This is a genomic window from Aurantimicrobium sp. (assembly GCF_036667855.1).
Taxonomy (GTDB): domain Bacteria; phylum Actinomycetota; class Actinomycetes; order Actinomycetales; family Microbacteriaceae; genus Aurantimicrobium.
The window spans coordinates 1-56196 of record NZ_JAVWTF010000006.1 but is presented as its reverse complement, the minus strand read 5'-3'; the positions used below and the strand labels follow the sequence as shown (position 1 = coordinate 56196).

General features: G+C 54.9%; 54 protein-coding genes, 4 tRNA genes and 1 pseudogene. 24 read left to right on the top strand and 35 right to left on the bottom strand.

Going from position 1 to position 56196, the window contains the following annotated elements; translation table 11 throughout:
• A partial coding sequence (locus tag RR877_RS03040; RefSeq protein WP_332627692.1) for an integrase core domain-containing protein occupies positions 1-860 on the top strand: 860 nt, incomplete at its 5' end.
• 54 nt (positions 861-914) lie between these two features.
• On the opposite strand, the gene RR877_RS03035 is transcribed toward RR877_RS03040, so the two are convergent.
• Positions 915-1004 (bottom strand) — tRNA-Ser (locus RR877_RS03035).
• 73 nt (positions 1005-1077) lie between these two features.
• On the opposite strand from RR877_RS03035, the gene radA reads away from it, so the two are divergent.
• Complete coding sequence (radA, locus tag RR877_RS03030; RefSeq protein WP_332618743.1) at positions 1078-2442, top strand: DNA repair protein RadA; 1365 nt, start codon at positions 1078-1080, stop codon at positions 2440-2442.
• Here radA and RR877_RS03025 read toward each other — a convergent pair.
• The 6 genes from RR877_RS03025 to RR877_RS03000 all read right to left on the bottom strand — a co-directional run bounded on the left by RR877_RS03025 (position 2439) and on the right by RR877_RS03000 (position 9520).
• The gene (locus RR877_RS03025) at positions 2439-2831 is read right to left on the bottom strand and encodes a DUF779 domain-containing protein (protein ID WP_332627690.1); all 393 of its coding nucleotides are present in this window, start codon (positions 2829-2831) and stop codon (positions 2439-2441) included. The two genes, radA and RR877_RS03025, sit on opposite strands and share 4 nt — an antisense overlap.
• Positions 2832-2874: 43 nt before the next feature.
• Entirely contained in the window at positions 2875-4398 is a 1524-nt protein-coding gene (locus RR877_RS03020; protein WP_280805188.1) for an aldehyde dehydrogenase family protein, read from the bottom strand.
• A 95-nt stretch (positions 4399-4493) separates the two neighbouring features.
• Positions 4494-5783 (bottom strand): GAF domain-containing protein, encoded by a 1290-nt coding sequence (locus RR877_RS03015; RefSeq protein WP_332627688.1) that lies wholly within the window; start codon positions 5781-5783, stop codon positions 4494-4496.
• A 27-nt stretch (positions 5784-5810) separates the two neighbouring features.
• Positions 5811-6452: a hypothetical protein gene (locus tag RR877_RS03010; RefSeq protein ID WP_280801177.1), complete on the bottom strand. Its 642-nt coding sequence runs from the start codon at positions 6450-6452 to the stop codon at positions 5811-5813.
• A gap of 13 nt (positions 6453-6465) precedes the next feature.
• A complete protein-coding gene (locus RR877_RS03005) occupies positions 6466-6975 on the bottom strand; it encodes an amino-acid N-acetyltransferase (protein WP_110232685.1) in 510 nt (169 codons plus the stop codon).
• A gap of 25 nt (positions 6976-7000) precedes the next feature.
• Entirely contained in the window at positions 7001-9520 is a 2520-nt protein-coding gene (locus RR877_RS03000) for an ATP-dependent Clp protease ATP-binding subunit (RefSeq protein ID WP_332550791.1), read from the bottom strand.
• A gap of 175 nt (positions 9521-9695) precedes the next feature.
• Between RR877_RS03000 and RR877_RS02995 the strand changes: the two genes are divergently transcribed.
• From RR877_RS02995 to RR877_RS02980, 4 genes are read left to right on the top strand one after another with little or no spacing between them, the layout of a single operon-like run.
• Complete coding sequence (locus RR877_RS02995) at positions 9696-10628, top strand: pirin family protein (RefSeq protein WP_332550790.1); 933 nt, start codon at positions 9696-9698, stop codon at positions 10626-10628.
• Entirely contained in the window at positions 10625-10972 is a 348-nt protein-coding gene (locus RR877_RS02990; protein ID WP_332550789.1) for a carboxymuconolactone decarboxylase family protein, read from the top strand. The genes RR877_RS02995 and RR877_RS02990 overlap by 4 nt, the downstream gene beginning before the upstream one ends.
• Before the next feature lies 1 nt (position 10973).
• Positions 10974-11297: a TfoX/Sxy family protein gene (locus RR877_RS02985; RefSeq protein WP_280801180.1), complete on the top strand. Its 324-nt coding sequence runs from the start codon at positions 10974-10976 to the stop codon at positions 11295-11297.
• 15 nt (positions 11298-11312) lie between these two features.
• Positions 11313-11795, top strand: a complete 483-nt coding sequence (locus tag RR877_RS02980; RefSeq protein WP_110232680.1) for a YbaK/EbsC family protein — start codon at positions 11313-11315, stop codon at positions 11793-11795.
• Here the strand turns inward: RR877_RS02980 and RR877_RS02975 are convergent, their stop codons facing one another.
• The 14 genes from RR877_RS02975 to tilS all read right to left on the bottom strand — a co-directional run bounded on the left by RR877_RS02975 (position 11796) and on the right by tilS (position 24015).
• A complete protein-coding gene (locus RR877_RS02975; protein ID WP_332550788.1) occupies positions 11796-12818 on the bottom strand; it encodes an aldo/keto reductase in 1023 nt (340 codons plus the stop codon).
• Positions 12819-12831: 13 nt separating this feature from the next.
• Positions 12832-14295 (bottom strand): cardiolipin synthase, encoded by a 1464-nt coding sequence (cls, locus tag RR877_RS02970; RefSeq protein WP_332550787.1) that lies wholly within the window; start codon positions 14293-14295, stop codon positions 12832-12834.
• Positions 14292-14471: a hypothetical protein gene (locus tag RR877_RS02965; protein ID WP_110232677.1), complete on the bottom strand. Its 180-nt coding sequence runs from the start codon at positions 14469-14471 to the stop codon at positions 14292-14294. The genes cls and RR877_RS02965 overlap by 4 nt, the downstream gene beginning before the upstream one ends.
• A gap of 27 nt (positions 14472-14498) precedes the next feature.
• Entirely contained in the window at positions 14499-16001 is a 1503-nt protein-coding gene (gene lysS / locus RR877_RS02960) for a lysine--tRNA ligase (RefSeq protein WP_332618741.1), read from the bottom strand.
• The gene (gene panC, locus RR877_RS02955) at positions 15998-16867 is read right to left on the bottom strand and encodes a pantoate--beta-alanine ligase (protein WP_332550785.1); all 870 of its coding nucleotides are present in this window, start codon (positions 16865-16867) and stop codon (positions 15998-16000) included. The genes lysS and panC overlap by 4 nt, the downstream gene beginning before the upstream one ends.
• 2 nt (positions 16868-16869) lie before the next feature.
• Positions 16870-17592, bottom strand: coding sequence for a DUF2520 domain-containing protein (locus RR877_RS02950; RefSeq protein ID WP_239406843.1), 723 nt, complete (start codon positions 17590-17592; stop codon positions 16870-16872).
• Positions 17576-18058, bottom strand: coding sequence for a DUF3180 domain-containing protein (locus RR877_RS02945; RefSeq protein ID WP_332618740.1), 483 nt, complete (start codon positions 18056-18058; stop codon positions 17576-17578). Before RR877_RS02945 ends, RR877_RS02950 begins: the two co-directional genes overlap by 17 nt.
• A complete protein-coding gene (gene folK / locus RR877_RS02940) occupies positions 18055-18564 on the bottom strand; it encodes a 2-amino-4-hydroxy-6-hydroxymethyldihydropteridine diphosphokinase (protein WP_332550784.1) in 510 nt (169 codons plus the stop codon). The genes RR877_RS02945 and folK overlap by 4 nt, the downstream gene beginning before the upstream one ends.
• Complete coding sequence (gene folB, locus RR877_RS02935; protein WP_332550783.1) at positions 18564-18932, bottom strand: dihydroneopterin aldolase; 369 nt, start codon at positions 18930-18932, stop codon at positions 18564-18566. Before folB ends, folK begins: the two co-directional genes overlap by 1 nt.
• A complete protein-coding gene (gene folP, locus RR877_RS02930) occupies positions 18919-19734 on the bottom strand; it encodes a dihydropteroate synthase (protein ID WP_332550782.1) in 816 nt (271 codons plus the stop codon). The genes folB and folP overlap by 14 nt, the downstream gene beginning before the upstream one ends.
• On the bottom strand, positions 19727-20308 hold the full coding sequence (gene folE, locus RR877_RS02925; RefSeq protein WP_277494881.1) for a GTP cyclohydrolase I FolE: 582 nt from the start codon (positions 20306-20308) through the stop codon (positions 19727-19729). The genes folP and folE overlap by 8 nt, the downstream gene beginning before the upstream one ends.
• A gap of 2 nt (positions 20309-20310) precedes the next feature.
• Positions 20311-22314, bottom strand: a complete 2004-nt coding sequence (gene ftsH / locus RR877_RS02920) for an ATP-dependent zinc metalloprotease FtsH (RefSeq protein ID WP_332550781.1) — start codon at positions 22312-22314, stop codon at positions 20311-20313.
• A gap of 78 nt (positions 22315-22392) precedes the next feature.
• On the bottom strand, positions 22393-22962 hold the full coding sequence (gene hpt / locus RR877_RS02915; RefSeq protein WP_332550780.1) for a hypoxanthine phosphoribosyltransferase: 570 nt from the start codon (positions 22960-22962) through the stop codon (positions 22393-22395).
• A 27-nt stretch (positions 22963-22989) separates the two neighbouring features.
• Positions 22990-24015, bottom strand: a complete 1026-nt coding sequence (gene tilS / locus RR877_RS02910; RefSeq protein ID WP_332550779.1) for a tRNA lysidine(34) synthetase TilS — start codon at positions 24013-24015, stop codon at positions 22990-22992.
• 46 nt (positions 24016-24061) lie between these two features.
• Between tilS and RR877_RS02905 the strand changes: the two genes are divergently transcribed.
• Complete coding sequence (locus RR877_RS02905; protein WP_110232666.1) at positions 24062-24553, top strand: inorganic diphosphatase; 492 nt, start codon at positions 24062-24064, stop codon at positions 24551-24553.
• A 64-nt stretch (positions 24554-24617) separates the two neighbouring features.
• On the opposite strand, the gene RR877_RS02900 is transcribed toward RR877_RS02905, so the two are convergent.
• Positions 24618-25901, bottom strand: coding sequence for a M23 family metallopeptidase (locus RR877_RS02900; protein ID WP_332550778.1), 1284 nt, complete (start codon positions 25899-25901; stop codon positions 24618-24620).
• A gap of 159 nt (positions 25902-26060) precedes the next feature.
• On the opposite strand from RR877_RS02900, the gene RR877_RS02895 reads away from it, so the two are divergent.
• The 3 genes from RR877_RS02895 (at position 26061) to RR877_RS02885 (ending at position 26366) form a co-directional block, all read left to right on the top strand.
• Positions 26061-26136: transfer RNA gene (locus RR877_RS02895), tRNA-Glu, on the top strand.
• Between the two features lie 29 nt (positions 26137-26165).
• Positions 26166-26239 (top strand) — tRNA-Asp (locus RR877_RS02890).
• A 51-nt stretch (positions 26240-26290) separates the two neighbouring features.
• Positions 26291-26366: transfer RNA gene (locus RR877_RS02885), tRNA-Phe, on the top strand.
• 627 nt (positions 26367-26993) lie between these two features.
• Here the strand turns inward: RR877_RS02885 and RR877_RS02880 are convergent.
• Genes RR877_RS02880 through RR877_RS02865 form a run of 4 tightly spaced genes read right to left on the bottom strand, consistent with a single transcriptional unit; the run spans position 26994 to position 31468 of the window.
• The gene (locus tag RR877_RS02880; RefSeq protein ID WP_332550777.1) at positions 26994-27431 is read right to left on the bottom strand and encodes a DUF2871 domain-containing protein; all 438 of its coding nucleotides are present in this window, start codon (positions 27429-27431) and stop codon (positions 26994-26996) included.
• A 49-nt stretch (positions 27432-27480) separates the two neighbouring features.
• Positions 27481-28098 carry a response regulator transcription factor gene (locus RR877_RS02875; protein ID WP_332550776.1) on the bottom strand — a complete coding sequence of 206 codons (618 nt, stop codon included), beginning with the start codon at positions 28096-28098 and terminating at the stop codon, positions 27481-27483.
• Positions 28095-29351 carry a sensor histidine kinase gene (locus RR877_RS02870; RefSeq protein WP_332550775.1) on the bottom strand — a complete coding sequence of 419 codons (1257 nt, stop codon included), beginning with the start codon at positions 29349-29351 and terminating at the stop codon, positions 28095-28097. Before RR877_RS02870 ends, RR877_RS02875 begins: the two co-directional genes overlap by 4 nt.
• A gap of 11 nt (positions 29352-29362) precedes the next feature.
• A complete protein-coding gene (locus tag RR877_RS02865) occupies positions 29363-31468 on the bottom strand; it encodes an MMPL family transporter (RefSeq protein ID WP_332627686.1) in 2106 nt (701 codons plus the stop codon).
• 134 nt (positions 31469-31602) lie between these two features.
• Between RR877_RS02865 and RR877_RS02860 the strand changes: the two genes are divergently transcribed.
• Both RR877_RS02860 and RR877_RS02855 read left to right on the top strand, forming a co-directional pair.
• Positions 31603-33588, top strand: coding sequence for an AarF/UbiB family protein (locus tag RR877_RS02860; protein ID WP_332618738.1), 1986 nt, complete (start codon positions 31603-31605; stop codon positions 33586-33588).
• Positions 33589-33677: 89 nt separating this feature from the next.
• Positions 33678-33836, top strand: coding sequence for an NADP-dependent isocitrate dehydrogenase (locus RR877_RS02855; RefSeq protein WP_332550772.1), 159 nt, complete (start codon positions 33678-33680; stop codon positions 33834-33836).
• A gap of 155 nt (positions 33837-33991) precedes the next feature.
• Here the strand turns inward: RR877_RS02855 and RR877_RS02850 are convergent, their stop codons facing one another.
• On the bottom strand, positions 33992-34147 hold the full coding sequence (locus RR877_RS02850; protein ID WP_332550771.1) for a hypothetical protein: 156 nt from the start codon (positions 34145-34147) through the stop codon (positions 33992-33994).
• 87 nt (positions 34148-34234) lie between these two features.
• Between RR877_RS02850 and RR877_RS02845 the strand changes: the two genes are divergently transcribed.
• The 4 genes from RR877_RS02845 (at position 34235) to RR877_RS02830 (ending at position 38508) form a co-directional block, all read left to right on the top strand.
• A complete protein-coding gene (locus tag RR877_RS02845) occupies positions 34235-34888 on the top strand; it encodes a response regulator transcription factor (protein WP_332550796.1) in 654 nt (217 codons plus the stop codon).
• Positions 34889-34937: 49 nt separating this feature from the next.
• A complete protein-coding gene (locus tag RR877_RS02840; protein WP_332627684.1) occupies positions 34938-36650 on the top strand; it encodes a hypothetical protein in 1713 nt (570 codons plus the stop codon).
• A 118-nt stretch (positions 36651-36768) separates the two neighbouring features.
• Entirely contained in the window at positions 36769-37845 is a 1077-nt protein-coding gene (locus tag RR877_RS02835; protein WP_332550769.1) for a hypothetical protein, read from the top strand.
• Positions 37846-37896: 51 nt separating this feature from the next.
• Positions 37897-38508 carry a hypothetical protein gene (locus RR877_RS02830; RefSeq protein ID WP_332627682.1) on the top strand — a complete coding sequence of 204 codons (612 nt, stop codon included), beginning with the start codon at positions 37897-37899 and terminating at the stop codon, positions 38506-38508.
• On the opposite strand, the gene RR877_RS02825 is transcribed toward RR877_RS02830, so the two are convergent.
• Positions 38505-38879 (bottom strand): hypothetical protein, encoded by a 375-nt coding sequence (locus tag RR877_RS02825; RefSeq protein WP_332551452.1) that lies wholly within the window; start codon positions 38877-38879, stop codon positions 38505-38507. The genes RR877_RS02830 and RR877_RS02825 overlap by 4 nt on opposite strands.
• 110 nt (positions 38880-38989) lie before the next feature.
• Between RR877_RS02825 and RR877_RS02820 the strand changes: the two genes are divergently transcribed.
• From RR877_RS02820 to RR877_RS02810, 3 genes are read left to right on the top strand one after another with little or no spacing between them, the layout of a single operon-like run.
• Positions 38990-39502, top strand: coding sequence for a hypothetical protein (locus tag RR877_RS02820; protein ID WP_332551451.1), 513 nt, complete (start codon positions 38990-38992; stop codon positions 39500-39502).
• Positions 39499-41292 carry an ATP-binding cassette domain-containing protein gene (locus RR877_RS02815; protein ID WP_332618736.1) on the top strand — a complete coding sequence of 598 codons (1794 nt, stop codon included), beginning with the start codon at positions 39499-39501 and terminating at the stop codon, positions 41290-41292. Before RR877_RS02820 ends, RR877_RS02815 begins: the two co-directional genes overlap by 4 nt.
• Entirely contained in the window at positions 41289-42056 is a 768-nt protein-coding gene (locus RR877_RS02810; protein WP_332551449.1) for an ECF transporter S component, read from the top strand. The genes RR877_RS02815 and RR877_RS02810 overlap by 4 nt, the downstream gene beginning before the upstream one ends.
• Here the strand turns inward: RR877_RS02810 and RR877_RS02805 are convergent.
• The 5 genes from RR877_RS02805 to RR877_RS02785 all read right to left on the bottom strand — a co-directional run bounded on the left by RR877_RS02805 (position 42053) and on the right by RR877_RS02785 (position 48639).
• The gene (locus RR877_RS02805) at positions 42053-42538 is read right to left on the bottom strand and encodes a hypothetical protein (RefSeq protein WP_332618735.1); all 486 of its coding nucleotides are present in this window, start codon (positions 42536-42538) and stop codon (positions 42053-42055) included. The two genes, RR877_RS02810 and RR877_RS02805, sit on opposite strands and share 4 nt — an antisense overlap.
• A 123-nt stretch (positions 42539-42661) precedes the next feature.
• Positions 42662-46246 carry a methionine synthase gene (metH, locus tag RR877_RS02800; protein ID WP_332627693.1) on the bottom strand — a complete coding sequence of 1195 codons (3585 nt, stop codon included), beginning with the start codon at positions 46244-46246 and terminating at the stop codon, positions 42662-42664.
• A 37-nt stretch (positions 46247-46283) separates the two neighbouring features.
• The gene (locus RR877_RS02795; protein WP_332551227.1) at positions 46284-47012 is read right to left on the bottom strand and encodes a dienelactone hydrolase family protein; all 729 of its coding nucleotides are present in this window, start codon (positions 47010-47012) and stop codon (positions 46284-46286) included.
• Positions 47013-47014: 2 nt separating this feature from the next.
• Positions 47015-47947, bottom strand: coding sequence for a polyphosphate kinase 2 (gene ppk2 / locus RR877_RS02790; protein ID WP_332551226.1), 933 nt, complete (start codon positions 47945-47947; stop codon positions 47015-47017).
• A gap of 41 nt (positions 47948-47988) precedes the next feature.
• Positions 47989-48639 carry a Pr6Pr family membrane protein gene (locus RR877_RS02785; protein WP_332551225.1) on the bottom strand — a complete coding sequence of 217 codons (651 nt, stop codon included), beginning with the start codon at positions 48637-48639 and terminating at the stop codon, positions 47989-47991.
• Between the two features lie 60 nt (positions 48640-48699).
• Here RR877_RS02785 and RR877_RS02780 point away from each other — a divergent pair, with 60 nt between their 5' ends.
• Positions 48700-48930 (top strand): DUF5652 family protein, encoded by a 231-nt coding sequence (locus RR877_RS02780; protein WP_277494854.1) that lies wholly within the window; start codon positions 48700-48702, stop codon positions 48928-48930.
• Here RR877_RS02780 and RR877_RS02775 read toward each other — a convergent pair.
• Positions 48927-50228 carry an Nramp family divalent metal transporter gene (locus RR877_RS02775; protein ID WP_332627680.1) on the bottom strand — a complete coding sequence of 434 codons (1302 nt, stop codon included), beginning with the start codon at positions 50226-50228 and terminating at the stop codon, positions 48927-48929. The genes RR877_RS02780 and RR877_RS02775 overlap by 4 nt on opposite strands.
• 57 nt (positions 50229-50285) lie before the next feature.
• Here RR877_RS02775 and RR877_RS02770 point away from each other — a divergent pair, with 57 nt between their 5' ends.
• On the top strand, positions 50286-51899 hold the full coding sequence (locus tag RR877_RS02770) for an MFS transporter (RefSeq protein ID WP_332627679.1): 1614 nt from the start codon (positions 50286-50288) through the stop codon (positions 51897-51899).
• A 72-nt stretch (positions 51900-51971) separates the two neighbouring features.
• On the opposite strand, the gene RR877_RS02765 is transcribed toward RR877_RS02770, so the two are convergent.
• Positions 51972-53993 (bottom strand): acyl-CoA dehydrogenase, encoded by a 2022-nt coding sequence (locus RR877_RS02765; RefSeq protein WP_332551223.1) that lies wholly within the window; start codon positions 53991-53993, stop codon positions 51972-51974.
• A 167-nt stretch (positions 53994-54160) separates the two neighbouring features.
• Between RR877_RS02765 and RR877_RS02760 the strand changes: the two genes are divergently transcribed.
• The 3 genes and pseudogenes from RR877_RS02760 to RR877_RS02750 form a co-directional block, all read left to right on the top strand.
• Entirely contained in the window at positions 54161-55075 is a 915-nt protein-coding gene (locus tag RR877_RS02760) for an EamA family transporter (RefSeq protein ID WP_332551222.1), read from the top strand.
• A gap of 16 nt (positions 55076-55091) precedes the next feature.
• Positions 55092-55730, top strand: coding sequence for a DUF1349 domain-containing protein (locus RR877_RS02755; protein WP_332627677.1), 639 nt, complete (start codon positions 55092-55094; stop codon positions 55728-55730).
• A 58-nt stretch (positions 55731-55788) separates the two neighbouring features.
• Positions 55789-56196, top strand: a pseudogene (locus RR877_RS02750) (hypothetical protein); the annotation flags it as partial.

The window sequence follows — 56196 nt, the reverse complement described above, 5'->3', positions numbered from 1 at the left end:
CCACAACTATTTGGCGTCACCTCACACGCGTCGGAGCCATCACACCCCAACCTCAGAAACGACCACGCTCTTCCTACATCCGTTTCCAAGCAGAGCTCCCGAATGAAACATGGCAGTCAGACTTCACCCACTTCCGACTGGCCACAGGGGTCGACACTGAAATCATCACCTGGATTGATGACCACTCACGCTTCGCTCTCCACGTCTCAGCACACCACCGCATCACAGCGAAAATTGTGCTCAACACATTTCAAGAAACCACACAAACACACGGAGAACCCGCCTCAACCCTGACCGATAACGGCATGGTCTTCACCTCAAAACTTGCCGCCGGAAGACGCGGACTCAACAGCCACAACGCCCTTGAAGCACACCTAGCTAAACAAGGAATTCGTCAAAAGAACTCCACCCCAGGACATCCCACAACCTGCGGGAAAGTCGAACGGTTTCAACAAACCATGAAGAAATGGCTGAGACAACAACCGCCAGCTCACACTTTGGAAGAACTCCAACAGCTGATCAACGAATTCGTCAACGACTACAACCATCACCGGCCCCACCGATCCCTCGGCCGCCACACACCCGCGCAGGCCTATGACGCACTCCACAAAGCAACACCCGACCCGGCACTACTGAACGCTGAATCCAGAGTCCGCTACGACAAAGTTGACGGCACCGGATCCATCTCGTTTCGCCACGCAGGCAAAATGCATCACATCGGAATCGGACGACACTACAAAAACACGCGCGTCATCATGCTCGTCGACGGAATAGAAATCAGAGTCGTTGACCAACAAACAGGCGAACTACTGCGAGAACTCACCCTCGACACAAGCAGGGATTATCAACCCCAGAAATGAAAGAATCCTCTGAACCCGTGGGTTCAGAGGATTCCGATGTCTTGCGACATCACATGGCGGTCCCGGTGGGATTTGAACCCACGGTGCGCTTTCACGCACACAACTTTTCGAGAGTTGCACCTTCGGCCGCTCGGACACGGAACCAATAGCTAAGAGTTTACGCACAGCTCACGCCAGTCACCAATCCACTGTCGGCGGTGAAAGCTAGGCTGTCCGCATGGCCAAAGCTTCTCCTGGATACACCTGCACCGAATGCGGTTGGAACAACGTCAAATGGGTCGGGCGCTGTGGTGAATGCCAGGCCTGGGGAACTGTTGTTGAGGAAGCCACCAAGACCGGCATCCAGGTCAAGATGAAGCCGGTCATTGTCAGCGAAGAGAACACGGCCCGCCCCATCACCGAGGTCCCCGCAGACGGCGAGCTCACGCACTGGGCCAGCGGCATCAACGAGTTTGATCGCGTGCTCGGCGGTGGGATTGTTCCTGGTGCTGCGATCCTGCTTTCCGGTGAACCAGGTGTGGGAAAGTCCACGCTGCTTCTCGAGGTTGCTTCACGCGCTGCAAAGACCGGAGCCCGTGTTCTCTATGTCAGTGCGGAAGAATCTGTCAGCCAAGTGCGCTTGCGTGCGTCTCGCACGGGCGCACTGACCGACAACCTTTATCTCGCCGCTGAGACGGATCTCTCCACCATCATTGGCCAGATCGATGCCGTGAAGCCTGCGCTTCTGATTGTCGACTCCGTCCAGACGGTTGCCAGTTCTGCCATTGAAGGCCTAGCTGGTGGGCCTAGCCAGGTGCGCGAAGTTGCCAGCGTTCTCATTCGCGTAGCGAAAGAACGCAACCTCCCCATTCTTCTGGTTGGTCACGTCACCAAGGACGGCAGCATTGCCGGGCCGAGACTTCTCGAGCACCTCGTCGACGTGGTCTGCCAGTTCGAGGGAGACCGCCAAACCGCGCTGCGGTTTGTCCGCGCTTTGAAGAACCGCTTCGGCCCCACCGATGAAGTGGGCTGCTTCGAGATGACCGGTGACGGAATTGCTGAAGTTCCTGACCCCAGTGGCTTATTCCTGAGCCGCTCCGCCGTTGCCGTCTCGGGAACCTGTGCCACGGTCGCTTTGGAAGGTCGCCGTCCACTTCCCGTGGAGATCCAAGCACTCGTCGTTCCCACCAGTGCACCCAACCCTCGTCGTGTGACCAACGGCGTTGATAGTTCGCGCGTGGCAATGCTCTTGGCTGTGCTCGAGCGCCGTGCTGGTCTCAAACTCAGTGACAAAGACGTCTATGTCTCCACTGTTGGTGGAGTCCGTTTGAACGAACCTGGCGCTGACCTTGCCATCGCGATTGCCGTGGCAAGCGCGTTCCATGACAAACCCATTGCTCACACCGTTGCTGCCTTTGGTGAAATCTCACTCGCGGGAGAAATCCGACCCGTCAATGGCGGCAAACAGCGCGACGCTGAAGCCACACGTTTAGGTTTCACCACCCGCATCGATGACAAGGTGGGAACTTTGCGCTCGGCGCTGAAGGCAGCTTTCGACACTGCCAAAGATGCGCGTGAACGCGAGATCGACGCTGCGTTCTAAACAGCTTCTGTCTTGAGTAGACCGTAGTGCTCAATCTCGGCATCATCGAGCATGCGTGAACGAATCATGAAGCGCACGCCCTCGGGAGCTTCAACCGAAAAACCGCTGCCTCGACCCTTCACCACATCAACAGTGAGGTGAGTGAACTTCCAGTATTCATACTGGGACGCAGACATATAAAACTCGATCGGGGCTAAGCCCTCCACCTCGAGCGTCTGCAGGAGGACGTCAGAACCCCCGATTCTGAACATCCCTACGGGGTAACACATCGGGGAGCTGCCATCACAGCAGCCCCCCGACTGGTGAAACATGAGTGGACCGTGCTTGAGAGTCATCTTGCGCAGAAGCGCTGCGGCTTCTGGCGTGTAATCAACTCTCGTGTAGTCCATCTACTGATTCTCCTGTGTACGTAACCGTTTAGATAGTGCCGATTTAGAAGAAGCCCATGGGGCCTTCTGCGTAGGAGACCAAGAGGTTCTTGGTCTGCTGGTAGTGATCGAGCATCATCTTGTGATTCTCGCGACCGATACCAGACTGCTTGTAACCACCGAAGGCGGCGTGAGCGGGGTACTGGTGGTAGGTGTTGGTCCACACACGACCAGCTTGGATGGCGCGACCTGCACGGTATGCGGTGTCACCACTGCGGCTCCACACACCTGCACCGAGACCATAGAGGGTGTCGTTCGCGATAGAGATGGCCTCGTCGTAGTCCTTGAAGGAAGTAACCGACAGCACAGGGCCGAAGATTTCTTCCTGGAAGATACGCATCGAGTTCTTGCCCTCGAAGACGGTGGGCTGGACGTAGTAACCACCGGAGAGGTCACCACCGAGGTCAGCACGTTCACCACCGCAGAGGAGCTTGGCGCCTTCTTGCTTTCCAATGTCGATGTAGCTGAGGATCTTCTCCAGCTGGTCATTGGAAGCTTGAGCACCCATCATGGTGTTGGTGTCGAGTGGGTTGCCCTGGATGATCTTGCCCACGCGAGCAATACCGTCAGACATGAAGCCGTCATAGATGGGCTTCGCTACCAGTGCACGTGAAGGACAGGTGCAGACTTCACCCTGGTTCAGGGCGAACATGGTGAAACCTTCCTGAGCCTTCTCGTAGTAAGCGTCCTTAGAAGATGCAACGTCTTCGAAGAAGATGTTGGGGCTCTTGCCGCCGAGTTCAAGGGTGACAGGGATCAGGTTCTCACTTGCGTACTGCATGATGAGGCGACCGGTGGTGGTTTCACCCGTGAACGCAATCTTGCGAATGTTGTTGTGGGAGGCAAGTGGCGCACCGGCTTCAATACCGAAACCGTTGACGATGTTGAGAACACCGGCAGGAAGCAGGTCCTCGATCAGCTCGAGCAGGACGTGAATCGATGCAGGGGTCTGCTCAGCTGGCTTCAGCACGATGCAGTTACCGGCAGCGAGTGCGGGAGCGAGCTTCCAGACAGCCATCAAGATAGGGAAGTTCCAGGGGATGATCTGACCGACCACACCGAGTGGCTCGTGGAAGTGGTAGGCAACAGTGTTGTCATCGAGTTCACCGATGGAGCCTTCTTGTGCGCGGATTGCACCAGCGAAGTAACGGAAGTGGTCAATGGCCAGAGGAATATCTGCAGCCATGGTCTCGCGAACAGCCTTACCGTTGTCCCAGGTCTCAGCAACAGCGAGAAGCTCGAGGTTTGCTTCCATACGGTCAGCGATTTTGTTCAAGATGATGGCGCGTTCGGTCACGCTGGTCTTGCCCCAGCTCTCGAAGGCTTTCCAACCGGCTGCAACAGCCATGTCGACATCCTTCGCGTTACCGCGAGCTACCTCACAGAAGACCTGTCCGGTGACGGGGGTGATGTTTTCGAAATACTCACCTGAGGAAGGAGCGACATACTTGCCGCCGATGTAGTTGTCGTACCTACCCTTGTAGGACATGACGGCACCGGGTGTGCCGGGGTTTGCATAGACAGTCATTTCTTTTGTACCTTTCGACGTCTTTGTCGTGTGTGCCGGATATGGCAGTTCACACGTTACGAGAGCGAAGGTTGCAGAAAGTTGCGAAGAAGAGGTTAGGAACCCTGAACGAAGACGAGGTTCTCCACGTGGGCAACCACGTGTGACCTCTTAGGAGATTTAGCAGGCAACATCTTGAGCACCTGGTGCCACACATCAAGATCGTCCAAGCCCTGCTCGGTATTGGCGTAGTCCATGAGCACTTCGACCGAGGCATCATTCAAGAGTGACTCCCGCAGGTGCAGTCGCACTTCTTCACGAATCTCTTCGATGCCGGGAGAAACAGAATCCGGTAGCAGCGCCCCGCGGAACGCGGACAGCGCTGCCCGGTGAGCACCTCGATCAAGCAGCGCCACAACCTGTTGCGCATCAATCTCCACCTGCTCGGGCAGGCGGTAAGGCTTTGACTCCGGGGCAATTCCAGGGTGGAACTTATCCAGGAGCTTCCGCAAGCGCACCATCTCCGCCCGCAGGCGTGAGGTGAAAGAGGAATCTCCCCAGAGCAGTTCTGACAAGCGTTCTGCAGAAAGCCCTGAGCGGTTCCAGGCCAGCAAGGTCATAATCTCGGCGTGACGCTGGGTGAGCTCAATGGAGCGGTCCTCGATGGTGACCAGTGCGGTGTCTCTGCCCAAGATGTGCATGGTTGCCCGGGCTGCCTTGTTCTTGGTCGATGAGGGCAAGTTGTTGAACAAAACAAACTTGGACGCGGCAGGCTTCGAATCCCGATTACGCAGCCTGGACACCATGAGTTCGGTTTCAACAGCGTGCGCAGTTGCCTCCACCAAAGGCATGGTGTGACGGTCCACAGCCTGGTCGCCACCAGTGATGTCGATGACACCGATGATGGCTTTAGTTTCTGGGTCATGCACGGGAACCGCGGTGCAGCTCCAGGCATGAACCAGGCGGTTGAAGTGTTCGTCGCGACGAATCTGAATGGCGTGATCCAGTGTCAGTGCTGTTCCCGGTGCCGATGTGCCGGCAACGGATTCACTCCAGTCCGAGCCTTCGACAAACATCATGGACTCAGCCTTGGACTTGAGTCCCTGATCGCCTTCCACCCAAAGCAGTCTGCCCATGGCGTCTCCGACAGCCACGAGCATGCCCGAGTCATTGTCCGCATCGCGGACAAGAAGCTTGCGAATAACGGGCATCATCTGGGCCAGAGGATGTGCCTGGCGATACTCGTTGAGTTCCGAGCTCTCGAACAACAGAGGCGAGAGCATCCGGTCTGGATCAAGTTGGCTTTGTTCCGCGCGCGACCACGAGTCGCGCACGACTGCGCGAACAGTGCCGCGAACCACAACATCGGGGTCGGCAAGCCAAGGACTTGTCACGAGCTCGAGCATACGCCCGTCCGTTGTGAAAAATAAACCCTAGTAGAGCAGGAATTGTGCGGAGCTCTTGGAGCTCACTCCGCCGACCTTAGTGGTGAGGTAGTAGGAAGCACCGCCCGCAGGAACGACTTCACGCTCTCCACCACAGGTGTCAGGTGAGCTGCGCTGGCGTTCCCACACGATGGGTGCCGAGGGGTAAACCACACCGGGCTCGAGGATGGCCACGGTGTCAGACTTTTCGCTCTGGCAATCGGTGGAGACCCAGTAGGTTTCAGCACCAGAAGTAATGGTGAGCTCCTGAGCAGAGGTTCCGACGTTATAGAAACAGGCTGTCTTGCCCGTGTTCTGAATGGTCAATGACAGGTTGGGAAGAACACCAGCCTGGTAGTCGACCGAGTCAAGAACGGGAAGAACTTCGAGGTTCTTTGTTGAACATTCTTTGTAATCAGAAACATCCACGGTAGGAGTGGGTGTGGGGGTGGCAGACTCAGTGGCCACCGGTGCCACGGTTGGTTTGGCCACAGCAGTCTCGGTTGGCGTAGGAGTGGCCTGTCCGGGACGCACAATAATCAGCACAACAGCGGTCACCACAGCAATCAATGCCAGCAGTGCAACAAGTCTGCGGCGGCGATAAACAGCAGGAGATACTCGACGTGGTTGTCCAGGCGCTGGAGTGCTCATGTGCCTAAGTTACCTAGAGCTGGCGCAACATCCTTGTATTTCCCAGAGTGTTGGGCTTTACACGGGCAAGATCCAGGAATTCGGCAACACCCTCATCATGAGAAAGCACGAGCTGGGCATAGGTTTCTGGGTCAATGATGGAGTCAGATACTTCGACAAAACCGTGACGGGTGAAGAAGTCCACTTCGAAGGTCAAACAGAACAGGCGACCCAGACCGAGCTCAGTTGCATCGGCAACCAGACGCTCCATCAACGCCGCACCCACGCCCTTGCCTAGCCAGGCTTCATCAACTGCGAGGGTTCGAATCTCACCCAGGTCCTGCCACATCACGTGCAGAGCACCACAGCCAATGGGGTTGCCATCAGCATCCTCTGCAATGCGGAATTCCTGAACAGCTTCATAGATCGAGACAGCATCTTTACCCAGCAGTACCCGCGACTGAACCAGAGGCTTGGTTACCTCAAGAATCCACGGAACATCTGCCGTGCGAGCACGACGAACGTTATAGGTGGTTTCAGTCATTCCTCAAGAATAGCCTCGAGAAAAATTACTCGCCTTCGGCGACGATGTCTGGCGTAGCAGCAATACCGTTGGCCTGTGACGAGACAGAGACACCGACCGCTTCACGAGAAGTGGTGATGAAGACGAACTCGCCGCCAATGAAGTCCACGTGAACGTGATCTCCAGCTGCGAGCTGGCCTTCCAAGATCTTCTCGGAGAGCTTGTCTTCTACTTCTGCTTGCATCGCACGACGCAGCGGACGAGCGCCGAGTGCGGGGTCGAAGCCGACCTCGATCAGACGGTCCTTGGCAGGCTGAGTCAGCTCGATGGTCATGTCGCGGTCCATCATGCGGTCGCTCAGACGCTTGGTGAACAGGTCCACAATCTGAACCAGCTCTTCCTTGCTCAGCTGAGGGAACACGATGATGTCATCAACACGGTTGAGGAACTCTGGCTTGAAGTGCTTCTTGAGCTCTTCGTTGACCTTGCCGCGCATGCGGTCGTAGTCGTTGCCGGCATCGCCCTCGAGCTGGAAGCCCACGGGACCACCCGAGATTTCCTTGGTGCCGAGGTTGGTGGTCATGATGATGACGGTGTTCTTGAAGTCAACAACGCGACCCTGACCATCGGTCAAACGACCCTCTTCCAGAATCTGGAGGAGCGAGTTGAAGATGTCGGGGTGAGCCTTCTCGATCTCATCGAAGAGAACCACGCTAAAGGGCTTGCGGCGCACCTTCTCGGTGAGCTGGCCACCCTCTTCGAATCCAACGAATCCGGGAGGAGCACCGAACAGACGTGACACGGTGTGCTTCTCGCCGTATTCACTCATGTCGAGAGAGATCATGGCGTTCTCATCGTCGAAGAGGAACTCAGCAAGAGCCTTGGCCAGCTCCGTCTTTCCCACACCGGTGGGACCGGCGAAGATGAACGAACCAGAAGGACGCTTGGGGTCCTTCAGACCTGCGCGAGTACGTCGAATGGTCTTAGACAGGGCGGCAATAGCCTTCTCCTGACCAATCACACGCTGGTGAAGTGCCTTCTCCATGAAGACCAGACGAGCTGACTCTTCTTCGGTGAGCTTGAAGACAGGAATACCGGTTGCTTGTGCGAGGACCTCGGCGATGACGCCTTCGTCCACGATGCCCTGGCCGCCGGCTTCGCCCTTGCGCCATTCCTTCTCGCGACGCACGCGCTCACCCTGGAGTTGCTTCTCTTCATCGCGAAGAGCTGCAGCACGCTCGAAGTCTTGATCTTCGATCGCGGTTTCCTTCTTGGTGCGCGTCAGAGCAATCTGGTCGTCCAGGTCACGCAACTCGGGTGGGTTGGAAAGAATCGAGAGGCGCAGACGAGCACCAGCTTCATCGATGAGGTCGATGGCCTTATCTGGCAGGAAGCGGTCGGAGATGTAACGGTCTGCAAGGTTTGCTGCAGCCACGATCGCACCATCGGTGATCTGAACCTTGTGGTGGGCTTCGTAACGGTCACGAAGGCCCTTCAAGATGTTGATTGCGTGAGGCAAGGAAGGCTCAGCAACCTGAATGGGCTGGAAGCGACGCTCGAGTGCAGCATCCTTCTCGAAGTGCTTGCGGTATTCATCCAGAGTGGTCGCACCAATGGTCTGGAGTTCACCACGAGCAAGCAGTGGCTTGAGGATGGAGGCAGCATCAATGGCGCCCTCAGCAGCACCTGCACCAACCAACGAGTGAATCTCGTCGATGAAAGTGATGATGTCGCCGCGGGTGCGAATTTCCTTGGTGACCTTCTTCAGGCGCTCTTCGAAGTCACCGCGGTAACGAGAACCAGCAATGAGCGAACCAAGGTCGAGGGTGTAAAGCTGCTTGTCCTTGAGGGTCTCTGGAACGTTGCCGGAGACAATCGCCTGAGCGAGGCCTTCCACAACAGCGGTCTTACCCACACCGGGTTCACCGATGAGGACAGGGTTGTTCTTAGAACGGCGCGAGAGAATCTGCATCACGCGCTCGATTTCCTTTTCGCGACCTATAACAGGGTCAAGCTTGCCTTCGCGGGCAGCCTGAGTCAGGTTGCGACCGAACTGGTCGAGCACTTGAGAACCACCCTGAGCTGAAGCCGCTTCGTCCTTGTTGCCGGCGGCAACAGGCTCCTTGCCCTGGAAACCGGAGAGAAGTTGAATGACCTGCTGACGAACACGGTTGAGGTCAGCACCGAGCTTGACCAGAACCTGAGCAGCAACACCTTCACCCTCACGGATGAGGCCGAGCAGGATGTGCTCGGTGCCAATGTAGTTGTGACCCAGCTGGAGTGCTTCACGAAGCGAAAGTTCCAGAACCTTCTTCGCACGAGGCGTGAAGGGGATGTGGCCGGTGGGCTGCTGCTGTCCCTGACCAATGATGTCCTGGACCTGCTCGCGCACAGCGTCGAGGGAGATGTTCAGCGACTCGAGAGCCTTAGCGGCAACGCCTTCACCTTCGTGGATCAGGCCGAGCAGGATGTGCTCAGTGCCGATGTAGTTGTGGTTGAGCATCTTGGCTTCTTCTTGCGCCAAGACAACGACGCGGCGAGCGCGGTCGGTAAATCTCTCAAACATTTCTAACTCCCATCAGCACACATGGTCTGTGCAGGTCTTGAATTGAGAGTAACGACAAGAACGCCCAAAAACTGCCCCTGTTCGCCCACGGCGTGAGTAGAAAGAGCCGTGTTCGCTGGAGGGGGAACAGCGTCTTCTCGGAATAAATCCCCCTCGAGATACGTAGTCTGTAAACATGAGCATCCTCACTCCCCGCGACGTCCCCTTAGGTGGTCTTCGCGCGATGACGGTGAGGCGCACCTTGCCCAATCGTCAGCGCAGCACGATTGGAGCATGGTGCTTCGTAGATCACTACGGCCCCGATGAGGTTGAGCTCAGCGGTGGCATGAACTTAGGCCCCCACCCCCACACCGGACTGCAGACAGTGACCTGGCTCTTCCAGGGTGAAGTCGAGCACCGCGACAGCGTGGGAAGTGTCCAGCTCATTGAGCCTGGCCAGGTGAACCTGATGACAGCTGGCACGGGTATTGCCCATGCCGAGCATTCCACGGGAAGAGTTCCTGTTGTTCACGGGGTTCAGCTCTGGGTTGCTCTGGCGGACAAAGACCGTCACATTCCGCCATTCTTTGAGCACCACATTGCACCGCGCACCACCATTGGTGATGCACAGCTCATTGTGTTTGTGGGTTCTCTCAACGGAGACACCGGAACGGTTACGGCTCCATCGACAACGTTCACGCCCCTGCTCGGTGCTGAGGTAACAGCACCTGCCGGCAGCACCTTCACCATTCCCGTGAACACCACCTTCGAACACGGCATCTTGGTGGACACGGGATCTGTCGAGGTCAACGGCGAAGTCGCTCTGAAAGACCAGCTTGCCTATGTTGAGTCCGGCATCGACTCACTCACCCTCACAATCGGTGATGAGCCTACTCGTCTGCTTCTGCTCGGAGGCACTCCTTTCGAAGAAGAGCTCGTGATGTGGTGGAACTTCATTGGCCGCTCGCACGACGAAATCGTGGAGTTCCGGAACCAATGGCAAAGCGATGTTGTACTCGAAGGCAATCCTGAGGGTATTTTTGGGTCTGTGGAGCATGGTGGAACTGTCATCCCTGCTCCCGAAATGCCCCACGTTCAACTCCGACCACGAAAGTTGCCCAGGCCATGAGTGATCTCTATGACGGAACCGAGAACCGTAAGTTCGGCCGCATCTATAAGAAGGAAACTCCAGACATTCTGGAAGCCTTCGTGGCATTCGATGATGCTGTCTTCGCCGAAGAAGGCCGCGCTATCCCCCTCAAATTTCGTGAACTGATGGCACTGAGCGTGGCATTCACCACGCAGTGCTCTTTCTGTATCGATGCTCACACCAAGGGTGCGGTCAAGGCCGGCGCAACCGATGCTGAAATTGCAGAAGCTGCCTGGATAGCAGCCGCCCTTCGTGCCGGTGGTGCCTTCACCCACGGCCGTATGGCACTGCAGGTGAGCAGCACTCTCGATCACGAGCACTAACGTGGCGACATCCAAAGAGTTCACCGAGGACGTTCTCGACGCATTTGGTGCGCGCAATGTGCGCGTGCGTCCCATGTTCGGTGAATACGGAATTTACTGCGAGGACAAGTTTGTCGGCGTGATCTGCGACAACACCCTCTTTCTCAAGGTGACGGAGCCGGGTGAGAGCTTTGCTCCCTCGCTCGATACAGCATCTCCCTATCCCGGAGCTAAAGAACACTTGGTAATTCCGGTGGATAAGTTTTCGGACGCTGAGTGGATGCATGAATTACTCGATCTCACCTGGGCTGCTTTGCCCGTTCCCAAACCTAAGAAGAAGCCCTAACTGGAGAAACAACGCATGACCGAGATTGCACACCCCGACTCCGTTGAACGTTTCCGCGCAGCTCTGAAAGAGCACGGCGCGGAAGGAGATGTTGTTCGCCTCGATGACAATGCTCACACCGCCCAAGCAGCTGCCGAAGGTCTTGGCATTACCCGCGGTCAAATTGCCAACTCTCTGGTGTTCCTGGCCGATGGTGAACCCGTGCTCGTGATGAGCTCCGGCGGTCACCGCGTGGACACCGAGAAGGTCTCAGCGGCTTTCGGCGGCAAGAAGATCACCAAGGCCAACGCAGATGATGTTCGTGCTGCCACCGGGTATGTCATTGGCGGGGTCTCACCCGTGGGGCTCGCCACCGAGCTTCCCACCCTGGTGGATAACGACCTGGCTCAATACGACACCATCTGGTCCGCGGGTGGTCACCCTGCGTATGTCTACCAAACCACGTTCAGCGAACTGGTTCGGATGACCGGTGGAACTCCCGCCGATATCGGCGAGTAACTAACTCTTTCTGTGGGAACCGCTGTCTGTTCCGTGCACGGCAAAGACGTCGATGGCCTCAAGCTCTTCAGGTTCAAAGTCGGGGCCGTGAATAGCAGCGATATTGTCTTCAAGCTGCTTCACCGAGGAGGCGCCAATGAGTGCTGAGGTGACTCCGGGGTTGCGCAGGGTCCACAGCAGTGCCATCTGAGCGAGCGTCTGGCCGCGCGCCTCGGCGATTGCCGAGAGGCCGCGGACGCGCTCAAGATAAACCTCGTTGATGCGCTCCTCGCCGAGGTGAACGCCGAGGGCAGCACGCGAATCCTTAGGGATGCCCTTGAGGTAACGATCGGTGAGCATGCCTTGCGAGAGTGGCGAAAAGACAATGCAGCCCGCACCAATCTCGTCGAGGGTGTAGAGCAAACCGGAGCGTTCGATGGTGCGATCAAACATGGAATAGCGGGGCTGGTGAATGAGTAGGGGAACACCGAGACGATCGAGTTCCTTCTTCGCCGCGAGGGTCTGTTCTGGTGTGTAGGACGAGATTCCGACATAGAGCGCCTTGCCCTGCTGCACGACCGAAGCCAGTGCTCCCATGGTCTCCTCAATAGGAGTGTTGGGGTCGGGTCGGTGCGAGTAGAAGATGTCGACGTAGTCGAGACCCATGCGCTTCAGGCTCTGGTCAAGTGACGAGATGAGGTACTTGCGCGATCCCCACTCGCCATAGGGGCCGTCCCACATGAAATACCCCGCCTTGGAGGAGATGACCATCTCGTCGCGGTAGGGCTTGAAGTCGGACGCGAGCACGTCGCCAAAGTGCGACTCGGCAGAACCGGCAGGAATGCCGTAGTTGTTGGCCAAGTCGAAGTGGGTCACACCCATGTCGAATGCGCGACGAAGAATGGCGCGCTGGTTTTTGAGAGAGCCTTCGTCACCGAAGTTGTGCCACAGGCCCAAAGAAATCTCAGGAAGCTTCAGTCCAGACTTCCCGCTGCGGCGGAAGTTCATGATGTCGTAGCGAGTGGATGCTGCGTCGTATGCCATGGATCGAGCCTAACTACTGGAGTGAGGAAGTGAGACGGGCAAGGCCATCAAGAACGGTTGAGCGCAGGGGCTGCTTCTTCCACTCTTCCAGAGTGAGTGCACGAGACATCTCGCGATAGGCGTCCTCGACGTCACGCATCTGCTTGACGAAGCTGGCGCCTCGAACCATGAGGGAAACCTCCAGGTTCAGCGAGAAGGAACGCATGTCCATGTTGGACGAACCAATGACCGCAACTTCGTCATCGATCGACATGTGCTTGGAGTGCAAGATAGTGGGTGCTTTGTAGAGCCAGATGACCACACCGGCACGCAGCAGTGCTTCATAGTAGGAACGCTGTGCGTGATAAACAAGTGCTTGGTCCCCGATTTCTGAGACGAAGAGTTCGACTCGAACACCGCGCTGGCAGGCCGAGGTGATGGCATACATCAACGACTCGTCGGGCACGAAGTAGGGGGAGGTGATGATGATCTTCTCTTGCGCTGAATACATCAACGTGAGGAATAAACGTAGGTTGTTCTCCGAGGCAAAACCAGGACCAGACGGAACAATCTGGCAGTCCAGAGTTTGATCTTCGTGGAAGGCAACAATGGGTTCTGCTTCACGAGTGAGCAGAACATCTGTTTCGGAATACCAGTCGGTAATGAAGATTGCGTTCAGACCAGCAACGATAGGTCCGCGCAGGCGAACCATTGCGTCTTTCCAGTGCAGTCCACGCTTGAGGTTGGACTTCTTGAGATAGCTGGAATCAATAAGGTTCTGTGAACCCATCCAGCCGATGTTGCCGTCAATGATGACGAGCTTGCGGTGATTGCGCAGGTCAGGGCGCTCATACTTGCCCTGGAAAGGCAGGAAAGGAAGCATGAGGTGCCAGTCGACACCGATTTTGGTCAGGCGCTTTTTGGTCTTGCGATAACCGACGGTGCGCATAGCTGCCACGTGGTCAAAGAGCACGCGCACTTCAACACCTCGCTGCACAGCGCGTTCCATGGCTTGGAAGACAGGCTCAGTGACGGGGTCAGAAGAGAGAATGTAAAACTCAACGTGAACAAAGTTCTGTGCCTTATCGATATCCGCTGCGATATCGATGATGTTCTTCTCGTAGTCGATCTGCATCTGGGCAGAGTTGCCACCAACTAAGGGGATGGCCCCCAAGTTGCGGTTGAGCTCAACCACGCGGTCCAGCCACACGGGCCACGACTTGTCATGAGCAACCTTGTCGAATCCTTCAGTGGAATCCAAGATGAACTGGTTGATTTCACGCTGGCGGCGGCGACGCTTACGGCCCAGCCGTGGACTACCGATGAGCAAGAACAAAATCACACCGATATAGGGAATGAAGAAAATGGCGAGCAGCCAGCCCAGGGCAGAGGATGGTCGACGGTTGCGAGGAACAATGATGATGGCGACGACACGAATAACAAAGTCAACCGCTAATGCAACAACAGTGAGCCAGAAGGAGAATTCTGCTTGATTCATTTCTTTTCTGCCTCAGGAAGTCCGCGCTTTGCTCGTTCTTCGGCTTCAATCTGGGCATAGGTCTCGCGCTCGGTGCGGTCAGAGCGCAGAATCGAACGAATAATGAGCCAAAACAGCAGGCCGAGGAGCACGGTCGGTGTGACCGACCAGAGTGCGTTGAGCCAGAAGTTGTCCATAAGGGTCAGACTACCGAAGGAAGCTGATTACTTAACCAGCGGGAACAGGATGGTCTCGCGGATGCCCAGACCAGTGATGGCCATGAGCAAGCGGTCCATACCCATACCCATGCCGCCCGCAGGAGGCATGGCGTGCTCGAGGGCCTTGAGGAAGTCTTCGTCCAAACGCATTGCTTCGACGTCACCCTTAGCGCTGAGGGCAGCCTGCTGCACAAAGCGTTCGCGCTGAATGACGGGGTCGTTGAGTTCGGAGTAGCCAGTGGCAAGTTCGAAGCCGCGGACGTAGAGGTCCCACTTCTCCACCACACCAGGAATGGAACGGTGTTCCTTCACGAGTGGGCTGGTCTCAACCGGGAAGTCCATCACGAAGGTGGGGCGGGTGAGCCCGTCCTTGACGAAGTGCTCCCACAGTTCTTCCACGAGCTTGCCGTGGTTGGCGAGGTGAACTTCCACGCCTTCCTTGTTGGCCAGAGCCTGCAGGTCTGCAACGGAAGTTGCAGGAGTGATCTCCACACCAGCTGCTTCACTCAGCGAGTGATACATACTGATGCGATCCCATTCGCCACCGAGGTCAAACTCGGTGCCATCGGCCCAGGTCACGACGTGACTGCCGGCAACGGCTAAAGCGGCGTCCTGAATGAGTTTCTGAGTGAGGTCAGCAATGGAGTTGTAGTCACCATATGCTTCATAGGCTTCGAGCATGGCGAACTCGGGAGAGTGCGTGCTGTCAGCACCCTCATTACGGAAGTTGCGGTTGATCTCGAACACACGCTCGATGCCACCGACCAGTGCGCGCTTCAAGTAAAGCTCAGGAGCAATACGGAGGAAGAGCTCCATGTCGAAGGCGTTGGAGTGCGTCACGAAGGGACGTGCAGAAGCACCCCCGTGCATGACCTGCAGCATAGGGGTCTCTACTTCAATGAAGTCGAGCTGAGTGAAGGTGTTGCGCAGGGATGCCATGGTCTTGGCACGGGCGAAGACGTTCTTGCGGGCTTGCTCGCGAACAATGAGGTCGAGGTAACGCGAGCGCACACGGGTTTCTTCGTTGAGCTCGTTGTGCATGTTGGGAAGAGGGAGCACAGCCTTAGCCGCCATCTTCCATTCCTTGACCATGACGGAGAGCTCACCGCGACGGCTAGAAATTACTTCACCGGAAACAAAGACGTGGTCACCCAGGTCAACGAGGTCTTTCCAGAGTTCGAGGTTCTCCTCACCCACCTCGGCGAGAGAAACCATGGCCTGAATTCTGGAACCATCACCTGACTGCAAACTGGCAAAGCACAGCTTGCCAGTGTTGCGCAGGTGAACAATACGACCAGCAAGTCCCACGATTACACCGGTGGTGGCATCTGCTTCCAAGTCGCCAAAGCGTGCACGAACAGCAGGAATGGTGTCGGTGATGGGAAGGGCAACGGGGTATGCCTCAAGACCAAGTTCGTTGAGTCGATCACGCTTAGCCAGGCGAACGGCCTTCTGCTCACTGACTTCAGCTTCGGTTAGTTCGGGCTCTGGTGCGGTGTTCTCACTCATGCGTGGAGTCTCTCAAGGTTTTCGGTATCAATAAGTCGTGTGGTTCCCACTACCGCGGCCACCACAACAGTGGCGGGTCCCTGGTAGTCGTCACTCACGCGCTGAAAGTTTGTGGGATCGACGAGGTCGAGATAATCAAGTCTAACCAGCGGATACTTCTCAAAAACGCTCCTGCCCACCTCACGGACCGACGCAGCATTTCCGTGCTGTGCTTCTCGTGCCACGGCAAGTAGAGCATGAGGCAATGCCAGTGCAGCAGAGCGCTCTTCTTCACTGAGATAGCGGTTTCGACTCGAGAGGGCCAAGCCATCTGGTTCGCGAACGGTTTCCAGAACATTGAGCTCAATGGGCAGGCCCAACTTCTCAATGAGCTGTCGCACCAAGAACACCTGCTGCGCATCCTTCTGCCCAAAGACAGCAACATCGGGCTTCACAATGTCGAACAGTCGTGCCACGACCGTGAGCACACCGTCAAAGTGGCCAGGCCTACTTGCGCCTTCGAAGGTGTCCCCCACCGAACCGGCTTCCTGAGCGGGAACAGCAGGTCCACCCACGCGTTCGGGATAGACCTCTTCGGCAGCAGGAGCAAAGACGTAGTCGGCATGACCAGCCAATGCAGCAACGTCAGCGTCGAGCGTGCGGGGATAGCGGTCGAAGTCTTCCCCGGCCCCGAACTGCAACGGGTTCACAAAGATCGATACCACGACAACATCTGCCAACTCTCGGGCCCGTGCAACCAGAGCTAAGTGCCCGGCGTGCAGCGCACCCATAGTGGGGACGAGTGCCAGCGTCTTGCCTTCGGCGCTTAACTGCTCACGAAGGGCCGTCATCTCGGCGACGGTGTGGCAAACCTGCGGTGCACTCATGATTAGTCGTCGAGTCCTGTGAAGCCCAGACGCGACGCGTCACCTGCTTGGCCAAGAGCGTTGTCGACAGCAGAACGAATCAGCGGAGCAACAATGCGGCCCGGGTTCTCAATCCCGATCTCACCGAGCAGGTTGGTTGCCTGGTCCACGATTGCTGCTGAGAATTGCGACGCCGTGGCAATTGCCTCGGCATATTGCGGACGCTGTGCTTCGGAGATGACAACAGGCTCTCCGCCCATTTCCACCGCGAGCGCTTGTCCAATGGGCAGAACCGGTGCAGGTGCGGTGACCGCGATATAGCAATCGGCAAGACGCGCAATGTCCATGCTGGTTCCCGTGAACGCCATGGCGGGGTGAAGAGCCAGAGGAATCACTCCTGCCAATACGGCAGGGTGCAGCACCTCAACGCCATAGGCGGCAGAGGTGTGCAGCACAATCTGTCCTGGTTGCCACACTCCCGCAACAGCGAGTCCGTTGACCAGATCGGGCAATTCCTCATCGGGAACGGCAATGAGAACGAGTTCACTCAGTTCCACAATGCGGGGAACTTCGAGCACAGGGACATCAGGCAGGATGGCCTGGGCTCGTTCTTTGCTTTCTTCCGAGATGGCCGAGATGCCCACCAGCGCATGGCCTGCACCAGCAAGTGCGGCACCCAAGATGGGGCCCACCTTGCCTGCGCCAATAATGCCGATGCCGAGGCGACCGTCACGCTGCTGGTTCACCGGCCACTTCCTTGTCGTTCTTCTCCAGATCATCTGGAGGAAGAACACACAACCATTCGGCAATCAGTCCGCCAACAATGAGCAGTGCTGCAGCACCGAGCTGTGCAATGACAGTGGTCAAGATTGCTCCACTCGGAGCAATAGGGCGACCGAAAAGATAAACAATCACACCAGCACCCAGACCCAACAAGAGAGACCCTGAGTAACTACTGGCCTTGGCCAATGCCACAACCCTCGAGGCATACAACCCATCAATGGGTTCTTTGCGCTTGCCGGTAACCCAGCGACGAATGGGAATTGCCATGAGAACGACGGCAATGGCCACGACGAACAAGGTGAATGCCAAAGACAGCGGCGGAACATAAATAAATCCGCCGCGTGACTGAACAATGAGTTCCAGCAAATAGGCAGCAACGCCACCAATAAGAAAGAGGCCAATCAGCGGTGCGGGGGTAGTGCGCTTCATGTGCTCACCTCGAAGCGGTGCAGTTCATTGCTGAACTTCTCTGCAAGCGCAGCAATCTCCCCGTGGGGTAGGACAACCGCATTCGGTTGAACATCGTTCCAGGGAACCACCACAAAGGATCGCTCGAACGCGCGGGGGTGGGGAATGGTGAGATGTTCGGTTTCCATCTCAACACCATCCATCCAGATGATGTCGAGGTCAAGGGTGCGATCGCCCCAGCGTTCGTGGCGTTCACGGCCGTGGTCTTGTTCGATGCCGTTGAGCTCAGTAAGCAAAGCCTCTGGGGGAAGGTCTGTACTAATCAGTGCCACCGCATTGAGATATTCGGGAGCATCCAGATCCACACCCTCTGGCTTCACGGCAGCTGATTCATAAAGTGGGGACAGTTTGAGCAGAACAGTGCCACCAAGATCTGCCACTTCGTTGGCAGCCTGCTTGATGGTTGCAGCACGGTCACCCAGGTTTGAACCGAACGCGATGATGGCGTTTCTGCGTGGAGCATCCATTAGCGGCTGCGCTCAATCGTGACAGCAACATCAGCGAACTCCACGCTGATGGGAGCCTGGGGTTTGTGAACGGTTACTTCAACGCGTTCAACAGGTGCGTGTGCCAGGACAACCTGTGCCACACGCTCAGCAACAGTCTCGATGAGATCCACAGGATCATTCGCCACCGCGGCAACGACTTCTTCAGCCAGTTCACCGTAGTGAACGGTGTTGGCCAGGTCATCACTGAGAGCTGCAGGTGAAAGATCCAGCCACGCTGTGACATCAATGACAAAGAGCTGGCCGTTTGCTCGCTCAAAATCAAACACACCGTGGTTGGCCTGCACGCGCAGACCCGTCAGAGTGATGCGGTCGTTACTCACGGGCACCCTTATTCCACGATTCGAGCACACGAAGTGCACCTGCAGTGCGGGGAACGTCGTGCACACGCACAGCCCAGACACCAGCCTGTGCTGCGAGCACACTCACTGCCACGCTGGCAGAGTCACGGTCTTCGATCGTGGCGTCTTCTGGCAGTAAAGAGGCGAGGAATCGTTTACGCGATGCGCCAATAAGCAGTGGGAAACCGAGTGCTTTGAGCTCATCGAGACGGCCCAGCATCTGCCAGTTGTGCTCAGAATTTTTTGCGAAACCCAGCCCTGGATCAAGGATGAGCTTCTCTGGCTTCATTCCTTCAGCGAGCAGAGCATCGACGCGTTCACTGAGTTCACGGGTGATATCTGTGGGTGCGTCTTTATAGAGCGCACGGTTGTCCATGTCGACAGAGTGTCCACGCCAATGGCTGGCAATGAAGGTCGCATCAGACTGAGCCACAACCTTCGGCATGAAGAAATCTGCGAGACCACCAGAAACGTCGTTGACGTAGTGCGCTCCGCGCTCGATGGCGAGGATGGCAGTAGCCGCATTCATAGTGTCGATACTCACGACAGCACCAGCACGAACGAGGGAACCAATCACGGGAAGAACACGAAGTTGTTCCTCTTCAACCGAGACACGTTGTGCACCGGGACGGGTGGATTCACCACCAATGTCGATAATGTCGGCACCCTGCTCCATCATGGCGATGCCGTGCTTCACAGCGGAGTCAGTGTCGAGGTATTTGCCACCATCACTGAACGAGTCAACCGTGACGTTGAGAATGCCCATGATCTTGGTGCGGTGCTCAGTCATCACTGTCTCCACCAGTGAGACCAATCAAAGTCATGATCTCTGAGCGGGCAGCAGGCTCAGTGAGTTCACCGCGTGAGGCGATGGTGATGGTGCGACTGTTTGTCTGCTCCACACCACGAGCGGCCACGCACTGGTGACGAGCTTCGACAACCACCAGGACACCGCGGGGGTCGAGACCCTCCACGAGCGCGTCAGCGATTTGCTCGGTCAAGCTTTCTTGCATCTGGGGGCGAGCAGCCAGGGTGTTAACCACGCGAGGCAACTTACCTAGACCCACCACCCGATCACCGGGGAGGTAGGCAACATGGGCAACACCCAAGAAGGGAAGCAGGTGGTGTTCACACATCGACCGAACGGTGATGTCGGTCACCACAACCGCATCCGAGAGTTGGTCGATGGGAACACTCTCACGCAAATGCTCGAGTGGGTCCTGACCAACACCGGCAAAGAACTCGGCATAGGCTTCAGCAACACGTTCCGGGGTCGAGGAGAAGTTGGCCTTCGTCGGATCTTCACCAATAGCGTGAAGGAGTTCGACGACGGCCGCCTCAATTCGAGCCCGGTCGATAGCCATTGTTATGCCTTAGATGCTGGCTTCTTGGCAGCAGGCTTTGCCGCTGCCTTAGCTGGAGCCTTCATTACGACGGGCTTCTTCACCTCTGCCTTGGCAGCTGCCTTCTTGGCAGGAACCTTGACGGGTGGAAGCTTCGAAACAGGACGCTCGTTACTGGAGAGCCACTGCTTACGCAGAGGAAGCTTCTTCACATCCTTGAAGATTTCAGCAAGCTGGTTGTGGTCGAGAGTTTCCTTCTCGAGCAGTTCCGTGGCCAGGCGGTCGAGCACCTTGCGGTTGGAGTTGAGAACCTTCCACGCTTCGGTGTGAGCATTGTCGATGAGGGCGCGGATTTCCTTATCTACGTGCTCAGCCATCTGCTCGGAGTAGTCACGCTGGTGACCCATGTCGCGACCCAGGAACATTTCTCCAGATGCAGCGCCAAGCTTGACCGAACCCACAGTGGAGCTCATGCCGTATTCGGTGACCATCTTGCGGGCAATGCTGGTTGCCTTCTCGATGTCGTTGGATGCACCGGTGGTGGGGTCGTGGAACACGATCTCTTCAGCAACGCGGCCACCCATTGCATAGGTGAGCTGGTCGAGGAGTTCATTACGTGTGACCGAGTACTTATCTTCCAGTGGAAGCACCATGGTGTATCCGAGAGCACGGCCACGAGGAAGAATGGTGACCTTGGTCACGGGGTCAGAGAAGTTCATTGCCGCTGCAGCGAGTGCGTGACCACCTTCGTGATACGCGGTGATGAGCTTTTCCTGATCCTTCATCACGCGGCTGCGACGCTGAGGTCCCGCGATAACGCGGTCAATGGACTCATCCAGCGCACGGTTGTCGATGAGCTGAGCGTTCGAGCGAGCAGTCAGCAGGGCTGCCTCGTTCAAAACGTTAGCTAGATCAGCACCGGTGAAACCGGGAGTCTTGCGAGCCACAACTTCAAGGTCCACGTTCTTTGCCATGGGCTTGCCCTTGGCGTGAACTTCAAGAATCTTCTTGCGGCCTTCCATGTCTGGAGCGTCCACACCAATCTGGCGGTCGAAACGACCAGGGCGCAGAAGGGCAGGGTCCAGAATGTCGGGACGGTTGGTTGCAGCGATAAGAATCACGTTGGTCTTGACGTCGAAGCCGTCCATCTCCACCAGCATTTGGTTGAGGGTCTGCTCGCGCTCGTCGTGGCCACCACCCATACCGGCTCCACGGTGACGACCAACAGCATCGATTTCATCGATGAAGATGATCGCAGGAGCGTTCTGCTTTGCCTGTTCGAACAGGTCACGAACACGGCTTGCACCGACACCGACAAACATCTCGACGAAGTCAGAACCAGAAATCGAGTAGAAGGGAACGCCTGCTTCACCGGCAACAGCACGGGCGAGCAGAGTCTTACCTGTTCCAGGAGGACCATAGAGCAGCACACCGCGAGGAATACGTGCGCCGACCGCGAGGAAGCGAGCAGGCTCCTTAAGGAAGTCCACGATTTCTGAAAGTTCTTCCACGGCTTCGTTGGCACCAGCAACGTCAGCAAAGGTGACGGTGGGAGTTTCCTTGGTGACGAGCTTGGCCTTGGACTTACCAAACTGCATCACACCACGGCCACCTCCCTGCATGGAGGAAAGCATGAACCAGAAGAATGCACCGATCAGAAGCACGGGCAAGAAGATTCCCAGCATGCTGAGGAACCAGTTCTCCTTGGGCACCTCATCGTTGAAGCCATCGGTCAGCGATGAGGCGTTGACTGCATCCACAACCTGAACACCACGAGGGGCGACATAGAAGAACTGCACGTCCGTGCCGTACTTGTCGTCCGCCTTCTTGAGCTTGAGGTCAACGCGCTGCTCAATGTCCACAATGGTTGCGCTGGCAACCTTGTTCTCTTTGAGGAAGGTCAGACCATCGTCAGTGCTGACGGCTTGGTAGCCGGTCATGGAGATGAGGGATGAGCCCACCCAGACAGCAATCACCGCAACGATGATGTAGAGCAGGGGACCGCGCAGAAGGTTCTTGAATTTCATGGTCTTCTCAGGGTATCGGTCTGGGCGCTATGCCCGCTTGGTGTTTGCCGAGGGCGGAATGGGAGTTAACCCGGAACTTTAGGCGTGTGGGTCTTCTCCGCCATACACATGTGGGGCGAGAACAGCCAGTCCCCGGACGTTGCGGTAGTCCTCGTTGTAGTCAAGGCCATATCCAATAACGAACGCAGGCGGAATGTCATAGCCGACGTATTTCACGTCCACTGGCTCTTTGATTGCCTCGGGCTTGCGGAACATGGCCACCACCTCGATCGATGCGGGGCCGCGCGATTCCAGGTTTCCGATCAGCCAGTTCAGGGTCAAACCAGAGTCAATGATGTCTTCCACAATGAGCACGTGACGGCCTGCAATTTCTGTATCCAGGTCCTTCACGATGCGCACAACACCGGAGGACTTGGTGCTGGAACCGTAAGAAGACACAGCCATGAAGTCGATGTGAGCGTGGAACTTCAGTTCACGCACGAGGTCACTGAGGACCATGACAGCGCCCTTGAGCACGGCAATGATGAGAACGTCTTTGCCCTCGTAGTCACGTTCAATCTCACGAGCGAGCTCAGCCAGGCGACCCTGGATCTGCTCTTCCGAGAAGAGAACTTCAGTGATGTCTGATTCGACGTCGCGCAACTCCATGCGTGCGATCCTTTTGTGCTGGTGAGACTAGGCCTCGGTGGGTGTGGACGATGATGCAGTCAGAACAAGCTGAGCACCTTGTCGCTCAACTCTAATACCGGGAACGTGAACTTCTCCCTGTCCGTGCCATTCGGTAATCAGACGGGCAACAGCATTGGTGTGAACCGAGCTCAAACTCGACCCAAAGACGTCCAAAGCAGCCCGGCGAATAACGCGATTGAGAATGGCTAGAGGCAGGCCCGTCAACGCAGTGACATCCAGAGTTGCCTGCACCGACTGGGCCGTTTCACCCAGCAAGGGCGTGAACACGGTGGGCATAATCTCGGAGGTCAGCGCGTCCAGCACGGCGGAGTCTTGCTTGAACTGCTCTGCGGTTCGAGCCAAGGCTTCAACAACTCCAGGACCGAGCTGGTTTTCCAATACAGGCATGACCTCATGACGAATCCGTACACGGGTGTAGCTGGAATCCTGGTTGTGAGGGTCATTCCAGGGCGTGAGCCCCTGGTCTTCACATGCCGCCACTGTCTGTGCTCGGCGAATGCCCAGCAGAGGCCTGCGATAGATGCCGTTGATGTCACTCATTCCTGCCAGGCTTGTTGCCCCGGATCCTCGGGTGAGACCCAACAGCACAGTCTCAGCCTGATCATCCAGGGTGTGACCCAACAGGATGGCAACAGCACCGAGTTCCTTGGCCACAGAATCCAGTGCGTCATAACGTGCTGTGCGGGCATCTGCCTCGGGCCCCGAAGCTGGGACCACTTTCACTCTGCGGATAATCACGGGGTCTAGTCCTAGCTCGCGAGCCTGGGCTGCGGCGGTCTCAGCGACAACCTCCGAGCCTTCTTGCAGTCCGTGATCGACAATCACGGCCCCGGCAAGAAGCCCCGCACGAGGCGCCTCAAAGGCTAAACCGGCGGCCAGTGCAAGAGAGTCAGGTCCGCCACTGAGTGCCACCAGTACGACAGCATCGGGAGTGAGGTCCGAGAGGTTCTCGCGAATGGCACGACGAACGTCAGCCATAGCTGGCGTGAGTCGGGGACGTTCGGTCATCATCAAGTAACCTTATGAGGTATTCATCTCAACCGTGAAGGAGCCCCTCGTGGCCGCTTACGACGTCGTCGTTGAAATTCCCAAGGGAAGCCGTAACAAGTATGAAGTTGACCACGAAACTGGTCGCGTCTACTTGGACCGCGTGCTGTTCACCACTTTCGTTTACCCCACCGACTATGGCTACTTCGAGAACACTCTCGGCCTCGACGGTGACCCCGTTGACGCTCTCGTTCTTCTTGAGTACCCCGTGTTCCCCGGAGTGGGCGTCAAGGTTCGCCCCGTCGGCGTTCTCAACATGAGCGATGAAGCTGGATCAGATGCCAAGGTCATCTGCGTTCCAGCTAAGGACCCTCGTTGGGCTCACATCCAGGACATCGACGATGTTCCTGAGCAGACCAAGAACGAGATCGACCACTTCTTCAAGCGTTACAAGGACCTCGAGCCTGGCAAGTTTGTCAACGTTGAGGGCTGGGGCAACGCAGCTGAAGCAGAGCAGATCGTCGTTGACGGTTTCGCTCGCCTCAAGGCTGAAGGCCACTAGGCACACAGACCACGAAAGAACCCCCGCTCTGGTGAGCGGGGGTTCTTTGTGTTACGACGAATCTTTAGAGCGGAGCGCCTCTGTCTGCCATGAAGGGCTCGGGGTCAATACCGTTGAAGGCGGGGCTGTCGTGAACCTCAAAGTGAACGTGGCAACCGGTTGCAAGACCCGTTGCACCCACACGAGCAATAAGTGTTCCTGGGCCGACGGTGTCGCCATAGCCAACTTCAATGCCACCCGAGGTGACGTGGCCGTAGCGAGTACGAATACCGCCACCGTGGTCAATCTCCACCATGTAGCCATAGCCACCACCGATTGCGCCGGCATAGGTCACGCGACCACCAGAAGCAGCATAGATCGGCGAACCACAGCCCGCAGCAAGGTCAGTTGCGTTGTGGAAGGAACCAGTCCAACCCACACCGGGGATGTAGAAGTTATCGCGAGGACCCCACGAGCTTGAGATGTATCCGTTGGGAACCGGGTGAGTCCACCCTGCACCCGAAACGGAAATGCCTCGTGCCGCTGCTTCAGCAGCTGCGCGCTCAGCAGCGATACGTGCAGCCTCGGCAACACCCGCCTCATAGCCAGCAACCGTTGCCGCGGTGGCGTCTTGCAGCGCAGCAAGCTGAGCTTGCATGATCATCTGCTGGTTTTCGCTCTCGGTTAGTTTTGCCTGAGCAGCTTCCTGTGCAGCAGTTGCAGCGGTGAAAGCTGCCTCAGCTTGTGCACGAAGTTCATCACGTGCCTTGAGAGCAACCTTGGCCTGCTTCGACAGCGAAGCAGCCTCGTTCTGTGCTGTCTGGGCGGTGGCATAAATGGCGTTCGATCGTTCCGCGAGCTTACTCATACTGCCGAGCTTGCTCAGGAGTTTGTCTGCACCGTCTGACGTCTTCTCCATCAGCAGATTCATGCTGAGATCACTACCACCGGAGCGATACAACTGAGCAGCGAGACGACCAGCCTGGGCAGCTGCAGCATCTGCTTCTGCCTGGCTCTTCGTTGCTTGAGCTTCGAGCTGACCTGCGGTCTGTTCGGCTGCGCCGAACTTCTTCATGGCAACGCCGTATTCTTCACCCTTTTTCGTAGCTTCAGCTATGGCAGCTTCCGTCTCCGCTTGGAGCTGGGCGATGAGGCCTTGAATCTGAGCAATCTGTGCCGTCTTCGCAGCCTCATTACCGCGAGCGTTTTCCACGTCAGCCCAGGAGGGGTAATCAGTTGCCGAAGCAGACTGAGATACCACGACGCCAGAAACCAATCCTGCGATCGCGATGACAGCGATGGCCAGATAGGTCCGCGAATTACGCAGCAACAAGACGGACGCCTTGGGCGTTCCTTCGGTGCTTTTCATTCACTTCTCCTGTTGCATATAGGCACGGTCTCTTCGACAGTAACAAGCGAACTTGGAGAAAGCTGGGAAGGCTCTCCGAGCCTGTGGATACCTCGATTGGCGAACCGCACGCATTTTCCCTATGCTTATCTCTCGGTAGTTGCTTTATCTCTACTTCTTGGCCCCATCGTTTAGCGGCCTAGGACTCCGCCCTTTCACGGCGGCAACACGGGTTCGAATCCCGTTGGGGTCACCAAGATGTAGGATGAACTGATTACCAAGTAAGGCCCTGTAGCGCAGTTGGTTAGCGCGCCGCCCTGTCACGGCGGAGGTCGCGGGTTCAAGTCCCGTCAGGGTCGCGGATGCCCTTCTTCGGAAGGGTTTTTCATCTAAGCGGCTAGTTTGCTTAGGGCTCTGTAGCTCAGTTGGTAGAGCGCACGACTGAAAATCGTGAGGTCACGGGATCGACGCCCGTCGGAGCCACCACTAAAACCCTTGTATTTACAAGGGTTTTCTTGCTTAAACCGGGGAACTGACATCCAGTGAATATTGCGTTTGCCCACATGTGCACACAATCATGACTCTATTGATCTGGCATAAAAATTGACTGGCAAATTTCTTACACGAGTTTTGAGAATGCAGATGTGCCTATTCAATGGGTGTCTTTACGTGCCCGCCGAGATGTCTGAAAGCCTTCGTTTGAATACACCCCCACCCTTAAAGCGTTAGCGCTAGCAGCCTCAGAAGGCCACTCTTTCAGGTGAGTTCAGCAATTCTAGGCAGTAGCCACAATGTTCTATCGGTGTCAGCAACTTAACACCCATAACCCATAGGACTACCTGAGGAATTGGCAGGCAATGATGGGAACAGTATTTCTCCGCATCTGTCGGTAACCGGACAGATTTGCTTTGCTAAGGGAATAAAGATGTATAACTGTAAATCAGCCGGCTCAGCCTTCGGGTGTTCGAAATCCTCACTTGCCACGTTTGTTAAATAAGCCTAAAATCCAGTAAATATCTGGGTTTTAGGCTTATTTTTTTCCTTCAGAGTGGGAACCTACGAAAGGTATTCCACGAATTTGCTTTAGTCGTCTGAGGAAGAGACATGAGAGTACTAAGAAGCAACGGATTCTTTGAAGTTGCTCTTCTTGACTGCGCGACCTAATCCGATAAAGAACACAATCAGACCTGCGGTGATGAGCATGTGGCCGGTGCCAGCAATCCCAGCAATCATCTTGGTGGATTCTTTACCTTCAACGGTGAGCATTCCGTTCCACACCATCGTTGCAGCGGCGAGGACCACCCCTGCGTTGTAAAGCCAGAAGAACCAGCCAAAGAGCTTCTTGCTAGCAGAGATAGTGAATAGCTTCTCTAGTGTCAACACGATGAGGAACACCAGGAAGCCGAGAGCAAGGAGGTGTGTGTGGACTAAACCAAGCTGAGTGAATTCCCCTTCGGGAAAATCATTGAGTTTGGTGAACTCTCGGTAGAACAGTCCCGAGAGAACTCCCAAGACCATATACGTGAACGCGGCATAGAACAGTTTCATCATGAGAGTGGAGCCTTTCAGTTTTGTAGCGGTGGGATGTTAAAAGCTTGAGTTAGATCAAACCTGTTGTTTGAGCCAAGTGAATTGCTCGTGAACGACTATCCACATCGAGCTTGGTAAAAATGTGTGCCAGGTGGGTTTTGACGGTCGCTTCGCTGACAAATAACTGGGCGGCAATTTCTTTGTTTGTGCTCCCCGTTGAGAGCATCCGCAGTACTTGAACTTCGCGGTCCGTGAGTTTCGGTAGGGGGCTTCTCATACCTTGCAAAACTCGTGACGCCAATTCTGGAGCCAAAATGAGTTCCCCAACTGCAGCCCGCTGGATGCTGTCAATTATGACCTCGGGAGCAACATCCTTGAGGAGGTAGCCAGCGGCACCTGCCTCGATCGCACTGAGGATTTCAGCATCGCGATCAAAAGTGGTCAGGATGAGAACTGCCGGGGCAGTGTCAAGATTTCTCAGTTTTGCGGTGGTCTGGATGCCATCCATGCCGGTACCAAGTCGCAAATCACACAGCACTACATCGGGATGCAGTAGTTGAGCAAGGGAGACAGCTTCTTCGCCAGTCGCTGCTTCACCGAGCACGGTGAAATCAGAAGCGGTCTCCAGCACGGCGCGAAGGCCACTTCGAACCACTGGGTGGTCATCGACGATGAGCAATGTTGTCATGATTGACCATCTCCTCTGGCTTTTAGAGGCAGGTATGCGCTCACAGTTGTTCCGTTTCCTGAAGTGCTGGTGACCTCGAGATCTCCAGAAAATTCCAGCAGACGCGATTTCATAAACCTCAGACCAAAACTGGACGTCGAGGCATCAGCGGGGAGTTGCAAATTCGAGGCATCGAAGCCTGCGCCGTTGTCGCGGATCTCGATGCGAAGGGTCTCAGCGTCATGACTCAAACTCAGGCTGATGTGGGTGGCGTGAGCGTGGAGACGAACATTCGCGATAGCCGATTGAGCCACGCGCAGCAACGCCACCTCACTTTCAGTACTGAGAACGGGCAAGCCGTCACTGAAACTGAATTCGGTGAGCAGGCCTGTCTCATCTTCTGTGCGCTTGAGCATCCGTTGTAATGCCGCAGGCAGTGCTGCGTCTTCAAGCTCAGCGGGTATGAGCGAGGCAACAATTCTGCGCACATCACCGATGCTGTCAACGGCGAGTGCTTCTATTTGGGACAAAGTTCGCACTGAATCTGAAAGCGGCGCTGCTGATATTTGTGCATGGGAAATAAGACGGATTGAAGAAAGCGACTGCGCCACGGTGTCGTGTAAGTCTCGAGAAATTCGGGTTCGTTCAGCGATTGCACCCGAGTGACGCTGAGCTAGGGCAAGTTCGTCTTGGAGTTGGGACATTTCTTCTTGAGCTCGGGTGAGCGTGATAACGAGACGTTCACGCTCGGCGGCATCTTTGAGGAGCTGGAGGTAACCCCGAGAAATGCCAAAAGCGAAGATGCCACCGATGAGAGGTCCAAAAACATTCGCATAAGTCGTTGCTCCGTAGTGAAGAATCGGTGCAGCGACGACAACGACAAAGACGAGTGCGGCATAGACCAAACCCCAGCCCAGGGGAAGCAAGTGACCGGCAAGCAGCCAGAGCAAGAAGGCAAGCCAAATAAATTCTGCAGAAACGGCAACAGCTGCAATCCATACCAGGGCAAAACCTACTAACCACCACACCGCCAGTAACCGCGAGGACATCCGGCTGGGAAGGATGGTGCCGGCGACGTGCCAGGCAAGGATGGCGACTCCAGCGATAATAGCTGCCGGAATTGCCGTTCCCTCACTGATTGCGCGGGGGACCGAGATGGCAGTCAACGCGACTGCAATGATGTGTTGGCCAATTTCCATGGCCCGCACAGTCATCCCTGCACCAGGGGCGACGTCTTCGCCGCCACTGGTCATGGGTGAATGTATGAGACGCATGTTTTTATTCTCTACCGTGTGGCCAGTTCTGGGCGTTCTTCAGCGGCTGGTGAAGATGAGGAAGCTGGAATCTGGGAACCACGACCGGGCCACCACATCTTGTCACCGAGTACGCTAAAGAGTGCGGGCACAATCACGGTGCGAACCACAAGAGTGTCCACGATGACGCCCACGCCCACAATCAAACCGAGCTGACCTAAGGTCACAAGTGGTAGGACACCCAACGCGGCAAACACGGCCGCAAGCACAATACCTGCACTCGTGATGACGCTACCAGTGTGGGCAACAGCCTCCACCATGCCTTGGCGGGTGCCGACGTAGACGGCTTCTGCTTTGGCTCGGTGTACCAAGAAGATGGTGTAATCAATGCCCAAGGCAACCAAGAACAGAAACGCGAGGATGGGCACCTGTGAATCAAGAGCTGGTTGACCAAACAGGACGCGGCTGAGCCAAACGCCGGCACCAATAGCGGCAACAGCGCTGGCAAGATTAACTGCCAGTAACACCACTGGGGCAACTAGGGAGCGCAACAACAGTAGGAGCACAATGAAGCTCACAGCTAAGACCATGGGGGCGATGACCAGCAGGTCACGCAGGTTGCCGGCATTAGCGTCCATATCGGTGGCTACAGCGCCTCCGACGAGGGCGTCTGCGCCGTCAATGGCGTGTACGGCGTCGCGCAACTGAACGATCTGTTCTTCACTCCGATCTGACCCTGGCTCGTACTCGCTGATAACTGAGATTTTGGTGAGCTCGTTATCGGGAGTAGTTGCCACGGGGGATATTCGCACGAACCCTGTGACGTCTTCCGCAGCAGCAATCACATCAGCTTGCTGGTCGGTGTTGGTCACAACATAGATAGGTTGCGCGTCACCGGGGGCAAAGTGTGCTGAGACAGTGGTGAGCCCATCGGCAGATTCAGAGGCTACGCGGAACTTCTCGAGTTGAGTTAAGCCCACTGAAGTGCCCAACAAACCGGCAGTCATCACGGTGAGCAATGCGAGGCCTGCGAGCAAGTTCACTACTGGACGGCGTGAAACTCGAGTAGCAATTGCACGCCAGAAACGACCCTGAGCCTGGCTTTGTTCGGGGCGGGGAACAAAGGGCCAGAAGATGCCTCGACCGCATACTGCCAGTAGTGGCGGGAGGGCAAAGAGGACAAATGCCAGTGCGATGAGTAGTCCAATTGCGGCGGGGATTCCTAAGCCGCGAGTCAACGGGATGATTGCGAACAACAGGGTTAGTAGGGAAAGAACCACCGTGAAGTTTGAGGCCAAAATAGCTGGAAGTGATTTACGCCAAGCGATACTTAAAGCGGCTCGGTGGTCTTCGTGTGTGAGGAGCTCTTCCCGGTAGCGAGAGATCAAGAGCAGCGCATAGTTGGTGCCCGCACCAAAGACGAGCACGCTAATAATGCCAGCATCGAATTGCAAGTTCCAGGCTTGCCCGGCAGCGGCCGTAATTCGTCCGGCTAGACCATCAGCTAAAGCCACTACTACGAGTGGAACCAGCCACAAGACCGGCGAGCGGTAGGTAGCAATGAGCAAGATGGCGACGATCAAGATAGTGACCATCAAAAGCGTCATGTTTGCGCCCTTAAAAGCTGAGGCAATGTCTGCGCCAAAGGCGGGGCCACCGGTAACCTCCAGTACTACACCGGTAGGCGTCACTGCGACCAAGTCGGTGCGCAGGTTTTCTACGGTGACGGCTGTTTCTGAAGCGGTTTCTCCCACTGTAATCGGGACTGAAATAATGGCAGCTTGACCATCTTCACTGACCATAGGGCCCATGGGTTTGCCGGTGGCGGTCTCGGTCACAACGGGTATGAGATTAGTTACTGCGGCAATGTCCGCCTCAGTGAGTTTCCCAGCATCCTCACGAGATGCCACCACTAACAACGACTGCACATCAGAGTTGGGGAATTCTTTCAACAGCACATCTACCTGGTGTGATTCCGAGGTGATAGGCGCTGTGCCCGTTCGGGCTGGAGCAGTTGCCTTACCAAAAAGACCAAAGAGTGCAGTCATGGCAACCAGGACAACGGCAATGGAAACCCAGGCGCCGGCGCGTGAGGTCAACCTGTTGGAGAAATATTTGCGCTTGGCAGAATTCGTCATGCTCCCACTCAACCCAAAAATAACTCAGGCAACATCGCTCTAGTGTGTGAGTTTTCTCTCAGCCAAAAGGATGAGGCGCGGAATGCATAAAGAGGTCACACTGGAAAGGGTGGTGAGGAATAGTCTCGGCATCAGTGAAGGAGAGGCAGGCCGTGCTGGATATCGTCTGGAACGTCATCTTGATGTTTGTACTCACTGGAGTATTTGTATTTCTTCTGTCGGTATTCGCCGATCGAGTATTACGAGTACACATCAGTACCTTCCGATTGATTCTGGGTGGAATTGTTGGCCTCGGGGCGCAATTTGGATTTGAGTCACAGTTTGTGTGGGGCAAACAAGAGTATTCTTTTGCGCTCCTCCCGCTCCAAGTTGGAATTATTTTCTTTGTTGGTATTAGTTTTCTTGTTTTAGCCGAACTGTTAGTGCCCGCTGGGTCTGTTACCCGAATTGACCAGTGGATACCTGCTCTAGGTCGCCGTTTTGAGCGCAGCAGACGCTATAGCCAGATCATGCGTATTGCTCTTACGAGTAAGCTACTTCCGTTCAAACCCAATAATGGTTCCACCCCGGCTGACCGTGCTGAGCGCGTCAAGCAAGCACAGTCATTGCGTTTGGCTCTTGAGCAAGCAGGCGGCGCCTTCGTCAAAGTGGGTCAGTTGTTGTCAACCCGAAGTGATCTTTTGCCCACGGAATTCCTTTTGGAACTTTCACGGTTGCAACAGCGTGTTCCATCTGCCCCCTGGCCCGAGATTCGAGAGCAAATAGAACTGGAGCTATCAGCTCCCTTGGAAAATAACTTTGCCAGTTTTGATGAAGAACCACTTGCGGCAGCCTCGATTGGCCAGGTGCATAAAGCGACACTGCTTGATGGTACTGAGGTTGCCGTTAAGGTGCAGCGACCTGGAATTGTTCCCCTGATCGAGCGTGATATTGACATCATTTTGCGGATTGCCCGCCGCATTGAACGCGATACGGACTGGGGCAAAGATCTAGGTACCGCCGTGCTCGCGGAAGGGTTTTCTGAGAGTTTGTTGTCGGAGTTGGACTTTCGGATAGAAGCTTCCAACATGGCGGCTATGGCAGCAGCACAAACCACCCACCCACTTGATGACAGGTTGAGTATTCCGGCACATACGCCACAGCTGTGCACATCAAAAGTCCTCGTGATGGAAATGGTGCACGGAAGCACACTCAGTGATCCCCGGACCCTCGAAACGTTCTCCGCTACCCAGCGTGAACATCAGGCCAAACGACTTCTGAACTCAATACTTACTCAAATCATTGACGATGGAATATTCCATGCGGATCTGCATCCGGGAAACATTATTCTGCGCCTCGACGGTGAAATTGTACTGCTCGACTTTGGTGCTGTGGGTCGATTGGATTCTCAACTTCGAGCTCAAATCGGGGAGCTTTTGGTCGCCTTCTATCGCTCGGACGTCGCAGCTTTCTCTGATGCCCTGATCGAATTCGTTGAACTTCCTGACGATATCGATGAGAGGGCACTTCGCAGAGAAATTGGAGCTTTTCTTGCCACCAAGCTTGGTCCCGGTGCCGCATTGGATGTGAACGTGTTCACGGATATGGTGCGCTTACTCTCTGTGAACCGAATTAGTGTTCCCACCGAACTAGGTGGGGCGTTTCGTGCAGTGGCAACGGTAGAAGGCACGTTACGTGTGCTCTCCCCGGAATTCGAGCTCCTCAAAGCGGCGACTGAGTTCGCTCAGGTGCGCGTGAAGGAAACGTTCTCACCAAAGGGGATTGCGTCGATGCTTCAGGAGGAAGTTCAATCGTTTCTTCCGCTGTTGCGCAGATTTCCGCAGCGTATTGACAACATCACCTCCTCGCTGAGTGAGGGTCGCCTCAGTGTGAATGTGCGGTTATTTGCTGACCGCAGAGATCGGTCTTTGATCCGCGATTTAGTGAACCTGGTTGTGGTCGCGTTCCTGGGAGGGGCTAACGGAATCATGGCAACCATGCTTCTGATTAGTAATGGTGGTCCACCGATTAATGACACGTTGACACTGTTCCAACTCTTCGGTTATCTCCTCGTCATGGTTACCGGTGTTCTCACGCTGCGCGTGCTTTTTGATGTTTTCAGGCTTCGTCGGAGGCAATAGCCGGCAATCTTCGCGGAGCGGCGTCATCGAAATGGATTGATAAAACTTATTTCCTACTTTTCGCTGAGAAACCATGGTCAGGAGTATTCATGGTTTGCTTCACCATGACGCTGGCAGCCGAGGAATGCGGCAGCTGCGACAAGATCTTCAAGATCGCTTCTGCTGGTCGCGTTGAAGTTGTCAATGCTGCAGGTGAGGTACTCCTTACACACAATGTGGGCAGGGGTGGCATCTGGCGCGCAACGTAGATTAAGGTCGTTGCTGCTCGCGACTGGGTCAAGCATGCTGTGACCCGGGCACTGTTAGCTAAGTCGGTAAGGTTGCTGAACAAATATGATTTGCCCACATTTTGCCCACATTTGTTCAGAAATTGCCGCGTAGCCACCTGATTGAATCTCGCCAACTATCCATATAAATAAAGGGATTGTGATTCACCACTATCGATGAGATTCATACCGAGCACGACTGAAAATCGTGAGGTCACGGGATCGACGCCCGTCGGAGCCACCAGCGAAAGCCCCTGCATTTCAGGGGCTTTTGATTTATCTATCTTCTTCACGGATGAAGCGCTTTGAACTTGTAGGTGGCTCTTGGGCGCTCAATAGAGGCACAGAAGTAGCAATTTGCACAACATAGAATCGTGGACATGGGAGATCTGGGCAAAGACTTCAGAAGACGCCTTCTTTTAGTTGAAGACGAACAGCTCACGAGAAATCTCATAGCAAGTTTCCTTGAGCATTCTGGCTTTCATGTTGCTTCCTGCGGATCTGCATCAGAGGCAGCCACACTTGCCCATAGTTTTGATCCTGACGTTTTGGTAGTTGATATTTCCTTAGGTGCCGGCCCCACGGGGATTGATTTGATTCATGCCTTGAGGAATTCATATCCGCATTTGGCATTTGTAGTTCTCTCTAATTACGTTGCATTGCCTGACTCAATACGCGACTTACAAAAAATCGCGTATTTAGGAAAGAGAGATATTTCTCATCCAGAAATGCTTGTTCAAGCTATCGAAGAAGTTCTCAGGGACGTTGATCCAAGTGAGACATTTCCTATAGCTCAACACAATGAGTTAACGTCACTAACTCGTCAACAACGCGAAGTCTTAGCTCTGATTGCCAGTGGATTGAGTAACCAGGAAATTGCCAAACGCCGCGGCACCTCACTTCAATCAACTGAGCAACTCATCGGAAGAATATACAAATCGCTGAAACTCAAGCGAAATGTAGCTACTAGCCTCAGAGTTCAAGCAACAATGCTGTACACATCCATTACCGGCTTACAGGGTATAGATGAATAGATTGCTTGGGCAGCTAAATTCAGCCCAACCTTTCACGTGGCAGTCCTTTATGTGGATGTCTATTGGCCTTCTTATGTTGAGCCCCGAATTGCTTGTAGAAAGCATCGGATACAGCAGGATTACGTGGCAGATAATCCTCGGAGTCACCCTGGCAATTCAAGGTTTACTCATTCTGGTTGCTAATCGTGTATTCATCAGAGGAAGAACATTTGGCCAAGCGGCCTTCACTTCGTGGTTCTTTGTTCTCCTCGTTTCATCTAGTTTCCCAATTGTTTTTAAAGTCGTTTCGACGGCAATGTTTTCAATTGAAATCTTTCCTTCAATACCCGTTCGATTCCTCACGGCAGCAATTGTGTGGATGTTAATTACTTTGGCTTTCTCTATCGCTATTAGCGAGACGCAAAAATTTCACAAAGAACTCACTGCGCTGCGTTCTCAACTCGAGGACGTAAATGAGCTCGAACTCCAAGAAAAGCGAACGTTTGAAGAGCTCAGAAATACAATTTTGTCTTCTGTTCGAGGCTCACTAAATAAAGCATTTCGACAGATTGAATTGGAGTACTCCAGCTCCCAAGCATCGTTGGAGCTGAAACGACTTGTGGATGAAGTGGTTCGTCCGCTTTCATCCACTGTTATTCAGGCCTCAGCGCACACTGAGGAATATTCAATTTCTAAACCGGTATCGAATATTAGCTTCAAAGATTTGCTTTCTCGGCTCGTGGATTCAAACCCCTTCGAATACAAATTGATGCCGATCATTGTTGGGATGTCTAGTTTTTTCATCAATACGTGGTTGATGGGGATTTCTGAGACCCTGCTGTCGTCAGCGGTTGGGATCTTGGTGCTGAGCGGACTTTTGTTCATATCGAACACCGTATTTAAGTTTTTCAAGCCGCACTTAGGCACATTCGCAGCTGTGTTTGTAGTGGTTTTTCTCATGTTGTCTTCGGCAGTAATTAATACAGTCGTGTCACAATCACTCCTTCAACTTGAAAATATATTTGTCGGAATTCTGATTATGTTTGTCGAATTTGGGGTTCTCCTTCTAGGGGCATCGATGAGAACAGTTACCTTGGAGCGCTCCAAAATTTTGACTCAACTCGAAGATGCCATTCACACAGTGGAATGGATGAATTCTCGTTTAAGTCAACTTATTTGGGTGGAGAAAAGTCGGTTGGCAAGACTAGTACATGGTGATATTCAGGCTCGAATCATCGCCGTGGCACTCGAAATCGACTTAGTAGCACCCAATAAAAACGAACTAGCATCCAAGCTCAAATATTTATCCGAAAGTTGTCAGAGTGCTCTAATGAGCCCCCAAGCTGAAACCTCATTAAATGCATTCGTTGAATCACTTCAACAAATCTGGGCTCACAGTCTCAAGATTGACGTAGATATCCCAAGTGATTTTCTTAGAGCGGCCGAGGAAGACGCAACGGCCAAGACTTCGTGCATCGAAATTATTCGTGAAGCGGTATTGAATTCGGTCAAACATGATCAGGCGATGAATGTAGCCATTAGTGGGGTAATCCCTCCAACTGGAGAAAGGGTTGACCTCGCAACGCTAGAACTCACAATTACTAACGACAGGGCACTAGCGGCAAAGACTTCGCTGGAGAACTTGCGTGCCAATGGGGCTGGTCATGGAACAGAGATTTTCAACCAGTTGTGTACCAAATGGTCACTCACACAAGATGCACACCAAACCACATTGAAAGCATCTCTGCCCTGGTCTACTGCCCTGGTTGCAGAAGCTGGGTAAACCAAGGATTTTTAACAAAGCTCATTTTCTCCATGCTTCCATCATCTGTAGCAGCGTGAGTTTCTCAGTACCAAACTTGCCTGCTGCCCGATATTTGCTTTGAGAATAGGGAACCGACGTGAGTAAAAAGTTTTCCGCAGTAGTTTCAGCATTACTTGCTTTCGTGTGGAGCTTTGGTAGCACACCAGCCTTCGCGGATCCATGGCCCAACCTTGGGGAATTTACTTTCGGTGGAGCACTGTGGCAATTTGACAATTTCGGTATCGCCCAAGGAACCGATACTTCACGGCATTTTGACGGGAACCACTCGATTTATTACCCCTTGGAATTTTTCATCAATAACAACAACGACCTATTCCAAAGTGGTCATGATTTTGTCTATTGCCCTAATGAATCAACGTCACAAGTTTCGACACAATCCGATGGCGACATCGTCATTGAATGCCCCCGTTATGAGCTTGGAACAAACACGAGTGTTTTTGCTCAACTCCGATTCAGAATTTACGGGGTAGAGGACAATGGCTGGTTGCTTCGCGAAGAGCTCATCCTCAGCAATGACTCTGGTTCAGACTTTACTTTCAACGATTTGTATACCTATCAATATGCTGAAAACTACGTCTATGACTCGACGGGGAGCAATACGTTCATCACGTCTTCTGGTGGAAACAGTGCGCTTGCAACAAATGACACCTGGTTCATTTCAGCAATGAACAATGGAGACTCGATTGTTCAAACTATCTCTTGGGCCCGCACCGGAAATGCGGCACAGCACAACATTACTGCCGGGGGTAACGCCAATATAGATGGAGATTTAAGGACCCAATACGGCCAACGTATCGTTCCTGCAGGAGAGAGCTTGCACTTTATTCAATTCGTCAACATGAATATTCCTGCATCACCGTTTACAAGTTCGGCTAACGCTGTTGCCGACGCCCAATCGCAGGTTCAGGAGTTTTCTGTATTCACAGGTCGCCTGACCAGAGGATTAGATCCTCTCATTGACTACATCGGCTGGGGAATACCAGTTGCGACTCCTACACCTACGTCAGCACCTACCCCTGTGGCTACAGTGTCATTGGCCAACACCGGAGGCGGCGTTGAAGTGTCGAATCTTCTTACTGTCGCAGTAGTTATTTCAACGGTTGGGGCACTTATAGTGCTCCGGTCACGTAAGAGAAATCGCGTTAATTACTAAACCTTTAAGAATGCCCAGCTCTCTCACAGTTAATTTTTTTATCCTTATCACATGGGATTTCTGGACAGACTCTTTGGAACCAACTCTGACGAGGAGTACCGCCAGACAACCAATCAGGTCCGTCAGGCTTCAGCTACACGCAACCAAGACGAGATTGCGGTTGAGCGTTACCGCTATCTGCTGCGCACGGCCTCGCCCGAAGCTATCGAGCAGGTGCACGAAGAAGCCTTCGCCAAACTCACCCCAGAGCAGCGCAAGATGTTGTTTACCCAGCTCAGCGCGGACGCCCCTGCGGGCGAGGCACCTCTGAGCGACGAGCCTCGTGCGCTTGCGGTCTCAGCTACTCGTTCCGAGATGCGCCAGCCCGGAACCATGGAACGCACACTCGGCCAGGCAGGACAAAACGGTCCTGGCTTTGGTTCCATGTTTGCCAGCTCTCTTCTGGGAAGCGTCGCTGGCTACGTCATCGCTTCAGCACTGATGAGTGCTTTCATGCCTATGGATAGGGGCGGAGATATGGCCAGTGACAGCGGTGCTGATACCGGCGCAGATACTGGATCAGATTTTGGTGGAGCAGAAACCATCTCCGCCGATGGTGGCGGTTTTGGTGATGCTGGGTTCGGCGATGCCGGATTTGGTGACTTTGGAGACTTCGGCTTCTAGCCCATCATCAAGATTGAGGCCAAGAGCAAGAAAATCAGCGTGAAGATGGCGGGAGTAACAAACCGCACGACGTTGAGCCAGGGCGCAAACTTGACCACCTGACGGCTAGCTGCCGAAGGTGACTTCACGAGTGCCAAATCGGCGGCAACTGCCATGGCCTCTGTCGCACTGGCGTATTGAACGAGAGCGCCCAAGATTCCTGACGCAAGCAGAATGCCAAGGGTGGCCAGGCTCAAAAACAGTGGCCCGCCTGCGAGACCGAGAGTGATCAGACCCACGGTCACAATGAGCAGAAACGTCGGCGCCATTTGGGACACCACAATCTGCTGACGATTCTTGTTCCAGAGTTCGAGAAGTTCACGTTCAGTCATGTGCTCATCTTATGTCTGTCCCTGGGTAGCTCTCGGGATAAACTTGCACTACCGCGCACATCACGGAAGCCTCCAGCTGCGCACATCATTGTGAAACCTCTGGAGAAGAAATGAAACTATTCCGCGCTCGCTCTGCTGTTGCTCTTGTTGCAGCAACCTCTTTTCTGCTTGCTGGTTGTGCTGCAACCACAACAGAAGCCACTAGCACCACAGCATCATGCGACGGTGTTGAAGTTGTGGTGAACTTCGGCATCCTCGATGGCACCAACAGCTCGCAGTGCATCGAGATCACGGGTTCTTCCGCCAAAGCTATCGATGTTGTCCACGACGCTGGTTTCACTACCGAAGGAACTGCGACGTATGGCGATGCCATTGTCTGCCGCGTGAATGGTCTGCCTTCACCCACCGAACCTGTTGTGGTGGAGGGCCAGGCTGAGTTCACGGAGAGCTGTGCAGATATGCCACCTGCTTACGCCTACTGGGCACTCTGGCAGAAGAGCTCTGACGCTGCCTCGTGGGACTACGCCCAGGCGGGGCTTGGCGACCTCACGGTTAAGAAGGGCGAGTCCCTTGGTCTCGTCTTCACCACCGGCGACAGCACTCCTACTCCTGTAGTCGAATGATCTCTCACAGCCGCGGACGTTGGGCTCCCTTCTGGGTGAGCCTGACGTTTGCTGCTGTTTTCATCCTGTTGCGCATTATCTACCGCCTGGTCTTCGGAAGTTTCAGCTGGCAGGCCATTGGACAAGCAGCAAGTCTTGCTGTTCCTTTTGCCCTCGTCATCGTGGTCTGTGGTTTCCTTAGCGCGCTGGTGGATGTGCGGAAGCTACTGCCTGCGATGTCAGCGTTGCGTTATGGCCGCTCCATCGGAACGGCACTCGCTATTGCACTGTCCAGCTACCCCACCCTGATTCACCAGGTCAAACAACTGGGCACAGCTCGCACACTCCGTGGTGTTCGATCACGCACAGCTTTCCTTGTTCCACTTCTGGAGCACACCATTGAGCGAGCTGTTGCTCTGGCAGCCGCCATGGATCTGCGTGGCTTTGGGGCAGGCAAGCCAGCGTCAGTGAATGATTCGACTTCGATCGAACTAGATCACTTCACACTTCGTTACGGCAACAAGACCGTTCTCAACGACGTCACCCTCACCATCCCTGCAGGTGAGATCACTGTTCTCACCGGACAGACCGGGTCGGGCAAGACAGCAGTCCTCGAAAGCATTGCGGGTCTGAGCCAGCACTTCCACAACGGTCACACCACAGGAACACTCACCGTGGGTGTGGTCGATCGAAACCTCACCCCTCCTCGCCTCACCGCAGGGTTGATTGGGTATGTTGCCCAAGACGTTCGTCTCAGTTTTGCCGCCGCAACTGCTCGTGAGGAGCTGGAGTTCGGACTGCGCGTCAGTGGTCACACCAGAGGTGAAGCCTCTAATCGTGCTGAGGTACTCCTCGCTCAGTTCTCTCTGGAGGCCTACGCTGACCAGCCCATTGAACTTCTTTCTGCGGGAGAAGCTACTCGCGTTGCCATCGCTGCAGCACTGGCATTGCACCCACCCATTCTTCTTCTGGATGAACCTCTTGCCGATCTAGACCGAGACTCTCGGGCTGACCTGGTCACTCTTCTGGCCGAACTCCAGACATCCCAACAACTCACCATCGTGATGGCAGAGCACCACACCTCCGAACTCGAACGCCTCACACCACAGTGGCTTTCGGTGAGTTCTGGAGAGGTGTGTTCAGGCCAATGGGGTTCGGATGTGGACACGCTGCCTGCCCGTTCACTTCCTGTTGTGGGATCAGATGAGATCTTCCAGGTGAGCAACATTTCCGTGGTCCAGGGCAGCCGTGAACTTGTTCAAGATGTTTCGCTCTCACTCCATGTTGGTGAGATGCTCGCCATCACCGGTGCCAACGGAGTAGGGAAGTCGAGCCTGCTCCATGCCTTGGCTGCTACAGCTCCCTCGCAGAACATCTTCCGTCTTGTTCCCGAGAACGTGAGCTCCCTCTTCATTACAGAGACCCTCGAAGAGGAGCTTTCTCGAGCTGATTCACTTGCTGGCCACAAACACAGCGGACTCACCGCGATGACCTTCTGGTCTATCCTGGCGACCGAAGAATCTCCTGAGTTACTCAGCGTTCATCCCCGTGATTTGTCTGCAGGAACCCAAGTGGCACTGGCTATTGCACTTCAACTGGCGTGGAAGCCTCAGGTTGTCCTCATCGATGAGCCCACCCGCGGACTTGATGCTATTTCACGTGAAGCCATGGCAGAGGTCCTGCGCTGTGTTGCCGAGACAGGAACTGCCGTTCTTTATGCTTCCCACGATGAGGCTTTTGTTGCAGACCTGGGTTGCCGTGTTCTTGCGATTCGTGAGGGTGCACTCGTTCCAGACGAGGTGACCGCATGATTGAACGCCTCAATGTCAAGAATGGTTTTGTCATTATTGCCACAGTCCTTGCGGCGAGTGCATTTGCGTGGCCTCTCTTTGCCACGGCTCTTCCCCAACAGGCTCAGGCAGCTGTTCCCGTTGTGGTGTTTGCGCTCGTTCCTGCATTGATCGTGGTTATTTCGTTGCTACTGGATGGTGCTGTTTCTAGCTCGAAGACATTGGCACTTCTTGGATTGCTTGCCGCCGTGGGAGCGGCTGTTCGTATTGCCAGCACCGGAGTGGGCGGTTTCGAAGCCGTCTTCATCATTCTGATTCTGGGTGGACGAGCGTATGGTGCCCGGTTTGGTTTCCTGCTCGGAATGCTCACCATCGCGCTGTCTTCTATATTGTGGGGAGGCTTTGGCCCCTGGACGGCATTCCAGATGTTTGCTGCGGGTTGGGTTGGCGCCGGAGCTGGCTTGATTCCAGGGCGCATCACCGGTGTTGCTGACAAGGCAGCCCGACGCCGAGAGATTATGTGGCTCATTGCTTACGGTGTTATTGCGTCATATCTCTTCGGGGCACTGATGAACCTCTGGTTCTGGCCCTTTGGTGTTGGACCAGAAACGTCTATTAGTTATCTGCCCGCCGGGTCACTGACCGATAACCTCAGTCGCTTTGGGGTTTATACCCTGGTGACATCCACTCTCACCTGGGACACCGTGCGGGCATTGACCACAGGTATAGGCCTTGCGCTTATTGGCGTTCCCGCCCTGAAAGCACTCCGTAGAGCAAAACTCTAGATATAAACCGCTTCTTCGAGCGTGTGGGCGTCAGCAATGGGGTGTAATCCATCGCGGTTCACCACATTGACGAATCTGCGCAGGACAAGCTCCATTTCGGTGGCGAACTGAACCAGATCAAAGTAGGTCGCACTGGGGTTTGGTCCCACAAGCATGTCCAGGGCGTCATCTTCGCCTAGTGAGTCCGTCAGTGCCGGGCCAAAGATAGCCAGCTCATCAATGTTGTTCATCGCAGCGAGCTTGTGGAGCACCTCACTCATCTCACCGAGTGCCTCCATGCTGACATTGCCCGCACCTCCGAGGAGCACCCTTCGGCCAGCCATGTATTCCTTATAGGGAACAATGACCGCCTCAGGTTTGCGGTGTGCGCCCAAAACCACAGGAAGAGCGTTCGGATCTGCCCGAAATGTCTTCAGAATCTTCGAAAAGTTCTCACGTGCATCGGCCACGCTGACGATGACGTCGGGATTTGAGTACCACACGTTGTTAGGTTATCAAATGTGTACATAAATTTGTGTATTTTTTATGTACAAATTTGTAATTGTGTTTGTGGGTACACAAAACAGCCCTTTCGGGCTGTCTTAACGAATAATCGTCTGAGTGGGCTAAACGGAGAAGTATTTAGCCTCGGGGTGGTGGAAGACCAAGGCATCTGTGGACTGCTCGGGGTGGAGTTGGAGTTCTTCAGAGAGGACAACACCCACGCGCTCAGGGCGCAGCAGCTCCACAACCTTCTTGCGATCTTCCATGTCTGGGCATGCTGGGTAACCGAGGGAGAAACGGGCTCCGCGGTAGTCCAACTTGAACATTCCGGCTAGATCTTCGGGGTCTTCGGCCTTGTATCCCAGTTCTTCACGGGTACGCGAGTGCCAGAACTCAGCCAGAGCCTCAGTGAGCTGCATGGCGAGGCCATTGAGTTCCATATAGTCGCGGTAGGAGTTTTCGGCGAACATCTTGGCGGTGAATGTGTCCACCGTGGCACCCACGGTGACCAATTGGAAGCCCACAACGTCAATCTGGCCACTTTCACGTGACTTGACGAAGTCGGACAGGCATAGGTGACGATCGCGTCGCTGACGCGGGAAGGTGAAGCGCAGACGATCGGTTCCGATCGCTCCCCCACCAGGCAGGTCTGCCGAGCCACCGTCAGGTGCTAAAAGTCCTGGTTGACCCAGAATTCCTTCCGGGTCATCACCGTGGTTGAGGATGACAAGGTCATCACCTTCAGACACTGCAGGGAAGTAACCATAGACAACCGAGGCATCCATGATGCCCTCGGCCAAGATGCGGTCGAGCCAGTAGCGCAGGCGTGGTCGACCTTCGGTCTCCACGAGCTCCTCATAGCTGACACCATCATCAGCACGGCTAGGCTTGAGGCCCCACTGGCCCATGAATGTGGCACGTTCATCCAGGAATGCGGCGTAATCAGCAAGGGCGATGCCCTTCACAATGCGCGTTCCCCAGAATGGAGGCGTAGGAACAGCGTTATCGAGTGCCACATCAGAGCGTGCTGGCATGTTTTCAGGTTCAGTGACTTCGAGCAAGCTCTTCTTGTGGATGCGCTTCTTGAGTGCAGGAAGGCCCACCGAGTCAGGATCTGCTCCGCGGGCAATGGCAACCAGTGGCTCCATGAGGGCCAGGCCTTCGAAGGCGTCGCGCGCGTAGCGCACGGTGCCATTGAACACAGAAGCAAGGTCGTCTTCTACGAAGGTGCGGGTCAGTGCAGCGCCACCGAGAATAACGGGCCATTTGGTGCCCAAGCCACGGTTTTGAAGCTCTTCGAGGTTCTCTTTCATCACCACGGTGCTCTTGACCAGCAAACCACTCATGCCGATGACATCGGCATTGTTCTCTTCAGCAGCCTGAATAATCTCGTTAATGGTTTTCTTGATGCCAATGTTGATGACGTCATAACCGTTGTTGGTCAGGATGATGTCGACCAGATTCTTACCAATGTCGTGGACATCGCCACGGACGGTGGCCAGAACAATGGTTCCCTTGCCTGCTTCGTCACTCTTTTCCATGTGAGGCTCAAGCAGGGCAACAGCTGTCTTCATCACTTCAGCAGATTGCAACACGAAAGGCAACTGCATTTCACCACTACCGAAGCGCTCGCCCACAATTTTCATACCGGCAAGCAGGTGATCATTGATGATTTCGAGTGGACTCACCCCGTTGGCGCGGGCCAGGTCGAGGTCTTCTTCAAGACCCTTACCTTCACCGTCAATGATGCGACGTTCCAGACGCTCTCCAACGGGAAGTGCTGCGAGTTCAGCTGCTCGGGCATCCTTGAGGCTGGCAGAGTCCACACCATCAAAGAGATCGAGCATGGTGGAGAGGGGGTCATAGGTGACGTTGCCATCAGCATCGTATTCACGGCGGTCCCAGACCAGATCCAGGGCAACCTTGCGCTGGTCTTCAGGAATCGACGCCAGGGGAACAATCTTGGCCGCATCCACGATGGCGGAGTCGAGGCCTGCCTCGACGGCTTCGTGAATGAAGACCGAGTTCAGAACAGCACGCGAAGCAGGGTTCAAACCAAAGGAGACATTGGAAACACCCAAGGTCGTGTGGATGCCGGGGTATTTTGCGGTGATCTGGCGAATGGCTTCGATGGTCTCTATGGCGTCGCGACGTGTTTCTTCCTGTCCGGTCGCAATTGGGAAGGTCAACGCATCCACGATGATGTCATCGACTCGCATGCCCCAGTCGTTGACCAGAGTGTCCACGAGACGGCTGGCGATACGAACCTTGTCCGCGGTGGTGCGAGCCTGACCCTCTTCATCAATGGTGAGAGCGATCACGGCTGCGCCGTGTTCTTTCACCAAGGGCATGATTCGACCAAAGCGTGAGGTGGCACCATCGCCATCTTCGAAGTTCACCGAGTTGATGACGGGGCGGCCCCCGATGAGTTCCATACCTGCCTGAAGCACAGCAGGTTCGGTGGAGTCCATCACGAGTGGCAACGTGGACGCACTCGCGAATCGTGACACGATTTCGCGGGCGTCATCGGTGCCATCGCGGCCGACGTAGTCGACACACACATCGAGCAGGTGAGCACCGTCGCGCACTTGCTGGCGAGCAATGTCTACACAGTCATCCCAGCGGCCTTCGAGCATCGCTTCGCGGAATGCTTTGGAACCGTTGGCGTTGGTGCGCTCACCAATGGCGAGGAATGCGTTGTCCTGTGTGAAGGGAACGTGCTGGTAGAGGCTGGCAACACCGGCATCGTGTTCAGGTTTGCGCGGGGTCAGCTTCATGCCCCCGACGCGGTCAACAACGGCCTTGAGGTGTGCAGGGGTAGTGCCACAACAGCCACCGACCAGAGCCAAACCGAACTCTTTCACAAACTGTTCATGGGCAGTGGCAAGTTCTTCTGGACCGAGTGGGTAACGTGCGCCATCTGCGGTGAGCTCGGGCAGACCCGCATTCGGCATCACCATGATGGGGACCGTCGAGTACTTCGACAGCTGACGTAGGTGCTCGCTCATCTCGGCAGGACCCGTTGCACAGTTCAGGCCGATCATGTCGATACCCAGAGGCTCGAGGGTGGTCAGCGCAGCGCCAATTTCAGAACCCATCAACATGGTGCCGGTGGTTTCCACCGTGACCTCGACGAAGATGGGCAATTTGATGCCTTCTTCTTCGATGGCTTGCTTGCAACCGTTGACGGCAGACTTGGTCTGGAGCAGATCCTGTGAAGTTTCAATCAGAAAAGCATCTGCACCACCGCGAATCAGGCCAACTGCCTGCTCAGCGAAAGTTGCCTTGAGGTTGGCATAGGTGGTGTGGCCAAGGCTGGGGAGCTTGGTACCAGGCCCCATCGAGCCGAGCACCCACCGCATGCGTCCGTCTTGTGCTTCAAACTTCTCAGCACTGGCACGGGCAATCTCAGCACCTGCTTGAGCAAGTTCGGTGATGCGATCTTCGATGCCGTAGTCACCCAGGTTGGACCAGTTCGCGCCGAACGTGTTGGTCTCGACGCAGTCGATTCCAGCTTCGAAATATGCGTCGTGAACAGATGCCACAATGTCGGGACGGCTGACGTTGAGAATCTCATTGCAACCCTCAAGTTGCTGGAAGTCCTCCATGCTGGGGTTTTGATCCTGCAACATGGTTCCCATGGCACCATCAGCAATCACCACTCGTTCTGAAAGTGCTGTCATCAGTGCTTGAGAACGTGCTGGCATCAAGGGAATGGTCACCCTTGAAGTTTACCTTGAGCTTTTAGACCAGATGTTCGCCGAAGAAGGCTTCGATGCGTGACCACGCATCTGCTGCTTCGACGGGTCGGGGTTTGAATCCGACGACGGTGTTCATGAAGGGTCGCAGTGCTTTAGGACCTGCTTGGGTGGGGTTCATAAACGCGTGTGACGCTTCAGGATAGACCTTTACATCGTGAGGAATGCCCGCCTTGGTCAGCGCAGCTTCCAGCTTGGGGCCAGCTCCCTTGAGAGACATATCCTTGCCGCCGAAACTTGCCACGATGGGACAAGATCCTGCCAGTTGAGCATCAAGATCTTTAGCTGCTTGACCGTAGTTCACGGCGGCAGCGTCATAGCCCTTGCTCACGAGTTGGAGCGCAAAGCCGCCGCCCATGCAGAAGCCGACCACACCGATCTTGCCTGTGCAATCGGGACGAGAGAGCAAGAGCTGCTTGGCTGCCTCCACATCCACATAAGCCTGACCCACGCCGTCCACCAGTGCACGAAAGGTTGCCTTGAGGCACTTGCGCATTCCTCCACGGCTAAACAGATCAGGCATCAGCACCAGATAACCCGCACTGGCCATCCGGGTAATCTGCGAGCGCATGGACTCGTCGATGCCGAATACTTCATGCACCATCACCACGGCAGGAAATGGTCCCGCTCCTTCAGGAACAGCTAGCACGCCCCGAAGCTCGTCATCTCCAGATAGAGAAATGGAGATGTCTGTGAGCTTCACATCAAACGGCATAGTTAACGTAGCTTCTTCACGACCGGAATTGCTGTGGTGGGCGTCTCGCCCTGGTCGTAGACCTCTGCTGGGCTTCCGATCACGAGGGGATCATTCGGGCCAATCACGTCATTGTCTTTGCCGTCGTAATCAAAGGCGTTGAGAACCCACTTCATGGCTTCCAAACGAGCACGCTTCTTATCATTCGACTTCACGACAGTCCATGGTGCAACATCTGTATCGGTCGCAAGAAACATCGCTTCCTTTGCCTCGGTATAGGCATCCCACTTATCCAGGGAAGCGAGGTCTGTGGGTGAGAGCTTCCAACGCTTGACCGGGTCAGTGCGACGCTCTAAAAAGCGGCGTCGCTGTTCTGCTTCACCAACAGAGAACCAGAACTTGAAAATCTTGATACCGGATTGGGCGAGCATGCGCTCAAACTCCGGGGTGGAGCGAATGAACTCGTCATACTGCTCATCAGTGCAGTAACCCATGACGCGTTCAACACCGGCACGGTTATACCAAGAGCGGTCAAACATGACGAGCTCGCCTGCTGCTGGGAGATGCTCAACATAACGCTGGAAATACCACTGACTGCGTTCACGCTCTGTGGGCTTTTCGAGAGCAACAACACGAGCACCGCGAGGGTTCATGTGTTCCATGAAGCGCTTGATGGTTCCACCCTTGCCGGCAGCATCACGGCCTTCGAACACGATGATGACACGTTGACCTGTTTCTTTAATCCAGACCTGGAGCTTCAATAGCTCCACCTGCAACACATGCTTGCGGTGGTCATATTCTTTGCGCGTCAGCTTGGTGTCATAGGGGAAGCCCTGACGCCACGCGTCATCTTCTGCGAGAGTCTTCGGTGCATCATCGTCAAGAAGATCCTCGGCGGTGAAGGTCGCCTTGAGAATCTCGGCGGTGTCGAAGGTTCCGTCGCTGTTGGGGCTCATAGTTCCAGCCTAGAACTCGCAGGTAAACAAGCGGTAACTGCTTAGGGATGCAGGGGTTGCTTGCGCAACTTAGCCCACGTGCGGGCGATGATCAGTGCAATAAAAGCGTTGATGGCCATAAAGGTGGCGATACCCAGAATGTAAGCAACGACGCCGCCTACTCCGTTAGGTCCATCTGGCTCGAGGAAGGGGTAAGGCCACCATCCGGTGATCATTCCGCGAATGACGGTGAACGCCACCCAGCCCAATGGATAAAGAAGTGCCCACCACATTGCTCGGATACGTAAAGAAATGCGGCCGGAGGAAAACAGCCACTCCAGCACGATGACAACAGGAACCCACACATGGGTACTTTCATTGCACCAGGCAGGTGGTTCATAGCCTTCGGAAGGGATGTTCCTCAGCAACACGTTATAGACAACGCCGGTCACAATCGCATAGGAGAAGACCGAAACGCGAACAATCGTGAACAGCCTGGTGTCACGAACCGTGGTCCATGCCAAGTACCCGCCAACAGCAAAAGCCACAATGTTTATCAGGCTGGACTGAATGGTGAAGTAGCTGAAGTACTTCTCCGGATAGAAGGCATCATTGGCCACTTCGGACCAGATCTGGGTCACAATTGCTGCGAGTACCCACGCAGAAATTCCCCAGCGGACAAGGGCAGTGATTTTGCGCGACGTTGTGCTCACGGTTGTGACGTTAGCACTTCATTCAGCCGGCTAACAGGATCAAGTTCCTAGAATTGAGCTATGAACACTGATCAAGGCCTCCTCGCAGAACAACCCGGCGTATTTGGACTCATCCTGGCACTCGTGCTGTGGAGTTCCATCTGGAAGGGCTTTGCCCTCTACCGCGCTGGCTCACTTAAGTCGGTGCCCTGGTTCGTGGTGCTGTTCATTCTGAACACCGCAGGAATCCTCGAGATCCTCTACCTCTTCGTTTTCAGCAAGAAGAAGCACAAAGAAGAAGTGGCTTCCTAGGGAGCTAAAACCCACAGCAGTGGTAGCAGTGCCATTGCGATCGTTGCAATACCCAACAGGACCCTCGACCACAGCGGACTCTTCCATTTGCCCAGCAACTTTTCATCCGAGGCAATCCACCAAATCACGGCCATCAGTATCGGTGCTGCCAGTCCGTTCGTGATGGCGGCAATGAGCAAGAACTGCATGGGATTCAAACCGAGCAAGTTCAAGGTGAGACCGACCAGTATCGACAAAAAGATCACGGCATAGAACGCTCGTGCCTGGCTGGGGCGCTTTTCAAGGCTCTCTCGCCAACCGAAGGTTTCCGCCATGGCATAGGAGCTTGCCCCCGCCAATACCGGAACACTGAGCAAACCTGTTCCGAGGATGCCCAACAAGAACAGCACGCCGGCATAGTCTCCGGCGATAGGGACCAGTGCTTGTGCTGCTTGTTCAGCTGTTTGAATATCGGTGATGCCGTTTTTGTGCAGAGTTGCTGCCGCAGTAATCATGATGGCTGCCATCGCAAAGACACCGGTGGCCATTCCAGCAAACACATCTCCACGCATGGCTTGGATGTGAGCCTTAGAGACCCGATAGTGGGTTGTGATCCGGCGCTCTTCCACTTCTTCGGCAGATTGCCAGAAGAACAAGTAGGGAGAGATGGTGGTTCCTGCAATGGCAATGAGAAGTGCAATATCCCCCTTAGTCCAGTCGAACTGGGGTAGGAAGAGATCTCTGCCAACTTGTGCCCAATCGACCTGTGCCACGAACATCACCGCGAAGTAAGCCAGCAGCGAAAGACAGAGCCACCGCAAAATTTTGGCATACCGGTGATACGGAACGAATACCTCTGCCAACACGATGACAGTGGCAAAAAGTACGACGCCCAACACCTGGGGAACCGGAACAAGTAACTGAAGTGCAGCGGCCATAGAACCCAAGTCAGCAGCAATATTGACCGTGTTCGCCACGACCACCAGTGCCAGACATAAATACAGAATCGGCCTGGGCATCCGGGCCTTGATGACCCCGGCAAGACCATGGCCGGTTACCAGTGCGATACGAGCACACGCTTCCTGCACCGCAAAAGCGAGAGGAAGAAGGACAGGAGCACTCCATAACAGGCGGAAACCCGTGGCGGCACCCACCTGAGAATAGGTTCCGATTCCCGAGGGATCATCATCAGCAGCGCCCGTGACAATGCCCGGTCCTAGCCGACGGAAGTACCCCTTACCCCTCACCGAATTACGGGTGGGGTGATGCGAAGAGGGAGGCGCATCAGATTGAGCATTTTCTTGCTCGTGCATAGACATGACCAACTCCCTCCGCGCTTCAGCCTACGCGCCCGTAGGCTGGAGTAGATTGAAACAATGACTTCTCCACGTACACGCTGGTTCGGCCTGCTGTTTATCAGCCTTGCTGTTTCGCTCATCATTGTTGACTCGACCATTATCAATGTGTCGATTCCTTCGATCATTGAAGACCTTGGAATTACCAGCACTCAGGTGCAGTGGGTTCAGGAGTCTTATACCCTCGTCTTCGCTGCATTGATCCTGGTGTTTGGTGCACTTTCTGACCGCTTCGGCCGTCGTCGCTTGCTCATTATCGGTATGACCATCTTCGTAATCTCGTCGGTGATTGCAGGTTTCTCCGAGGATGGCAACCTGCTTATTGCCGCTCGTGTGCTGCAGGGCTTCGGTGGCGCCATGGTTCTACCCACCACCCTGTCTCTGGTCAACGCCAACTTCCAGGGCAAGGAACGCGGCATCGCCTTCGCCATCTGGGGTTCCACCATTGGTGGAATGGTTGCGGTTGGACCACTCCTGGGTGGCTGGCTCACCACGGACTACTCCTGGCGCTGGGCATTCGGCATCAACATCCCCATCGGCATCATCATTATCATTGGTGCGCTGCTAACAGTCCCTGAATCAAAAGAAGATGGCAACACCGGACGTATTGACTGGATGGGTGCCGTCTACTCCGTCATTGCCATGTCCACTTTGGTCTTTGGCCTCATCGAGGGTCGCACCTATGGCTGGTGGGAAGTCAACAAGCCCTTCACCGTTGGTGATTGGACCTGGCCTGGCAAGGTTTCCATCATTCCTGTGATGTTCTTGGTATTTGTCCTTGCAACGACACTTTTCATTACCCACGGTGCTGCTCGCCTGAAAAAGGGCAAGCCTGCACTGCTCTCGTTCAACCTTTTTGGCATTGCGTCATTCCGAAACGGAAACATCGCGGCCATGGTCATCGCACTCGGTGAGTTTGGCATCATCTTGTCCCTGCCACTGTGGCTCCAGTTCGTTATTGGTTATGACGCACTGCAGACCGGCTTCGTTCTCCTCAGTCTGGCCGGTGGTGCATTCGTTGCCTCGGGTCTGGCTGGCGGGCTCTCCGGCAAGGTCTCTCCCGTATCCATGGTTCGCCTCGGTATCTTGCTTGAAATTGTCGGTGTTGCCGGTGTTGGTTTTGCCATCAGCCCCACAGCAACCTGGATCAACGTGGTTCCGTGGCTCTTCGTCTACGGAATGGGTGTGGGGTTGGCGACTGCGCAGCTGACCAACGTCGTTCTCAAGGATGTTCCTGTTCAGGAATCTGGTCAGGCTTCAGGAACGCAGAGCACTGCTCGCCAGCTTGGCTCGGCGCTCGGTATTGCTGTGCTGGGAACAATCTTGTTCACCTCCGTCCAGGTTGAGCTCACCCAGAAGCTCACCGATGAGAAGCTCCCTGCAGCACAGGTCACCCAAGTTGTTGACTCTGTCGTTGACAGTGCTGGTGGAGCGATTATCGGCCTCGAGCAAAACCCTGAGACGCAGCCAATCGCAACGGCGGCAAAGGTCGCCATCTCTGATGGAACTCGCTATGGTGCATTTGCTGCAGCAGGATTCCTGGGACTGGGCTTCCTCGCCACCCTTTCACTTGGAGCAACCCGCAAGGTTGAAGTGGAGAAGATTCACGAAGGTGGAGACGCTCACGTCATCTAGTGAGAACACGCTTAACCGAAAGAGCCGGCTCCCCAGGGGGCCGGCTCTTTCGTGCTTGGAGGCGAGGTGTGTCTAATGCTTTTCTGGAACTGGAGCGGTGCCGCTGGCGGCGAGCTTCTCGTAGTGGTGACGAGCTTCTTCTTGGCGAATGCCCTCGATGCCAGTGGCAATCTCTGCGCGCAGGTGCTCGGGTCCGTAACCAAAGGAGTCAACAAGATCCTGAGCGTGGGTACGCAAGCGGGTAATCAAACGATCAACATAGGCGGTCACCGCCTCAGCACGCTGTGCTGAAAGGCGACCCTTAATCAAATACCAGGACAGGTTCTTCTCAATGGTGTGAAGTCCGAAGAGGTCACGAACCCAGGTGAGCACCTGCTTGGTGCCCTCGTCTTCGATGCGGTTGAGTGCTTCGGTGAAAGCTTCCCACTGCAACAAGTGTCCGTGAGCAGAAGCAGCCTCGATGAGTTGGCTCTGCTTCTGGTTGAAGACCTCTGCCTCTTTTCCAGACTTTTTAGCGTCACGCAGGTCAAGAGCGATTTCCGAGATGATGGTTTCCACGCGATCGGTGAGTAGATCGCGCTGCACCTCAGGATCACGCAGTTCATTGACAGCGCGTGCTGTTGATCCGCGGTCATGCACGTTCTGTCCCAGACGGCGCAGTCCTGAGCCGGTCACAGCACGCTCGGTAACCTGCTCCATCACAAGGCGGGCAAGCGTTCCGGTGTCAGCATCCTTGAACTTGCGGCTGTAGTCGGTGAGTAGACGTTTGGCTACGAGCTGTAAGAGAACGTTGTTGTCTCCTTCGAAGGTGACATAGATGTCCATGTCAGCACGAAGTGCTGTCAATCTGTTCTCTGCCAGGAAACCCTGACCGCCACATGCTTCGCGTGCTTCCTGCAAGGTGTTCAGAGCATGCCAGGTCGACAATGGTTTGAGCGCTGCGGCCAGGGTTTCAAGATCTTGACGGTTGTCATCAGTGTCATCCGCTCCGCTGAAAACAGAGTCAAACTTCTCGAGAAGGACTTCTTGAGAGAAAGCCTGCGCATAGGTCGTGGCAATGAGGGGAATCAGTCGGCGCTGGTGGCGCTGGTAGTCCATAAGAACTGTCTCAGCTTGTCCTGCCTGACCAAACTGGCGGCGTTCATTGCCATAGGTCACCGCAATCTGCAGTGCGAGCTTGGAGGCATTGACCGCAGCCCCATCCAGGGAGACGCGGCCTTGCACCAGTGTTCCCAACATCGTGAAGAAGCGTCGACCAGGGCTTGCGATGGGAGAAGAGTAGGTGCCATCCTCGGCCACATCGCCGTAGCGGTTGAGCAGATTGGTTCGGGGAACCCGAACATTGGTGAAGTGCAGACGACCATTGTCGATGCCGTTCAAACCACCCTTGAGACCATCGTCTTCGCCGCCAATACCGGGGAAGAAATTTCCGTCATGGTCACGGAGAGGAACATAAAACGCGTGAACGCCGTGATTCACGCCCTTCGTAATCAGCTGGGCGAAGACAACAGCTGCTTTACCGTGCAGGGCAGCGTTGCCGAGATAGTCCTTCCATGCGCCGCGGAACGGCGTATTGATTACCCAGTCTTGAGTTTCTTCGTCGTAGGTTGCCGTGGTGGCAATTGAGGACACATCCGAGCCATGACCGGTTTCGGTCATGGCATAGACGCCAGGTGTTTCAAGGGTGATGGCCGAAGGTAACCAGAGTTCGTGATGGGGCTTGGTTCCCAAATGCAGGATTGCTGCAGCAAAGAGCCCCCACTGCACACCTGACTTGATCTGCATAGAGGGATCAGCAACTACCAGTTCCTGGAAAGCGGCGAGATTTCCACCGTGATCTGCTTTGCCACCAAACTCAACAGGGAAGGAGAGATTGACCTGTCCGTTTTGCACCAGCAGTTTGAGCTGTTCCAGAACGCGTGCGCGGTGTTCGTCCTTGGTAAGACCGGGAATGCCCTGCATCTCAGGGCGTCCGGCTAGTTCACGCGAAGCGAGGCGGATATCTGCCCATTTACCGAGCAAAAAGCGTTCCAGAAACTGACGGTCAACGGTTGCTGACTCGTTTTCTGTCTCCATTTTGTCGATGACTGACATGGTGTGGAACCTTTCGAGGTGAATATCTACAACTCCAGACTTATTGCACCGTAAGCAACGACACTCAGCAACATGGGTGTGGAGCTTCTACAACCAACAGGGCGCAAGCCTGTGTTTTGTTTGTTGTTTACGCACCGAGACTCTCAGGAAACACTTAGGCTGGAACAATGCTCACCGTCCTCTTTGGCCTCTCCGGCGCCCTTGTCTTTGGTAGTGGCGACTTCCTGGGCGGAATGGCATCCAAGCGCATGGGCGCATTCCTCGCAACAGGTGTTGCTGGAGTGGTGGGCTTATTCGTCTTGTTTGGCCTGAACCTGTTTGTTCCTGGTGAAGTCACCCCAGAAACCGTGTTCTGGGGACTTATTTCAGGCGTCTGTGGCTCTCTTGCCATCTTGTTGCTCTATGCAGCCCTGGCCATTGGCCCGATGAGTATTCTCTCTCCGCTCGGCGCCCTCATCTCAGCGATCTTCCCCGTGCTGTGGGCGATCTTTATTGCGGGTGAAACCTTGGCATGGTTTGGCTATCTTGCTCTTGGAATTGGTGCCATCGCCATTGTGTTCGTGGCATTCACTCCAGAAAAAGAAGCTGTCAAGCCACGTCTGCGTGGGCTTGTTTTTGCGTCAGTTTCGGGCATTCTGATTGGCCTCTTCCTCATCGTGATGGATCAGGTACCTCCAGGCGCCGGTGTCTACCCGCTCGTATTCAACCGCTTCGTCAACATCACCATCATGTTCAGTGCAGTCGGTGGCATGGCCCTGATTCGCTGGGCCCACAAACGCGGTTACTTTGGCCGCGACGGTAAGCCACGAGCTGATCTGGTTGTGGGAGACAAAGGTGTTCTTGATTACAAGAACGGCATCCTGCTGGCGCTGGGCTGTGGAATCCTCGATGCGACCGGAAATGCCCTGCTTCTCTTTGGTATCCAGACAGGAAACCTCAGCGTGATGTCTGTTCTCACCGCAATGTATCCGGCAGGAACCATCATCTTGGCTGCCGTGGTACTTCGCGAGAAGATCACCAAGCTCCAACTCTTGGGTATGGTCCTGGCATTAGCTGCAGCAGGCCTGTTGGCACTCAGCTAGTTCGTCGCCATACAGAGTGGATCAAAATGAGCAGTTACTTCACGGATCGCTCGGTCCTCAGAGCAATAACATTGTGTACATGAACCCTCAGGACATCGCCGTCGGTGAATGGCTCAACCCGCCCCTCGCATTGGAGTCAAGTTCTTCAGGGTTTTTCGTAACGGCCAAGGAACACAGTGACTTTTGGAGAACCACTTCATACGGGTTCGTTCACGATAGTGGCCATGCACTTCTCAATGACTTCCCTCAAGATAGCTCTCTCGAGGTCAGTTGGATTCTGAACTACGAACAACAATTTGATCAAGCTGGTCTCATGGTCTGGTCGGACGAAGAGCATTGGATCAAAGCAGGAATTGAATACGCTGATGGGTCACCCCAACTTGGCGCAGTTGTTACGTCCGTGCTGTCCGATTGGTCAGTTGCTCCTGTAAGCGAATGGATGAATAAAGAGGTTCACCTTCGCATGAGCAGATCAGGCGATGCTCTCACCATCCGGGCCAGATGTGAAAGTGATTGGCAGTTAGTTCGCCTCGTGCCACTAGATCCCTCGCGAAACTGGAAAGCAGGGATCCACCTTGCCAGTCCAAGCCGGGCAGGACTGACCGTTCAGTTCACCTCACTCACTCGTGGGCAACCCGATCATCAACTGCATTAACTAACAAGGGCCGCACCCCAAACTTGGGTTCTAATGGTCGTTGCAACACTCCATCTTTTTGGAGGTTGCAACGACCATGTCTTTTACCCCGCCACCCACACGTTCCCGAAGGCGTTATTCCAAGGCTGAGAAGGCCGCATTTTTTGAGGCTTTTGAGCGTTTAGGAAATGCTAGAGCTGCCGCTAGGGAGTTAGATTTACCTTTCCTCACCAGTTATCAGTGGCTTGTTGCTGCAGGTGTTGATGTTGGTGCGCCGCGTCGTCAACGCCACAACCGTGTCCGTGAGCACTATTTCAGTTTGCGTGCTGCGGGCGTTCACCGATCGGATGCGGCGAAGCAGGCGGGTGTTCATATTCGTACTGCCCAAGATTGGGACAGAGGGATAGTGAAGAAAATGCATTCACGCATCTATCCTGATGGCCGTGTTATCGACTACAACAAGAGTGTGAATGTTCAAGATCGACTC

Excerpts from the sequence above, each read along its gene's own strand:
- RR877_RS02770 (WP_332627679.1), top strand. The coding sequence starts at position 50,286 with ATGACTTCTCCACGTACACGCTGGTTCGGCCTGCTGTTTATCAGCCTT.
- RR877_RS02870 (WP_332550775.1), bottom strand. The coding sequence starts at position 29,351 with ATGCGTCTCATACATTCACCCATGACCAGTGGCGGCGAAGACGTCGCC.
- RR877_RS02840 (WP_332627684.1), top strand. The coding sequence starts at position 34,938 with ATGTGGATGTCTATTGGCCTTCTTATGTTGAGCCCCGAATTGCTTGTA.
- RR877_RS02965 (WP_110232677.1), bottom strand. The coding sequence starts at position 14,471 with ATGGACAACTTCTGGCTCAACGCACTCTGGTCGGTCACACCGACCGTG.
- RR877_RS02945 (WP_332618740.1), bottom strand. The coding sequence starts at position 18,058 with ATGAAGCGCACTACCCCCGCACCGCTGATTGGCCTCTTTCTTATTGGT.
- ppk2 (WP_332551226.1), bottom strand. The coding sequence starts at position 47,947 with ATGAGCCCCAACAGCGACGGAACCTTCGACACCGCCGAGATTCTCAAG.
- ftsH (WP_332550781.1), bottom strand. The coding sequence starts at position 22,314 with ATGAAATTCAAGAACCTTCTGCGCGGTCCCCTGCTCTACATCATCGTT.
- RR877_RS02780 (WP_277494854.1), top strand. The coding sequence starts at position 48,700 with ATGAACACTGATCAAGGCCTCCTCGCAGAACAACCCGGCGTATTTGGA.
- RR877_RS02980 (WP_110232680.1), top strand. The coding sequence starts at position 11,313 with ATGACCGAGATTGCACACCCCGACTCCGTTGAACGTTTCCGCGCAGCT.
- hpt (WP_332550780.1), bottom strand. The coding sequence starts at position 22,962 with ATGGAGTTGCGCGACGTCGAATCAGACATCACTGAAGTTCTCTTCTCG.
- RR877_RS02875 (WP_332550776.1), bottom strand. The coding sequence starts at position 28,098 with ATGACAACATTGCTCATCGTCGATGACCACCCAGTGGTTCGAAGTGGC.
- RR877_RS02765 (WP_332551223.1), bottom strand. The coding sequence starts at position 53,993 with ATGTCAGTCATCGACAAAATGGAGACAGAAAACGAGTCAGCAACCGTT.
- RR877_RS02830 (WP_332627682.1), top strand. The coding sequence starts at position 37,897 with ATGGGATTTCTGGACAGACTCTTTGGAACCAACTCTGACGAGGAGTAC.
- RR877_RS02975 (WP_332550788.1), bottom strand. The coding sequence starts at position 12,818 with ATGGCATACGACGCAGCATCCACTCGCTACGACATCATGAACTTCCGC.
- RR877_RS02880 (WP_332550777.1), bottom strand. The coding sequence starts at position 27,431 with ATGATGAAACTGTTCTATGCCGCGTTCACGTATATGGTCTTGGGAGTT.
- lysS (WP_332618741.1), bottom strand. The coding sequence starts at position 16,001 with ATGAGTGAGAACACCGCACCAGAGCCCGAACTAACCGAAGCTGAAGTC.
- RR877_RS03010 (WP_280801177.1), bottom strand. The coding sequence starts at position 6,452 with ATGAGCACTCCAGCGCCTGGACAACCACGTCGAGTATCTCCTGCTGTT.
- metH (WP_332627693.1), bottom strand. The coding sequence starts at position 46,246 with ATGCCAGCACGTTCTCAAGCACTGATGACAGCACTTTCAGAACGAGTG.
- RR877_RS02865 (WP_332627686.1), bottom strand. The coding sequence starts at position 31,468 with ATGACGAATTCTGCCAAGCGCAAATATTTCTCCAACAGGTTGACCTCA.
- RR877_RS03000 (WP_332550791.1), bottom strand. The coding sequence starts at position 9,520 with ATGTTTGAGAGATTTACCGACCGCGCTCGCCGCGTCGTTGTCTTGGCG.
- RR877_RS02775 (WP_332627680.1), bottom strand. The coding sequence starts at position 50,228 with ATGTCTATGCACGAGCAAGAAAATGCTCAATCTGATGCGCCTCCCTCT.
- cls (WP_332550787.1), bottom strand. The coding sequence starts at position 14,295 with ATGAATCAAGCAGAATTCTCCTTCTGGCTCACTGTTGTTGCATTAGCG.
- radA (WP_332618743.1), top strand. The coding sequence starts at position 1,078 with ATGGCCAAAGCTTCTCCTGGATACACCTGCACCGAATGCGGTTGGAAC.
- RR877_RS02855 (WP_332550772.1), top strand. The coding sequence starts at position 33,678 with ATGGTTTGCTTCACCATGACGCTGGCAGCCGAGGAATGCGGCAGCTGC.
- RR877_RS02815 (WP_332618736.1), top strand. The coding sequence starts at position 39,499 with ATGATCTCTCACAGCCGCGGACGTTGGGCTCCCTTCTGGGTGAGCCTG.
- RR877_RS02760 (WP_332551222.1), top strand. The coding sequence starts at position 54,161 with ATGCTCACCGTCCTCTTTGGCCTCTCCGGCGCCCTTGTCTTTGGTAGT.
- RR877_RS02820 (WP_332551451.1), top strand. The coding sequence starts at position 38,990 with ATGAAACTATTCCGCGCTCGCTCTGCTGTTGCTCTTGTTGCAGCAACC.
- RR877_RS02795 (WP_332551227.1), bottom strand. The coding sequence starts at position 47,012 with ATGCCGTTTGATGTGAAGCTCACAGACATCTCCATTTCTCTATCTGGA.
- folK (WP_332550784.1), bottom strand. The coding sequence starts at position 18,564 with ATGGATGCTCCACGCAGAAACGCCATCATCGCGTTCGGTTCAAACCTG.
- folP (WP_332550782.1), bottom strand. The coding sequence starts at position 19,734 with ATGACTGAGCACCGCACCAAGATCATGGGCATTCTCAACGTCACGGTT.
- RR877_RS02990 (WP_332550789.1), top strand. The coding sequence starts at position 10,625 with ATGAGTGATCTCTATGACGGAACCGAGAACCGTAAGTTCGGCCGCATC.
- folE (WP_277494881.1), bottom strand. The coding sequence starts at position 20,308 with ATGGCTATCGACCGGGCTCGAATTGAGGCGGCCGTCGTCGAACTCCTT.
- panC (WP_332550785.1), bottom strand. The coding sequence starts at position 16,867 with ATGAGTGCACCGCAGGTTTGCCACACCGTCGCCGAGATGACGGCCCTT.
- RR877_RS02845 (WP_332550796.1), top strand. The coding sequence starts at position 34,235 with ATGGGAGATCTGGGCAAAGACTTCAGAAGACGCCTTCTTTTAGTTGAA.
- RR877_RS02995 (WP_332550790.1), top strand. The coding sequence starts at position 9,696 with ATGAGCATCCTCACTCCCCGCGACGTCCCCTTAGGTGGTCTTCGCGCG.
- RR877_RS03025 (WP_332627690.1), bottom strand. The coding sequence starts at position 2,831 with ATGGACTACACGAGAGTTGATTACACGCCAGAAGCCGCAGCGCTTCTG.
- tilS (WP_332550779.1), bottom strand. The coding sequence starts at position 24,015 with ATGATGACCGAACGTCCCCGACTCACGCCAGCTATGGCTGACGTTCGT.
- RR877_RS03015 (WP_332627688.1), bottom strand. The coding sequence starts at position 5,783 with ATGCTCGAGCTCGTGACAAGTCCTTGGCTTGCCGACCCCGATGTTGTG.
- RR877_RS03005 (WP_110232685.1), bottom strand. The coding sequence starts at position 6,975 with ATGACTGAAACCACCTATAACGTTCGTCGTGCTCGCACGGCAGATGTT.
- RR877_RS03020 (WP_280805188.1), bottom strand. The coding sequence starts at position 4,398 with ATGACTGTCTATGCAAACCCCGGCACACCCGGTGCCGTCATGTCCTAC.
- RR877_RS02810 (WP_332551449.1), top strand. The coding sequence starts at position 41,289 with ATGATTGAACGCCTCAATGTCAAGAATGGTTTTGTCATTATTGCCACA.
- RR877_RS02825 (WP_332551452.1), bottom strand. The coding sequence starts at position 38,879 with ATGACTGAACGTGAACTTCTCGAACTCTGGAACAAGAATCGTCAGCAG.
- RR877_RS02900 (WP_332550778.1), bottom strand. The coding sequence starts at position 25,901 with ATGAAAAGCACCGAAGGAACGCCCAAGGCGTCCGTCTTGTTGCTGCGT.